Origin of the sequence: Spirillospora sp. NPDC047418, assembly GCF_040643275.1 — a bacterium.
Taxonomy (GTDB): Bacteria; Actinomycetota; Actinomycetes; order Streptosporangiales; family Streptosporangiaceae; genus Spirillospora.
In genome coordinates this window covers 1-56,165 of record NZ_JBEYTW010000035.1, presented here as the reverse complement: position 1 = coordinate 56,165, position 56,165 = coordinate 1, and the positions used below count along the sequence as shown (strand labels likewise).

Genomic DNA, 56,165 nt, shown 5'->3' with positions numbered 1-56,165 from the left:
GCGGCTGCCACTCGGCGTGCCACTCCCCCGCCGGCCGCTCGTGCGGCGCGGCCTGCGCGGCGAGGATCACCTGCGCCTGCGCCGGCACCTGCAGGGCGGCCGAGCGGATCAGGGCGGACAGCGCCGGGTTGCGCTTGTGCGGCATCGACGACGAGCCGCCCCGGCCGGCGCCCGCGGCCTCGGCGACCTCGTCCACCTCGCTCTGCGCCAGCAGCCACACGTCGGTGGCGATCTTGCCGAGGGCGCCGGCGACCTGCGCCAGTGCCGCCGCGAGCCCGGCGACGGGCGTCCGGCGGGTGTGCCAGGGCAGGACCGGGCACGCCAGGCCCGTCTCCTCGGCGTAGGCGGCGACCAGGTCGAGGGCCCGGTCGCCGAAGGCGTCCAGCGTCCCGGCGGGGCCGCCGAGCTGGACGGGCAGCGGCACGGCGGCCAGGCCCGCGCGGGCGTCCAGGCAGCCGATCAGCCAGTTCGCGGCCTTGGCGCCGAACGTCGTCGGCAGCGCCTGCCGGCCGAGCGTGCGGGCCGCCATCGGGGTGTCGCGGTACCGCGCCGCGAGCCCGGCCAGCGCGTCCAGTGCCCGGTCGAGGTGGGCGAGGACGACGCGCCTGGTGCGGGCCGCGACCAGCATCGCGCCGGTGTCGGCGATGTCCTGGCTGGTGGCGCCCTTGTGCACGTGCTCGCCGGCGTCCCCGGCGAGGCCGCGCAGGTCGGCGACCAGCGGCACGACGGGGTTGCCGGAGCCGCGGGCGCGGCGGGCGACCGCCGCGAGGTCGAACCGGCCGGCGTCGGCGGCGGCCGCGATCGCCTCGGCCGCCTCCGCCGGGACGATCCCCAGGCGGGCCTGCGCGCGGGCCAGCGCCGCCTCGGCGTCCAGCATCGCGGTCAGGTAGGCCAGGTCGCTCGTGGCGGCCTCCGCCGCCGTCCCCGCCCGGACCGGGGACAGCAGGCCCGCGTCCGCCGCCGCGGCCGGGCCCCGCCCGCCGGAGGGCCCGTGCTCGCCGGTCCGGTGCTCGTCAGAAGGCAAGGAAGACCGTCTCCCCTTCCCCTTGCAGCCGTATGTCGAAACGGTACTCCCGCTCGCCCTCGCGCTCGGCGATCAGGGTCGCGCGCCGGTCGGCGGGGACGTCCGCGAGCAGCGGGTCGGCGGCGTGCGCCGCCTCGTCCTCGGGGAAGTACAGCCGGGTGAACACGGGCTTGAGCAGGCCGCGGGCGAACACGAGGACGGCGATGTAGGGGGCGCCGCCGCCGGCCGCGCCGGGCTTGACCGTGCTGAACCAGTAGCCGCCGGCCGCGTCGGTGCCGCACCGGCCGAAGCCGGAGAACCCGTGCCCGGCCCGGACCCGGCCGCCGGGGCGCCGCGGGATCTCGCCGTCCGCGCCGGCCTGCCAGATCTCCAGCAGCGCGTCGGGCACCGGCTCGCCGGCCCCGTCCAGGACCCGCCCGCGCACCTGGATCGCGTCCGGCCGCCACGGCGGCACGACCTCCGGGCCGGCCGCGTAGGGCAGCGCGTAGCCGAAGAAGGGGCCGACCGTCTGGGACGGCGTCGCCGCCGAGGGGGCGGGTGAGGGAGTGCTCATCAGGTCTCCATCGGGGTGTCGCCGAGAACGATGTCCCACTGGTAGCCGAGCGCCCACTCCGGCTTGGTGATGTCCATGTCGAACCGGGAGATCAGCTTCTCGCGGTCCTTCTCGTCCGGGATCGACTGGAAGATCGGGTCGAACGCGAACAGCGGGTCGTCGGGGAAGTACATCTGGGTGACGAGCCGCTGGGTGAACGCGGTGCCGAACACCGAGAAGTGGATGTGCGCGGGCCGCCAGGCGTTGTGGTGGTTGCCCCACGGGTAGGCGCCCGGCTTGATCGTGACGAACCGGTAGCGGCCGTCGCCGTCGGTGAGGCAGCGGCCCGCCCCGGTGAAGTTGGGGTCGAGCGGCGCCGGGTGGATGTCGCCGAGGTGGTCGTAGCGGCCGGCCGCGTTGGCCTGCCAGACCTCCACCAGCGCGCCCCGCACCGGCCGGCCGGCCCCGTCGAGGACCCGCCCGGTCACGATGATCCGCTGCCCCTGCGGCTCGCCGGAGTGCTGGACGGTGAGGTCCTCGTCCAGCCGGCCCAACTCCTGGTGCCCGAAGACCGGCGAGGTCAGCTCGACGCTGTCCGGGCCGAGCTTCGGCATGATCAGTTCCTGCGACGGGGCTCTGAGCACGGTGCTCTTGTAGCCCGGGTACAGGTACGGAGGATGCGTCATGCGCCCTTCCCTTTCCGCGTTCCCACATCGTTCCCACATGGACGGCCGCCGCCCACCACCCTGGCAGGCCGCACCGGGCGGGCCGCAGGGGGGTTTCCGCCCAGTGGAAGGCCGGCGGCTTGTCAGAGCCGTTCGGCCAGCCCGAACAGCGGGTACAGGCTGGTGTCGAAGAACGCCGAGACGTGCGCGACGCCGCCGCCGGTGACGCTCAGCACCTGCAGCTGGTACGCGCGGTGCACGCCCTCCTCGTCGCGCATGTAGAGCCCGAACGCCGGCTGCCCGTTGGCCGCGGCGGGGACCATCCGGATGTCGCCCGGCGCGGGCCCGCACTGGGCGAGGATGAGCCGCACGACGGTCTCCGCGCCGACGAACCACTCGGGGAACGGCGGCATCTCCCAGACGACGTCCTTCTTGAACAGCTCGATGAGCCCGGTGATGTCGGCGTCCTCGAACGCCTGCGCGTACCGCTCCAGGAGCTCGCGCTGGACCGGATCGGTCGGCTCGACCAGCTCGTCGCGCATCGGCGCGTCCTGCTCCAGCTGCGCCCGCGCCCGCTGCAGCGCGCTGTTGACCGCCGCCGTCGTGGTGCCGAGCAGCTCGGCGGCCTCGGCCGCCCGCCACTTCAGCACGTCCCGCAGGATCAGCACGACCCGCTGCCTGGCGGGCAGGTGCTGCAGCGCCGCGACGAACGCCAGCCGGGTGCTCTCCCGGGCCGCGACGATCGTGGCGGGATCCGCGGCGTCCGCGCCGAGGACGGTGTCGGGCGCCGGCTCCAGCCACGGCACCTCCGGCGAGGCCACCACGGGCCGCTCCGGCTCGTCGCTCGGCGCCCCGAGCCCCGACGGCATCGGCCGCCTGCCGCGCTGGTCGATCGCGGTGAGGCAGGCGTTGGTGGCGATCCGGTACAGCCAGGTGCGCAGCGACGACCGGCCCTCGAAGTCGCCGTAGGAGCGCCACGCCCGCAGGAAGGTCTCCTGCACCAGGTCCTCGGCGTCGTGGATCGAGCCGAGCATCCGGTAGCAGTGCGCCAGCAGCTCCCGCCGGTACGGATCGGCGAGCTCCTGGAAGTCACGGTCTGTATCTATGGTGCTGTTCGCCATGGTGGTGGTCACCTTCGTTCGGCGGCATAGCCCGGGCGGCGCGGCCGGCGGGCCCCGTCGCCTCCGACCGTAGGAGGCCCCACCGACAGAACGCGCGCACTCCGGATCCTACGCGCCCGCCCGCCCGTCGCCCCTTCCCGCCCGTCGCGACCTGCCCGTACTCACCCCGCCGGCCCGTACTCACCCCACCAGCTCACCCCAGCAGCGACGCGAGCAGCTCGCGGGCGCGGTCCGCCGACTCGCGGTCGCCGGTCTTCGCGCAGACGCGCGCCGCCCGCGCCAGGTACGCGCGCGCCTCGTCCGGCCGGCCGAGTTCGCGCTGGATCTCGCCGGCCAGCAGCAGGCTCCGGCCGCGTCCCCACCGGTCGCCGATGCCGGCCTGGATCTCCAGCGCGCCGAGCGCGTGCCGCAGCGCCTGCCGGTGGTCGCCGGCGTCGACGTGGACGCGGGCGATGTTGTCGAGCGTGTCGGCCGTCCCGCGGCGATCGTCGATCTCGTGCCGGATGACCAGCGCCCGGCGGCCGTGGTCGAGCGCCTCGGCGGTCTCGCCGCGCCGCCGCATGAGCCGCGACAGCGTGTTCAGGCTGTCGCCCTCGCCGCGCCGGTCGCCGATCTCGCGGCGCAGCGCGAGGGCCTGGGTGACGAGGCCGAGCGCCTCGGCGCAGCGCCCCGCGTTGCGGTGGACGCGGGCGAGCAGGTCGAGGACCTCGCCCTCCCCGTACCGGTCGGCGGTCTCCCGGTGGATCCGCAGCGCCTCGAGCCCCGCCGCGAGCGCGGCCCGCTCGTCGCCGAGCCGCCACCGCGCGTGCGCGAGGGTGCCGAGGCTGTCGGCCTCGCCGCGCCGGTCGCCGATCTCCCGGTGCAGGGCCAGCGCCCGCTCGGCGAGGCCGACCGCGACCTCGTTGCGGCCGAGCCTGCGGTGGTTGCGCGAGAGGGTGTCCAGGCTCTCGGCCTGGCCCTGCCGGTCGTCGGTCTCGGTGCGGATGCGCAGCGCCGCCCCGGCGTGCCGCAGGGCCTTGCGGTAGCGCGCCATGTAGTAGCAGATCCGCGCGAGGCCGTCGCGGGCCGCGCTCTCGCCGTCGAGGTCGCCGATCTCCCGCAGGATCGCGATGGCCCTGCGGGAGTGCCGGACGGCGGCGCGGAACGCGGCCTGGTGGCGGCACACCTCGGCGAGCAGCGTCCGGGTCCGGCCCTCGGCGGCCAGGTCGCCGATCTCCCGCTCGATGCGCAGCGCGTCCTTCAGGGCGCGCCGGGCCGCCGGGTACTGCGCGAGCCGGCGGCGGACGCGGCCGATCGCCTCCAGCGTCTCGGCCTCCCCGTACCGGTCGCCGGTCGCCCGCTGCAGCCCGATCGCCTCGGCCAGGTGCGCGAGCGCCGCGCCGTGCCGGCCGAGCTCGCCCTGCAGCCGCCCGATCAGTGTGAGCGCCTCGGCCTCGCCCGTCCGGTCGTCCATCTCCCGCTTGGCCTCCAGGACGCCGAGGGCCGTCCGCAGCGCCCGGCCGTACCGGGCCTGCCTGCGGTCCAGGTGCGCGAGCGTGAGCAGGTCGTCGGTCTCGCCGTGCCGGTCCCCGGTGCGCCGGCAGATCTCCAGGGACTCCAGCGCGCACTCCCGGGCCCGCGCGTAGCGGGCGGTCCGGGCGTGGATGCGCGCGAGGACGTACAGGGCGCCGCTCGCCCCGGCCAGGTCGCCGATCTCCCGCTGGATGGCGAGCGCCTCCCGCGCGCGCGACAGCGCCTCGTCGTAGCGGCTCTGGTGCCAGCGGACGAGCGCGATCTTGACGGTGCTCTCCGCGACCCCGCGGCGGTCGCCGATCTCCCGGCGGATCCGCAGCGACTCCTCGGCGTGCCCGGCCGCCTCCCAGTAGCGGCCGGTGCGGATGCCGACCCGCGCGAGGACGTCCAGGGTCACGCCCTGCCCGGGGCGGTCGCCGGTCTCCCGCTGGACGCGCAGCGCCTCGCCGGCGTGCCGCAGCGCCGCCCCGTGGTCGCCCATCCGGCACTGGATCCGGGCGACGGTCGCCAGGCTCGCGCCCTGGGCGATCCGCTCGACGCCGCCGGCACCGCCCCGGGCGTGGCTGGCCAGGGCGGCGAGGGCGTGGCCGAGGGCCTCCCCGTACCGGCCGGCGCTGCGCTCGATCTCGGCCAGGTTGGTCAGCGTCCGGCCGAGGCCGTACCCGGCCTTCATCCTGCGCTGCAGGGCCAGGGCGCGCTCGACGTCGCGGCGGGCGCCGGCGTGCCGGCCGAGCCGCCGCTCCACCAGGGCGATGAGGTTCAGCGCCGACGCCGTGCCGTGCTCGTCCCCGATCCGCTCCCGGATGCCGAGCGCGAGCCGCGCGTGCCGGATCGCGAGCTCGTACTGCCCGGAGTCGTGGTGGAACTGGGCGATGGTGCACAGCGCCTCCGCCTCCCGGTACGGGTCGCCGAACTCGCGGCAGATCCGCAGCGCGCGGGAGGCGTCGGCGAAGGCCGCCGGGCAGTCGCCCAGGTTCTCCAGCACCCGCGCCCGGCTGATCAGGCTGGTGGCGACGCCGGCGAGGTCGCCGATGTCCTCGCGGATGCGCAGCGCGGCGCCCGCGCAGCCGAGCGCCTCCGCGAGCCGGCCGCCGCGGCGCAGCGTGCGCGACATGCCGTCCAGGACCTCGCCCTGGCCGCGCCGGTCGCCGAGCCGGTCCCGGACGGCGAGCGCCCGCCCGGCGTAGTGCAGGGCCCGGTCGACGTGGCCGAGGCGGCGCAGGATCCGGGCGATCATCTCCAGCGCGTCCGCCTCCCCGGCGCCGCCCCGCAGCTCCCGGTGCACGCGCAGCGCCTCGCGCGCGTGCCCCAGCGCGGTGCGGTAGTGCGCGAGCCGCCAGCGCACCTGCGCGATCTGCTCCAGCGCCCGCCCGGCGCCGTGCCGGTCGCCCTCCCGGGTGAGGATCCGCAGCGCGTGCTCCCCGTAGTCGAGGGCCTCCCGGTAGCGGCAGCACAGCCGCTCCACCCGCGAGCGCGTGTTGAGCGCCCAGCCCGCCCGGCGGTGGTCGCCGAGCTCGGTGAAGATCTCGTACGCCGCCCGCGCGTCCTGCGCGGCCTCGGCGTGGTTGCCGCGGTCGCAGTGCACGACGGCGAGCTGGTCGAGCATCAGCGCCTCGCTGTGCCGGTCGCCCGCGGCGCGCGCGGCGGCGAGCCCGAGCCGGTGGACCTCCAGGTTGTCGGCGCCGTGCTTGTCCCGCCTGAGCAGGTGGAACAGGGCGTCGGCGAACCGCCAGGCGAGCGCCGGCCCGCCGCGCTCGGCGGCCTGCCGCGCCATCGCGACCACCGCGGCCCGCTCCGCCTCGAACCAGGCGAGGGCCTGCCCTGCGGCGTCCGGGGAGAGCGGGTCCGTCCCGCACCCGGGCCCGGCCGCCGCCGGCGCGATCGCCGCCGCGGCCTCGCGCACGCGGCCGAGGTACCAGCCGAGCAGCCGCCGGGCCGCGGCGTCGGCCGCCGCGCCGTCCTCGCGGGCGAGCCGCTCGGCGGCGTACTCGCTGAGCAGCTCGTGCAGGCGGAACCGGCCCACGGTCCCGGGTTCGACGAGGTGCCGGCGGACGAGGCCGCGCAGCAGCCGGCGGGCCTCCGGGACGGGCACGGCGAGCAGCGCGGCGAGGCTCCCGGCACCGAAGTCGTAGCCGTGCAGCAGCCCGAGCATCCGGAAGACGCCCTGCTCGCGCGGGGTCAGCGCGTCGTAGGACAGGTCGAAGGCGGGCCGGATCGCGAGGCCCGCGTCGCCGTCGAGGGCCAGCGCGTCGAGCCGGCCGCCGCAGGTCAGCTCGTCCACCACGGCGGCCACCGAGTCGAACGGCCCGGCGGCGAGCCCGACCGTCGCGATGCGGATCGCGAGCGGCAACCGGGCGCAGGAGTCGGCGAGGTCGGCGACGGCCTGCGGTTCCCGCTCGCCGCGGTCGCCGCCGAGCAGCCGCGCGACGAGCTCGCACGACTCGTCGGTGCTGAGCGGGTCGACCGGGACCGAGACCGCGCCGAACCGCGCGACCAGGCCCTCCAGCCGGGTGCGCCCGGTGACCACCACCAGGCAGCCCGGCCCGCCCGGGACCAGCGGGACGATCTGGTCCGCGTCCGCCGCGTTGTCGAGCACCACCAGGACGCGGCGCTCGGCCACCAGGGAGCGGAACAGCGCGGCCCGGCGGGCCTCGGCCGCCGGGATGTCGCGGGCCGCCAGCCCGAGGTCGCCGAGCAGCCGGAACAGCGCCCGCGCGGGCGTCGCCGCGGTCCGCCTCGACAGGCCGTGCAGGTCGAGGAAGATGTGCGCGTCGAAGCGGCCCGCGTTCCGGTGCGCCCAGTGCAGGACCAGCGACGTCTTGCCGACGCCGGCCATGCCGTGGATCTGCACCACGGTCGCCGAGCCGCGGCCGCCCGCCGCGGCGAGCGCCTCGTCCATCGCCGCGAGCTCCCGCTCCCGGCCGACGAAGTCGCGGGGCGCCGCGGGCAGCTGCCGGACGGGCGGCGCGGGCCGGGCCGCCGCCTGGTGGACGATCTTGTCCCCGGCGACGAGGTCGCCGCCGGCGTGCACGGGGTCGTGGAAGTGGGCCGCCGCCCGCTCCACCGGGACGCGCCGGCGCGGGGCGATCCCCGCGGGCCCGCCGCGCCCGCCGCCGAACCCGTCGGGGTCGAATGCTCCCGGGTCGAATGCGTCGTCTCTCGTCATGGCCGGGTGCCGCCTTCACCACTGACATGATCGGGGTCCTTTCCAGCAGACCTCCCGGCCTGGGCCGGGACAACGCCGCGGCCAATGCCCGTACAAGGCCGTACACGGCCGTACTCGACCAGCCGTGCACGGCCCGACGCGCGCCCGGTCCCGCTGCGGCGCGGGCCCTTGACGGACGGTGAGCAGCCCCGGGAAAACCCGGCAATTGACGCAAACGACGATATTTATGCCATCTGACCTTTTCCGGGCCGCCGCGCCATGCCTGACTCGGACTGTCGGACCATGCCGGTCCCGCCGTGGAGGTTCAGATGGCGCCGAACGCCCCGTCCGGTGACGGCGCGCAGACCCCCGACCCGCGCCGGATCGTCACCCGGCAGGACTTCGCGCGGGAGCTGACGCTGCTGCGGGACACCGCGGGCCTGACCGTCCGGCAGGTCGCGCGGCGGGCGGGGATGCCCGACGCGAGCGCCGGCGGGTACTTCTCCGGCCGGCACCTGCCGCCGCTCCGGCCGCCGCGGCTCCCGGAACTGCTGCGCGCGTGCGGGGTCACCGACGCGGCGGCCGTCGCCCTGTGGCTGGAGGCGCTGCGCCGGGTCCGCCGGAGCCCCGGGCGCCGGCCGGCGGTCGTCCCGTACCGGGGCCTCGCCCGCTTCGAGCAGGAGGACGCCGCCTGGTACTTCGGCCGGGAGGAGCTGACCGCGGCGCTGGCCGGCCGCGTGCGGGACCTGCGGGGCCGGGGCGCGCTGGTGGTGGCCGGGCCGTCCGGGGCGGGCAAGTCGTCACTGCTGCGCGCCGGCCTCGTCCCAGCGCTGCGCGGGGAGGCCGAGGTCGTGCTCCGCACCGCCGGCGGGATCGCGGCCGCCGAGGTCCCCGGGCTCTGCGGGACTGGCCCCGCGGTCGTGATCGTCGACCAGTTCGAGGAGGTCTTCACGGGCCGGTCCGAGGAGGACGCCGCGGACCTCATCGCCGCGCTGCTCGGCCTGCCGGCCGCCGTGGTGCTCGCCCTGCGCGCCGACTTCTACGGGCGGGCGCTGCGGCATCCGGGACTGGCCGGGGTGCTGCAGACGGGCCAGGTCGTGGTCGCCCCCATGAACCAGGACGAGCTGCGCCGCGCGATCGTCGCGCCCGCGCAGCGCGCCGGGCTAGAGCTGGAGCCCGGCCTGGCCGACCTGCTGCTGCGCGAGATGAGCCCGGCGGCCGGCGCGCGGACCGGCGCCGCCCACGAGACCGGCACGCTGCCGCTGCTGTCGCACGCGCTGCTGTCGACGTGGGAGCGGCGGCGGCAGGGGGTGCTCACCATCGCCGGCTACCGCGACGGCGGCGGGATCGAGGGCGCGGTGGCCGCGACGGCCGAGGAGGTCTACCTCGGGCTCGCGGAGGAGGACCGCCTCGTCGCGCGGCGGCTGTTCGGGCGGCTCGTGCACATCGCCGACGACACGGGGGTGACCCGGCGCCGGGTGGCCGAGCGCGAACTCGGGGACGAGGCGCGGGACGTCCTCGGCCTCTTCGTCGCGCAGCGCCTCGTCACCGCCCGCGCCGACGGCGTCGAGATCGCGCACGAGGCGCTGCTGTCCGCCTGGCCGCGGCTGCGCGCCTGGCTGGAGGCCGACCGGGCGGGGCTGCGCACCCACCGCCGGCTCACCGCGGGCGCCGAGGCGTGGGAGGAGTCGGGCCGCGACCCGGGCACCCTGCTGCGCGGGGCGTGGCTCGCCGAGGCCGCGGACCTGGCCGCCGACCCGCGCCGCGGCGCCGCGCTGAACGAGCGGGAGCGGCGGTTCCTGGAGGCGTCGGTGCGGCAGCGGGACGCCGAGGCGAGGGCGGCGCGGCGGCTGGTCCGGCGCGGCCGGCGGCTGATCGCCGTGCTGTCGGCGGTGTCCCTGCTGGCGCTCGGGCTGGCGGCGGTCACGCTGCGCCAGCGGCACACCGCCGACGTGCAGCGCGACATCGCGGTGTCGCGGCAGGTCGCGATCGAGTCGGGGAAGCTGCGCGGCAAGGACGCCGCGCTGGCGGGGCAGACCGCACTGGCCGCCTACCGGGTGGCGCGCACCCCCGAGGCGCGCGCCAGCCTGCTGGGGGCCTACGCCGGCCCCGCCGCGACCCGGATCGTCAGCGCCCGCGGCGTGCTGCAGGCGGTCGCGGTGAGCGGGGACGGCCGCACGCTCGCGACCGGCGGCGCCGACCGGACCGTGCGGCTCTGGAACGTCGCCGACCGCGGCCGCCCGGTCCCGGCCGGCGACCCGGTGCGCGGGTTCCCCGACACCGTGTACAGCGTGGCGTTCGGCCCGGACGGCGGGACGCTGGCCGCCGGGGGCGGCGGGGGCACGCTGCTGATGTGGTCGCCGGGCGGTGCTCCACGCGCGCTGACCGGGCCGCGCGGCACCGTCTACGCGGTGGCGTTCAGCCCGGACGGCCGGACGCTCGCCGCGGCGAGCGCGGACGGCACCGTCCGGGCCTGGGACACCGCCGCCCCGCGGCCGGGCGGCCGGGTGCTGGCCGCGGGCCCGGTTCCCGCGCACAGCGCGGCGTTCAGCCCGGACGGCTCGACGCTCGCCGCCGGGTTCTCCGACGGAACGATCCAGCTCGTGGACCTGGCCCGCCGCGAGCGCGCGGGCCGTCCCCTCGCGGCCGGGAAGCGGACCGTCTACGCGCTGGCGTTCAGCCCGGACGGCCGGACGCTCGCGGCGGGCGGCGCCGACGGGCGGGTCCGGCTCTGGCGGACGGCCGACCGGTCCCCCGCCGGCGAGCCCTTCACCGGGCCGAAGAGCTGGGTCAACGGGCTGGCGTTCGCGCCCGGCGGCCGGTCGCTCGCCGCGGCTAGCTCCGACGGCAAGGTCTGGATCTGGGACACCGCGACGCGGGCGCTCACCGCGAGCCTGCCGCATCCGGGCCCGGTGACGGCCGTGGCGTTCCCGCGCCCGGGCACGCTCGCGACCGCCGCAGCCGACGGCGCGGCCCGGATCTGGGACGTCCCCGGCCCGGTCATCGAGGGCCCCGGCGGCGGGGTCTTCGCCGCCGGGCTGAGCCGGGACGGCCGGGTCCTCGCGCTGGCGGGCGCCGGCGGCACCGCGCGGCTGTGGTCGGTGGCCGACCCGCGCCGCCCGTCCCCGCTCGGCCCGGTGATCGAGCGGGCGGCGGGCCCCGGCACGGCGTCGGGGGCCGCCGCGCTGAGCCCGGACGCCGCGACGCTCGCGATCGGCACCACCGGCGGCGCGACGCGGCTGTGGGACGTCCGCTCCCCCGGCCGCCCCGTCGCGATCCCCGCCGGGCTCACCGGCCCCGGCGGTCTCGTGGAGGGGCTCTCGTTCAGCCCGGACGGCCGCGTCCTCGCCGTGGCGGGCGACGACGAGAAGGTCTGGCTGTGGGACGTGGCGGACCCGTACCGGCCGGCGCGGGCCGCCGTGCTCACCGGCGCGACCAACTACACCTACCAGGCCGCGTTCAGCCCGGACGGCCGGACGCTCGCCTACGGCACCGCGGACCGGACCGTCCTCCTCTGGGACGTCGCCGACCCCCGGCGCCCCGTCCGGCTCGGCCCGGCGCTCACCGGTCACGGCGGCTACGTGTTCGCCGCGGCGTTCAGCGCGGACGGCGGCACCCTCGCCACCGCCGGCGCGGACAACACGGTGGTCCTGTGGGACGTCCGCGACCGGGCGCGCCCGCGTCCGCTCCCGCACCGCCTGACCGGGCCGGCGAACTACATCTACTCCCTCGCCTACGGCCCGGACGGCGTCCTCGCGGCGACCGGCGGCGACGGGACCGTCTGGCTGTGGGACACCTCGGACCCGTCCGGCCCGCGCGCCCTCGCGACCCTGGCGGCCTCGGCCGAGGCCGTCTACATCGACGTCGCCGTCCCGGCCCGCCCCCTCCTGGTCACCGCCGGCGTGGGACGCGAGGTCAGGCTGTGGAACCTGGACCCGGAGGAGGTGGCCGCGCACGTCTGCGCCACCGCGGGCACCCCGATCACCGAGCCGGAATGGCGCCGCTACCTCCCGTCCGCCCCCTTCGACCCGCCCTGCCGGTGAGGTTCGAGCATCGTGATGCCGGGGCCGGTCATCGCCGTGAGGGCCGCGGGGCCGTCGTCGAGGGGCAGGACGCGGCCCACCAGGAGTTCGGGGCGCAGCGCGCCGGCGCGGACCAGCTCCATCATCGGGGCGTAGGCGTGCGCGGCCATCCCGTGGCTGCCGGCGATCTCCAGTTCCCAGGCGATGACCCGGTCCATCGGGAGGTCGGCGCGGCCCGCGCCGGGCGGCAGCAGGCCGACCTGGACGTGCCGGCCGCGGCGGCGCAGCGACTCGACCGAGGCGCGGGCGGTCGCCGGGCTGCCGAGCGCGTCCAGGGAGACGTGCGCGCCGCCGCCGGCGGCGTCGCGGACGGCCGCGGCGACGTCGTCGTGACCGGACGCGTCGACGACCGCAGCGGCCCCGCAGCGGCGCGCCAGCTCCAGCGCCTGCGGCGCGACGTCGACCGCGACGACGTGGGCGCCGGCCGCGGCGGCGATCATGACGGCGGACAGGCCCACGCCGCCGCAGCCGTGCACGGCGACCCACTGGCCGGCGGTGACGCCGCCCTGCGCCGTGACCGCCCGGAACGCGGTCGCGAACCGGCAGCCGAGCCCGGCGGCGGTCGTGTACGACATCTCGTCGGGGAGGCCGACGAGGTTCACGTCGGCGTTCTCGATCGCGACGTAGTGCGCGAACGAGCCCCAGTGGGTGAAGCCGGGCTGGGTCTGGGACTCGCACACCTGCTGGTCGCCCGACGCGCAGGACGGGCAGCGGCCGCAGGCGCAGACGAACGGGACGGTGACCCGGTCCCCGGGACGGTGCCGGGCGACGCCCGCGCCGGTCTCGGCGACCGTGCCGGCCAGTTCGTGGCCGGGGACGTGCGGGAAGGCGCGGATGTCGGGGTCGTGGCCCCGCCAGCCGTGCCAGTCGCTGCGGCAGACGCCGGTGGCCTCGACGCGGATCACCGCGCCGCCCGCCGGGACCGGCGGGTCGGGCAGCTCGCGGACGGACGGCGGCGCGCCGAAGGCGTCGTAGGCGACCGCGCGCACTAGAACTCGAAGCCGCCCGGGCGGCCGTTGCGATCGGCGATCAGCCCGGCGAGGGTGGCGATGGCGATCTCCGCCGGGGACTTGGACCCGATGTTCAGGCCGATGGGGCGGTGCACCCGGGCGATGTCGCCCGCCGGGACGCCGAGCTCGGTGAGCGCCGGGATGTGCGGCGCGGGGTGCCGCGGATTGCCCATGACGCCGACCCACCGGACGGGCTGCGTCAGCACGTCGCGCAGGACGGGCCCGAGCTCGGCGCGGTGGTGGTCGGTGACGATGACGTCGGCGGTGCCGTCGAGGGCGGGCAGGTCCGTCAGCCCGTCGCGGTCCTTGTCGGGGTCGACGAGGAACGTCCGGTAGCCGAGGTCGGCGCCGTAGCGCAGCAGGTGGTCGGCGACCGCGCCGGCGAACACCGCGACCAGCGTGCGCTCCGCCGCGGCGGGCGGGGCGTCGCCGTGCGCGACGGCGCAGGACGGGTCGGTCTCGTGCGGGGTGCCCATACCGGCAGTGTGCCGCGCCGGGCGGCGGCCGGTCCAGGGGCCACGCCCTTATCGGAAACCGGGGTTTCCCAAACGTGGCACTCCCGTCGTGGAACGGGTATGCCTAAACTACCTGGCACCCGGCGGCACAGGAGGGATCGTGATCGCGAGACCGGAGGGCGGCCCCCGCGTGGTGGTGGGGGTGGACGACTCCGCGGGCGCCCGCTGCGCGCTCTCCTGGGCGATCGGCGCGGCGCGGCTGCGCCGGCTGCCGCTGCTGGTCGCGCACGCGGCGCCGCTGCCGCCGCACGTGTCGGCGGCCGGGCAGCTCGGCTGCGGCATCACCGAGGCGCTGCGCGCCTCCGGCGCCGAGCTCATCGCGCGGCTGCTCACCGAGGTGTCCGGCGGCCCGCCCGGCGGAGTGGAGCTGACCGCGCTGGCGCTGGTCGGCGAGCCGGGCGCGGCACTGGTGCGACTCGCGGGCGACGACGACATCCTGGTCGTCGGGCAGGGCACCCGCGGCCCGTTCTCCCGGCTGCTGCGGCCGTCGGTGCGGCTGCACTGCGCCCGCCGGGCCCGCGCGACGCTGGTGTGCGTCCGGCAGCCCTCGTTCGAGACGCTGCTGGAGGGCCTCGCCGTGGCGGACGAATCGCCCGGCCACGTCCCGGGCTCGCGGTTCCGCAGGCTGGGCCGGCGGCTGCGGCTCCCGCTCTGACCGCGCCGCCGCGCATAGGCTTGCCCCATGCGCAAGTACGTGATCATCGGCGCCATCGGCAGCGGCAAGGGGACGCAGTCGGGCCTGCTCGCGCGGGACCTGGACCTCGTGCACATCAGCGTCGGGGACATCTTCCGCTGGCACGTCAAGAGCCACACCAAGCTCGGCGCGCAGGTCCGGCGGATCATGGCGGCCGGTGAGCTGGTCGGCGACGACCTCGCGGAGAACGTCGTCCGGGAGCGCCTGGACCAGCACGACTGGAACTACGGGTTCGTCATCGACGGGTTCCCGCGCAGCCGGCGGCAGACCGAGTTCTTCCTGGAGGGCTACGACATCGACGGCGTGATCCATCTCGACCTGCCGGACGCGGAGGTCCGCCGCCGGGTGCTGGGCCGGCGGCTGTGCGCCCGGTGCGGGATGGACTACAACCTGATCGCCGACCGTCCCACGCAGGAGGGGCGGTGCGACGTGTGCGGGGGCGAGCTGGTGACCCGCGAGGACGACACCGAGGAGGCGCTCGCCGAGCGGCTGCGCCAGTACCACCAGAAGACCGACCCCGTCTTGGAGCTGTTCGGCCGCAAGGAGTACGTGGTCACCGTCGACGCCCGGCCGGGCATCGACGAGGTGCAGCGGACGCTCCGCGAGCGGCTCCGGCTGCCGCCGCCCCGATGACCCCGCCCGCGATGACCCCGGGCCCGCTGACCCCGCCCGCACCGTCCTCGCCCGTGGTGGAGCTGGCCGACGACCGCGCGGCGCGGCGCGGCCTCCGGCTGTTCCTGAAGCGGGACGACCTGATCCACCCGGAGCTGCCGGGCAACAAGTGGCGCAAGCTCCGGCACAACCTCGGACCGGCCCGCGCCCACGGGACGGTCCTGACGTTCGGCGGCGCCTACTCCAACCACATCCGCGCGACGGCCGCGGCGGGGCGGCTCTTCGGGTTCGCGACGATCGGCGTGATCAGGGGCGAGGAGCATCTGCCGCTGAACGATTCGCTGGCCTGCGCCGCGCGGATGGGCATGCGCCTCGCCTACCTGGACCGCGCCGCCTACCGGCGCAAGCACGAGCAGGACGTCATCGCGGCCCTGCGCGAGCGATGGGGCGGCTTCCACCTGCTGCCCGAGGGCGGCAGCAACGCGCTCGCCGTCCGGGGCTGCGCGGAACTCGGCGCGGAGGTGCCCGGCTTCGACGTGGTCTGCTGCCCCTGCGGGACGGGCGGGACGCTCGCCGGCCTGGCGGCGGGCCTGGCCCCGCGTCAGCGCGCCGTCGGGTTCGCGGTGCTGAAGGGCGGCTTCATGGACGGCGAGGTGGAGCGGCTCCAGCGCGAGACCTACGGCGGACGGCGGGGAGACTGGCACGTCGAGAACGGCTTCCATTTCGGCGGCTACGCCAGGCGGACCCCGGAGCTGGACGCCTTCATCGACGATTTCGCCGGCCGGCACGGCATCGTCCTCGACCGGATCTACACGGCCAAGATGATGTTCGGCGTCCTCGCCCTGGCCGGGCGCGGCGCGTTCCCGGAGGGCACCCGGATCCTGGCCGTCATCACCGGCTGACCGGACGGCCCCGCCAGACCCGGGGCCGTCCGCGCGGGCGTCAGGCCGGGGGCAGGCCGACCAGGTCCGCGAGTGCCGCGCGGTGGCGGTCCGGCGTGCCGAGGGCGATGGAGTCGGCCTTGGCGCGCTTCAGGTAGAGGTGCGCGGGGTGCTCCCAGGTGAACCCGATGCCGCCGTGCATCTGCACGCATTCCTCGGCCGCCTTGAGCGCGACGGCCGAGCAGTGCGCCTGCGCGACCGCCGTCGCGATCGGCGTGTCCTCGTCGCCGGCGGCGACGCAGGACGCCGCGTGCCGGGCCACCGCGCGGGCCTGGGTGATGGACGTCCACAGGTCGGCGAGGCGGTGCTTGAGCCCCTGGTAGGAGCCGACCGGCCGGCCGAACTGGAAGCGCGTCTTCACATAGGCGACGGTGTCGTCCAGGCAGCGCTCGGCGAGCCCGAGCTGCTCGGACGCCAGCATCGCCGCGCCGGTCAGCAGGCCGGCCCGCACGGCCTCCGCGTCCGCGACCCGCCGGGCCGGCGCGCCGGAGAAGGCGACGTCGGCGAGCCGCCGGGTCATGTCGAGCGAGGTCACGGCGGTGCGGCGGGCGTCGGCGGCCTCCACCGCGTACAGCGCACCGGAGGCCGGGACGAGGAGCACGTCGGCGGCCATGCCGTCGGCGACGCTGGTGACCTCGCCGGTCAGCGTCCCGTCCGCGGCCCGCACGGTCGCGGGCGCGTCGCCGGGACCGGCGCTGAACGGCACGGCCGGCACGGCGATCTTCTCCCCGGCGGCCAGCTCCGGCAGCAGGTCGCGCTCCCCGGCGGCCAGCAGCGCGGCCGTCGCGATGACCGAGCTGGTCAGGAACGGGACGGGCGCGGCGGACCGGCCCAGCTCCTCCATGACCACGGCGGTCTCCCGCCAGCCGGCGCCGGCGCCGCCGAGGTCCTCGGGGACGGGCAGCCCGGCGCAGCCGAGCTGCCCGGCGACGGCCCGCCACAGCGCCGCGTCGTACGGCTCGTCCTTCTCGGTCCCGGCGAGCACGGACGTCCACGGCGCCTTGTCGTCGAGCAGTTCCCGGACGCCCGCCCGCAGGTCGTTCTCGATCTCGGAGTACAGCAGGTCGCTCATTTGGGCAGGTCCTTCCACGCCACGTCCTTGTCGACGCGGATCTCGCCGGGCAGGCCGAGGACGCGCTCGGCGATGATGTTGCGCAGGATCTCCGAGGTGCCGCCCTCGATGGAGTTGCCCTTGGCGCGCAGGTAGCGGTAGCCGGGCGAGCGGCGGGTGAAGTCGACCTCGGCGGGGCGGCGCATCGTCCAGTCGTCGTAGCGCAGGCCGTCCTCGCCGAGCATCTCCAGTTCCAGGCCGGAGACCTTCTGGTTGAGCTCGGCGAAGGCGAGCTTGGCGCCCGATCCCTCGGGGCCGGGCTGCCCGGCGGTGAGCTGCTGGCGCAGCCGCGCCCCGGTGAGCCGGGCCGCCTCGGTCTCCACCCACGCGCGCAGCAGGGCGTCGTGCAGGCCGGGGGTGCGCAGCTCGGGGCGGTCCCGCCAGAGGGCGGCGACCACGCCGATCATGCCGCTCTCGCGCGGGGCGGCGTTGCCGCCGATCGCGACCCGCTCGTTCATCAGCGTGGTGGTGGAGACCCGCCAGCCCTGCCCGACCTCGCCGAGCCGGTGCTCGTCGGGGATCCGCACGTCGGTGAGGAACACCTCGTTGAACTCGGCCTCGCCGGTGATCTGCCGCAGCGGGCGGACCTCGACGCCGGGCGCGGTCATGTCGCACACGAAGTAGGTCATGCCGCGGTGCTTGGGGACGTCGGGGTCGGTGCGGGTGACGAGGATCGCCCAGCGGGCCTCGTGGGCCATGGACGTCCAGACCTTCTGGCCGTTGACCGTCCAGGCGTCGCCGTCGCGGACGGCGCGGGTGGCGAGCGCGGCGAGGTCCGACCCGGCGCCGGGCTCGCTGAACAGCTGGCACCACACCTCCTCGCCGGTCCACAGCGGGCGCAGGAAGCGGCGCTTCTGCTCCTCGGTGCCGAACGCGAGGACGGTCGGCGCGGCCATGCCGAGCCCGATGCCGTTGCGCTCGGGGTGGTTGGTCGGCGCGCCGGCCGCGGCGAACGCCCGGTCGACGGCGGGCTGCAGGTGGCGGGGGGCGCCGAGCCCGCCGAGCCCCTCGGGGTAGTGGACCCAGGCGAGCCCGGCGTCGAACCGGGCGCGCAGGAACTCCAGGGGCTCCGGTGCCGAGGGGTCGTGTACGGCGAGGAACTCGCCGACCCGCCTGCTCAGCTCGTCGGCGTCGGGCGGTGCTGTGCTCACAGGGCGAACCTCCGCGCGGGGCGGCGGGCGGCGGCCGGGCCGCCCGCAACGAACATACCAACCGGTCGGTATGGCCCGTCCAGCCTAGGAACCCCCGGGACGCCCAGTCAACCGCCGCCCGGTCGACCGCCGCCCAGCGCCCGGGCCAGCCCGCGGTGGTCGTGGTAGTCGCGGGACTCCACGATGTGGCCGTCGCGGACGCGCAGGACGAAGATGTTCGGGACGACGAACGCGCGGCCCGTCTCGGTGTTGCGCCCCTCGTAGTCGAACTCGGCGACGATGACCTCCGGGTCGGCGGTCTCGTGGACCCGGACGTTGCGCACCGTCATCTCCATCGGGAGGGTCTCCAGCCGGGCGAAGTGCTCGCGCAGCGCCGCGCGGCCCTCCAGGCGCAGGGCGGGATCGGCGAACGGGTGCACCACCACCGCGTCCTCCGCGTACAGCCGCGGCAGCGACTCGGGCCGCCGCGCGGTCACCCCGTCGAGGAGCCGCTGGAAGACGGCCCGGGGGCTGGCGAACTCGGACATGACACACTCCCCTACAATCGGAGTCCGTGCTCCGTATGAGAAAATACGGAGCCCAGACTCCACTTGTCAACGGAAGGCCGCGATGACCTCACCCGCGTCCGGCAGGCCGCCGCGCGCCGACGCCCTGCGCAACCGCGCCAAGGTCCTCGCCGCGGCGGAGGAGGTCTTCGCCGTCCAGGGGACCTCCGCCTCCACCGAGGAGGTCGCGCGGAAGGCGGGGGTCGGGATCGGCACGGTGTTCCGGCACTTCCCGACCAAGGAGTCGCTGCTGGAGGCCGTGCTGGTCGCGCTGCTGGAGCGGCTGGCCGCGGAGGCGCGGGAGCTGCGGTCGGCCGCCGATCCGGGCGCGGCGTTCTTCGGGTTCTTCTCCCGGGTGGTCTCCCGGGCGGCGGCGAAGCAGGCCGTCACCGAGGCGCTGGCCGAGGCCGGCGTCGACGCGCGGCGGGCCACCGGGGCCGCCGGGCCCGGCCTGCGGGCGGCGCTCGGTGCCCTGCTCGAACGGGCTCAGGAGGCCGGGGCCGTGCGCCGCGACATCGGGGCGGGCCAGGTCATGGCGCTGCTGGCCGGCCTGTCCTACGCCGCCGGGCGCGCCGGGGCCCGCGAGGACGTCCTGCGGATCGCCTTCGACGGCCTGCGCCCGCACGCCTGCCGGGATCAGGCGGCGGCGCGCAGGTAGTGGGCCCAGTAGCCCTGCCACGGCCCGTACCGCGCGGCGAGCTCGCGCAGCCGGGCCTCGGTGAGGGCGCGGCCGTAGGCGCGGGACGCCGCGCCGAGCAGCGCCTTCTCGACCGGCGTCTCGTCCATCCGGCCGAGGCCGCGGATCAGGATGAAGTTCGCCGACCACGGGCCGACGCCGGGCAGGCCGAGCAGGAAGTCCTTGACCTCGCCGTAGGGGCCGGTGCGCAGGAAGCCCTCGTCGGTCTCGGCCCAGCCCTGGAACGCGCCGTGCAGGTAGCGGCCCTTCCGCCGGTCCCCGGCGAGTTCGGCGACGCGGGCCTCCGCCAGGGACGCGAGCTGGTCGATGTCGGGGAACGCGGTGTACTCGGTGCCGTCCACGGTCAGCCGGTCGGCGAACTCGGCGGCCAGGGCCCGCTTGCCCTTCGCCGCGGCGGCCCTCGGGGCGCGCTGCGACAGGATCGCCCACACCAGGTTCTCCAGCGGCGTGGGGAACTTGACCTGGTGGTACCCGTGGAGCCGGTCGATGACGGGCGCGAAGCCCGGGTCGTCGCGCCCGATGGCGTAGAAGGCGGTGAGGTCGTCGTCCAGGCTCAGGTAGAACCGGATCCGGTCGGCGGCGGCGTCGCGGACGTCCGGCGCGATCGGTTCGGCCGCGTGCAGGGTGGCGCGGACACCGCCGCCCGCCTGGACGACCCGGGCCACGACGGTCCGGCCGCGGGCGCGCAGGGCCTTGGTCAGCGCGCCACCGCCGATCGCCTGCTCCCCGGACGTCGGCGGGAACCCGCCCACGAACCGCAGGGACGGGCCGAGGTCGAACGGCGGGGCGGCGGGCAGGTCGGCGGTCTCGGTGAACACGGGCGCACCCTACCCACCGGGTGCGACAGGCCCACCGGCTGCGGCAGGCCCGCCTGCTACGGCATCGCCAGTTCGGCGGGGAGGTCGTCCCGGTGGAGGACGGTCAGGGACGTGACGGCGCGGGTCAGCACGACGTAGAGGCGCGCGAGGCCGCGCGCCTCGGCGGCGGCGATGGCGGCGGGCTCGGCGACGATCACGTGGTCGTACTCCAGGCCCTTGGCGAGCGTCGCGGGGACGACCAGCAGCCGGGCGGTGCCGTCGGACTCCGGCCCGAGGACCTCGTGCTCCAGCCCGGCCGCCGCCAGGGCCGCCGCGTGCGCGTCCGCGCCCGCGTCCGGCACGATCAGGCCGACCGACCCCGGGCGGGCCAGCGCCGCGCGGACGGCGCCGGCGGCGGCGGCGCGCACGTCGGGCACGCGGCGCACCTGCAGTGCGCCGGCGCCGGGCCGCAGCGAGCGGGGCCGCTCCAGGCCGGGCGCGATGTGCGGGAGCAGGCGGGCCGCGTAGTCGAGGACGGTGCCCGGGACGCGGAAGCCGAGGGTCAGCTCGGTGACGTCCCCGTCCTGCCCGAGGTGGGTGAGCACCTCCTTCCAGGACCGGGCCGACCAGGCGGTGGTGCCCTGGGCGAGGTCGCCGAGGACGGTCGCCGAGCCCGTCCCGCAGCGGCGGCCCAGCGCGCGGAGCTGCATCGCGGACAGGTCCTGCGCCTCGTCGACCACGAGGTGGCCGAGCGAGGCGGTCCGCTCGATGAGGTCGTTCAGCTCGTCGAGGAGGGCGCGGTCGGCGGCCGTCCATGTGGCGGAGCGGTGGGAACGCGGGGGCTTGGCCCACCGGACCGCGTCCTGCTCGCCGTCGTCCAGGACGCCCCTGGCCGCGCTCCGCAGGAACGCGGCGTCCGACAGCAGCCGGTGCAGGACCTGCTCGGCGGTCACCTTCGGCCACACCGCGTCGAGGACCTCCTTGACGGGCCGGCTCCGCGCGACCTGGTCCTGGACGCGGTCGTCGGGCGCCTCGCCGCGCCGCTCCATCAGCACGAGGATCCGGTGGGCGAGCCGCTGCGCGAACGCGGCGCGGCCGGCGCCGTAGCGGGTGGTGCCGCGCAGGCCCGCGGCGATCTCGCGGACCTCGTGGTCGGCGAGCCGGTAGCGGGCCGCGCCGCGGGTGACGACCAGGCCCTCCTCCGGCTTGCGGACGTGCAGCCACAGCGCCCTGCGCAGGACGTCCGCCATCCGCGCGTCGCCCTTGGCCGCGGCGACCGCGGCCGGCTCCTCCCCCGGCGCCGCCCCGAGCAGGTCGTCGATGGTGGCCTGCTCTACCCTGACCTCGCCGAGCGCGGGCAGCACCGCCGAGATGTAGGCGAGGAACGCCCGGTTCGGGCCGACGATGAGGACGCCGGACCGCGACAGCCGCTCCCGGTGGGTGAACAGCAGGTAGGCGGCGCGGTGCAGGCCGACGGCGGTCTTGCCGGTGCCGGGCGCGCCCTGCACGCACACCGTGCGGGGCAGGCCGGCGCGGACGATCGCGTCCTGGTCGGGCTGGATGGTGGCGACGATGTCGCGCATCGGCCCGGTGCGGGGCCGCTCGATCTCGTCGGTGAGGATCCTGGACGGCCCGAGGTCCGCGCCGTCGAGCGGCTCGTCCTCGAACGCGGTCAGCTCGCCGGCCTGGAAACCGAAGCGGCGGCGCAGCCGCCAGCCCATCGGGTCGGCGGGCCCGGCCTGGTAGAACGCGCGGGAGACGGGGGCGCGCCAGTCCAGCACGAGCGGGCGGCCCTCGTCGCCGTCGTGGACGTGCCGCCGCCCCACGTACATGATCGCGGGCAGGTCGGGGCCGGCGTCGCCGTCGCGGTCCATGCGGCCGAAGAACAGCGGGGTGCCGGGCTGGTCGGCGAGGGCGGCGATCCGCTGGTCGAGCAGCGACTCCAGGAACTGCTTGGAGACCCAGTCGGCGGCGACGTCGGCGGACAGGCCCTCGGCGTGCTCGCGCATCCGGCGCAGCGCGGCGCGGGACTCGGCGAGGTGGGCGCGTTCGGCGGCCAGTATCTCCGGTTCACCGGTACCGGCGTCGGCGTCGGCGGTTTCGGCGGGCATGCGGGCAGACCTCCGGCGGTGAGAGGGCGGGCGAGGGCGAAACCCACTACCTTACCGGCCGATGCGCGGGACCGGCGGCGCTTCGCCTTGCCCGGCCGGGCCGCGGTGTGTGACGTTGGGCGGCATGGTGTCTCTGACTGGACGGTCGGCAGTGGTCACGGGGGCCTCGTCCGGCATCGGCGCGGTCGTCGCCGAGGCGCTCGCCGCCGCCGGCGCCCGCGTGGGGCTGGTGGCGCGGCGCGAGGACAGGCTGGAGCAGGTCCTCGCCCGGTGCCGCGAGCACTCCCCCGATTCGGCGATGTGGACGGCCGACCTCGGCGACCTCGGCGGGATCGGGGAGCTGGCGGAGGCGGTGGAGCGCGCGTTCGGCGGCGTGGACGTGCTGGTGAACAACGCGGGGATGCCGAAGCGGCGCCGCGTCCAGGACCTGTCCCCCGCCGAGGCCGAGGACGTGATGCGGCTGAACTACTCCTCCCCGGTGCGGCTCACGCTGGCGCTGCTGCCCGGCATGATCGAACGCGGGCGCGGGCACCTGGTGGCGATCGGGTCGGTCGCGGCGCGGCTCGGCCCGCCGCACGAGGGCGCCTACGGGGCGTCCAAGGCGGCGCTCACCGCGTTCTGGGAGAGCATGGCGGTCGACCTGGACGGCACGGGCGTGCAGGCCCACGTGATCCAGCCGGCGCTCATCGCGGGCACCGAGCTGTTCACGCTGCCCGGCAACGAGCCGCCGCTGAGCGACGTGTCGGACGCGCTGCCGCCGCGGCAGGTCGCCGACGCCGTCCTGGCGGCCCTGGAGAGCGGCAGGTTCGAGCAGTACGTGCCGGGCTGGTTCGACGAGATGGCGTCCGGCAAGGCCGCCGACGTCGACGCGTTCCTCGCCGGCGTCAAGGAGTGGGCCCGCGACCGGCTGGAGCCCCCGGCGCCCTGAGCGGGGCCGTTGCCGCCGTCCCCGCGCGTCAGTAGGGTGTGCATCCGCGAGTGATACACATCACAGTGAGCCGCGAGGTGCGGATGGCTGCTCCAGCAGGGCTTCAGGTCAGCGGCGTGACGGTCCGGTTCGGCGGGCTGACGGCCGTGGACGGCGCCGGGCTCACCGCGCCGCCCGGCGCGGTGACGGGGCTGGTCGGCCCGGACGGCGCGGGCAAGACGACGCTGTGCGACGTGATCACCGGGCTGCGCCGCCCGGCGGCCGGCACCGTCCGGCTCGGCGACGCCGACCTGACCGGCAGCGCGGCGCGCGTGCGGGCCCGGCGCGGCATCGCCCGCACGTCCCCGCGTCCGGCGGGGTCGCGCACCGTCGGGGAGAGCGTGCGGACCGCCGCCGCGCGGCACGCGATGGCGCGCGAGTACCCGGGCCGGACGGCGCGGGACCGGTGGCGGCGCCGGCTGGACGCCCGGCGGGACGCGGGACCGCGCGCCGACGAGATCCTCGCCCGCGTCGGCATCGCCGAGTACGCGGAGCGGTGCGCGCGGTCGGCGCCGCCGGGCGTGGCGCTGCTGACCGGGCTGGCGCGGGCGCTCACCGCCGAGCCGGCGGTGCTGCTGCTGGACGAGCCGTGGGCGGGGATGCCGGCGCGGCACGCGCGGGCCCTGGAGGTGCTGCTGCGCGACCTGGCGGCCGAGGGCCTGGCGGTGCTGGTGGCCGAGCGGGACCTGGAGCCGGTGCTCGGGGTCTGCGACGTCCTGCACGTGCTGGCCGGCGGCCGGGTGATCGCGGCCGGCGCGCCGGCGGAGGTCCGCGCCGACCCCCGGGTGCGGGACGCCTACCGGGAGGTCACCACGTGTCGATCCACGGCCGGGGACGATCCCCGGCGGGCGGGGCTCCAGCGAACACCGTCGTGATCCAGCGGCGCGTGTCGGCAGGGTCGATGACGTCGTCCAGCTCGAACACCGTGGCCGCGTGCAGCGCCTTGCCGTACTCGTAGGCGGCGGCGACCATCTGCTCGAACAGCGCCCCCGGGTCCTCGGCGGCCGCCAGCTCCTTGCGGAACCCGAGCCGGACGGCGCCCTCCAGCCCCATGCCGCCGATCTCGCCGGTGGGCCAGGCGAGGGTCGCGAGCGGCGCCTTGAACCCGCCGCCCGCCATCGCCTGCGCGCCGAGCCCGTAGCCCTTGCGCAGCACGATCGTGACGACCGGGACGCGCAGGTTCGCGCCGATGACGAACAGGCGGCTGAAGTGCCGGACGGTCGCGGTCCGCTCGGCGTCCGGGCCGACCATGAAGCCGGGTGTGTCGCACAGGGACACGACGGGCAGGCCGTGCGCGTCGCACAACTGCAGGAACCGGGCGGCCTTGTCGGCGGCGTCGCGGTCGATGGCGCCGCCGAGGTGCGCGGGGTTGCTGGCGATGAGGCCCATCGGGCGGCCCTCGATCCGCACCAGCGCGGTGATGATCCCGATCCCGAACGCGCGGCGCAGTTCCAGCACCGAGCCGGTGTCGGCGAGGTGGGCGACGGCGCGGCGGACGTCGTAGGCGCGCATCCGGTTCTCCGGGACGACGTGCCGCAGGGCGCGCTGGTCGTCGCACGCCCACTCCTCCTGTGCGCCCTGGAAGTAGGACAGGTACCGGCGGGCGGCGTCGACGGCCTCCGCCTCGTCGGCCACGGCGATGTCGACGACGCCGTTGGGCTCCTGGTCGCCGATCGGGCCGATCTCCTCGGGCGCGAACACGCCGAGGCCGCCGCCCTCGATCATCGCGGGACCGCCCATGCCGATGTTGGCGTCGCGGGTGGCGATGATGGCGTCGCAGCAGCCGAGCAGGGCCGCGTTCCCGGCGAAGCAGCGCCCGGAGGCGATCCCGACGGACGGGACGACGCCGCTGAGCCTCCCCATGGCGTGGAAGGTCGTCACGTCCAGCCCGGACACCGAGGACGTGTCGGTGTCGCCGGGCCGTCCCCCGCCGCCCTCGGCGAACAGCACGAGGGGCAGGCGGCGGCGGTGGGCGATGTCGAGCATCCGGTCGGTCTTGCGGTGGTTCTGGTGGCCCTGCGTCCCGGCCAGGACCATGTAGTCGTAGGACATGACGACGGCCTTCTCGCCGTTCACGTCCCCGATGCCGCACACCATGCCGTCGGCCGGGGTGCGCTCGATGAGGTCGTCCAGGGGCCGCCGCTGCCGCTGCGCGGCGATCGCGAGGGCGCCGTACTCGGCGAACGTGCCGGGGTCGCACAGGTCGGCGATGTTCTCGCGGGCGGTGCGGTGGCCGCGCGCGTGCCGCTTGGCGACCGCCTCGGGACGGGACGCGTCCAGGCCGGTCCGGTGCCGCCGCAGCGTCTCGGCGAGGTCGGCGCGGATCGCGTCGAGGTCGGCCTCGTCCTCCTCGGCCGCGTGGTCGCCGCCGACCTCGGCGGGCTCGACGAACAGCAGCGGCGCGCCCTCGGCGACGGTGTCCCCGGACGCGGCGGCCAGCGCCCGGACGATGCCCGCCCGCCCCGCGCGGACGACGTGCTCCATCTTCATCGCCTCGAGGATCAGCACCGGCGCCCCGGCCCGCACCGCGTCGCCCTCGGCCACCTCGACGGTCACGACCGTCCCCTGCATCGGCGCGGGGACGGCGATCGTGCCGGGCGGCGCGTCCACCGCGGCGACGGCCTCCGGCTCCGCCTCGCGCGCGGTCTCCGGGTAGTAGCGGCGATGCTCGCTCTCCAGCAGTCCGGGCAGGCGGTCGGCGATGAAGGAGGTGTCCACGCCGCCGGCCGTGAACTCGGGGTGCCGCAGGATCCCCTGGAGCAGCGGGATGCTCGTCGCCACGCCCGCGATCTCGAACTCGCCGAGCGCGCCGTGCGCCCGCGCGGCGGCGGACGGCAGGTCCTCCGCGCGGGCGACCACCTTGGCGAGCAGCGGGTCGTAGCGCAGGCTGGTGCGGTAGCCGGCGTACCCGTAGGTGTCGACGCGGACGCCGGGGCCGGACGGCGGCGCGAACGCGGTGAGCGTCCCGGCGCGGGGCCGGGGCGTGCCGTCGGCGTCGATGGTCTCGGTGTTGACGCGCACCTGGACGGCGCAGCCGGACGCGGCCGGCGGCGCGGCGAGGCCCACGCCCGCGAGGTCCTCCCCCAGCGCGAGCCTGATCTGCGCCTTCACCAGGTCGACGCCGGTGATCTCCTCGGTGACGGTGTGCTCGACCTGGAGGCGGGGGTTGGCCTCCAGGAACCAGAACTCCTCGCCCGCGACGAGGAACTCGAACGTGCCCAGGCTGTCGTAGCGGACGCGGGCGGCCATGCGGAGCGCCGCGTCCAGCAGCGCGTCGCGTACCCCGCCCGGCAGCGCGGGCGCGGGCGCGATCTCGATGAGCTTCTGGTGGCGCCGCTGGACGCTGCAGTCGCGCTCCCACAGGTGGGTGACCGCACCGGTCCCGTCCCCGGCGACCTGCACCTCGATGTGGCGGGCGCGCGGCACGTACTTCTCGGCGTACAGGTCGCCGCTGCCGAACGAGTTGAGGGCCTCCGACCGGCACCGCTCGTACGCGGCGGCCATCTCCGCCGGATCGGCGACGACGCGCATGCCGCGCCCGCCGCCGCCCGCGAGCGCCTTGAGCATCACGGGCCCGTGCTCGCGCGCGAACGCCTCGGCGCCGGCGAGGCTCACCGCGCCGCCGGTGCCGGGCGACACCGGCACGCCCGCCTCGCGCGCGAGGTCCCGCGACCGCGCCTTGTCGCCGAACAGCTCCAGCAGGTCGGGGCGCGGGCCGGCGAACACCAGCCCGGCGGCGGCGCAGCGCGCGGCGAACGCGGCGTTCTCGCTCAGGAAGCCGTAGCCGGGGTGGACGGCGGTGGCGCCGGCGTCCTTCGCGGCGGCGAGCAGCGCGTCGGCGTCGAGGTAGCCGGCGACGCCCTCGCCGGGCAGCGCGCGGACCTCGTCGGCGCGGCGGGTGTGCGCCGAGGCGGCGTCGTCGCGGGTGCGGACGGCGATCGTCCGCAGGCCCAGCTCGGCCGCGGCCCGCACGATCCGCAGCGCGATCTCGCCGCGGTTGGCCACCAGGATCCCGCCCACCCGGCCTCCTCACCTCGCCCTGGCCGACACTCTAGAGAGCCGGGCGGACGGGCGGGCGCCCCGGCCTACCCGCCGGCCGCGACCGCGCCCGTCGCGAGGTCGCGGTGCGCGCGGATGATCTCGGCGTAGCGGTGCCCGCTGTCCTTGACGACGCGCTTCTGGGTGGCGAAGTCGACGTGGACGAGCCCGAACCGCTGCGCGTACCCGTACGCCCACTCGAAGTTGTCCAGCAGCGACCAGGCGAAGTAGCCGTCCAGCGGGACGCCGGCGCGGATCGCCGACGCGCACGCCGCCAGGTGCGCCTCCAGGTACGCGGTGCGCTCGGCGTCGTGGACGGCGCCGTCCGGCGTCACCGTGTCGGCGTAGGCGGAGCCGTTCTCGGTGACCATGACGCTGCGCGGCCCGTACTCCCGCGCGACGCGGACGAGGATCTTCGCCAGCCGGTCCGGGTGGATCTCCCAGTCCATGCCGGTGCGCGGCGTCCCCGCCGGGGTGATCTGCCGGGTGCGCGGCGGCGGGCCGGCGGGGTCGGCGACGGTCACAGACCGGCGGTAGTAGTTGACGCCGAGCCAGTCGAGCGGCGCGGCGATGGCCTCCAGGTCCCCGGGCCGCACCGGCGGCTCCACCCCGTACTCCTCGATCATGTCGGCGGGCAGGCCGCGGCCGAAGACCGGGTCGAGCCACCAGCGGTTGTGGTGGCCGTCCTCACGGCGCGCCGCTGCGGCGTCCTCGTCCCGGTCGCCGCCCGGCTCGCAGTCGGTGAGCAGGTGGACGATGCCGACACGGGCGCCCGGCGCGGCGGCGCGGACGGCCTGCGCGCCGAGCCCGTGGGCGAGCATGAGGTGGTACGAGGCGGGGACGGCCGCCCGGATGTCGGCGACGCCCGGCGCCATGTCGCCCTGCAGGTGGCCGATCCACGCGGCGCAGATCGGCTCGTTCAGCGTCGCCCACGACGTGACGCGGTCGCCGAGCGCCCCGGCGACGACCGACGCGTACTCGGCGAACCTCGCGGCGGTGTCGCGGGACGGCCAGCCGCCCCGGTCCTGGAGTGCCTGCGGCAGGTCCCAGTGGTAGAGGGTCGCGTGCGGCTCGATGCCGGCCTCCAGCAGCGCGTCCACGAGCCGGTCGTAGAACGCGAGCCCGGCCGGGTTGACCGGGCCGTCCCCGGCGGGCAGCACCCGCGGCCACGCGATCGAGAACCGGTACGCGCGCAGGCCGAGCGCCTTCATCAGCGCCACGTCCTCGGGCCAGCGGTGGTAGTGGTCGCAGGCGACGTCGCCGGTGTCGCCCCCGGCGACCGCGCCCGGGACGCGGCAGAACGCGTCCCAGATGGAGGGCGCGCGGCCGTCCTCGGCGGCCGCGCCCTCGACCTGGTAGGCGGACGTCGCCGCCCCCCAGGCGAAGCCGGGTCCGAACGCGGTCAGGTCGTCGTCGATGGGCACGGGTCTCCCTCTGGGTCGTCGAGACGGGTCATTTGACGGAGCCGGCGGTCAGGCCGGCCACCAGGAAGCGCTGGAGCAGCAGGAACCCGGCGACGACGGGGACGCTCACCACGAGGGAGGCGGCCATCACCTGGTTCCAGTAGACCTCGTGCTGGGTGGAGTAGCCCTGCAGCCCGATCGCCAGGGTCCGGGTCTGGTCGTTGGTCATGACGGAGGCGAACAGCACCTCGCCCCACGCGGTCATGAACGCGTAGACGGTCACCGCGACGATGCCGGGCAGCGACGCCGGGACGATCACCCGCAGCAGCGCGCCGACCGGGCCGCAGCCGTCCACCCGGGCCGCCTCGTCCAGCTCGCGCGGGATCGACTCGAAGTAGCCGGCGAGCATCCAGATCGAGAACGGCAGCGAGAAGGTCAGGTACGTCAGGATCAGCGCGCCGCGGCTGCCGTACAGGGCGAGGCCGGTCGCGTTCCCGACGTTCACGAAGATCAGGAACAGCGGGAGCAGGAACAGGATCCCCGGGAACATCTGCGTGGACAGCACGGTCACCGTGAACACCCGGCGCCCGGCGAACCGGTAGCGGCTCACCGCGTACGCCGCGCCGATGGCGATCACGACGGACGCGAGCGTCGCGCCGCCGGCGACGATCACGCTGTTCACGAAGTAGCGGGCCAGCGGGACGGTCGACCACATGTCGATGTAGGGGCGGATCGTCGGCTCCGACGGGATCCACCGGAACGCGCCCTGGACGTCCTGCAGCGGTTTCAGCGACGAGCTGACCATCGCGTAGACGGGCAGGAGGGTGAACACGGTGAGCAGCGCCAGCACGATCCGCCGCGTCCACACGAACGACATCGGCGGATCGGTCGGCCTCCGGCGGGAGGCCCTTCCGCGTGTGCGGGTGTCAGCCATGCGCGGGCCTCCGCCTCGACGTGACGAGCAGGTACGCGGCCGTGACCAGCAGCAGGAACAGCAAGAGCAGCACCGACATCGCCGAGCCCGTCCCGAAGTTCCAGGTGACGAAGGACGCGTGGTAGATGTGCACCGAGATCAGGTCGCCGCCGTCGGGCGCCGCCTTGCCGAACAGGACGAACGGCGTGTTGAAGTCGTTGAACGTCCACAGGAACAGCACCAGCACGAGCACCTGGTTGATGGGCCGCAGCGCCGGCAGGGTGATGTGCCGGATCTGCCGCCACGTCCCGGCCCCGTCCAGCGCGGACGCCTCGTACAGGTCGCGGGAGATGTTCTGCAGGCCCGCCATCAGGACCAGGAACGCGAACGGCCACGAGCGCCACACGATGACGGTGACCAGCGCCCAGAAGCTGTTGTCGCCGATCAGCCAGAACGGCCGGTCGCCGCCGGTGACGTGCAGCTGGTCGGCGAGGATGTGGTTGACCATGCCGGTGTCGCGCTGGAACATGAACGCCCACGTCATCACCGCCGTGTAGACCGGCAGCGCGTAGGGGACGAGGAAGATCGCGCGCAGCGGCCCGCGTCCCCGGAACCGCTCCTGCATCAGGACCGCCGCGGTGGTGCCGAGCAGCCACGACAGCCCGACCGCCAGCACCGTCACGGCGACCGTGACGAGGAACGAGCGCAGCAGGCCCGCCCCGATCGCGCCGTCGAAGTCGACCGCGACCCGGTAGTTCTCGAACCCGTTGCCGGGCGCCTTCGACCATTCGCGGACGTAGAAGAGCGTCAGCTCCCTGAAGCTCATCCAGATCCCGACGGCGATCGGGACCAGGTGCACGATCAGCTCCGCGATGACCGCCGGCGCCAGCAGCAGGTAGGGCAGCGCCTTCGGCGGCAGCCGCGGCCGCCGCCTCCCCGGCCGGGACCCGGCGGGCCCCGGCCGGGGCTTCCCGGTGCCGCCCGTGCGGGCGGCCGAGACGTCCGCAGTCGTCATCCCCTACTTGCCCATCTGTTCCTGGGCGGCGGCGAGCCTCTCCTTGACCCTCGCCTCCGTGATGGGCTTGCCCGCGGCGGCGTCGGCGAACAGGTCCTTCATCGCCGTGCCGACCGCCGTCTCGAACTGGCTCTCCTCCGGCACCTGCGGCAGCGGCGCCGCGCTGGTGGCCAGGATGTCCTTGAAGACCCGCAGGTCCGGGGTGTCGAACGCCGGGTCGTTCTGCGCGGCGGTGACGGCGGGCAGCGACCCGTACGCCTTGTTGAGGATCTTCTGCTCGTCATCGCTGGTCATGAACTTCACGAAGTCCAGGGCGCCGTCGCGGTTGTCGGTGTTCTTGAAGACCGCGATGTTGATGCCGGCGACCATCGAGGTGATGTCGCGCCCGCCGGGCGGGGCCGGGGACGGCTTGGGCAGCGGGACGACGCCCCAGTCGCCCGGCTTCATGCCGAGGTTGGTCAGCCCGCTGGTGGTGGCCTGCCACATGAGCATGGCGGCCTTGCCGGTGGCGAAGTCGTTCAGCGACTGGTTGGCCGAGTACTCGGCGTTGCCCGGCGCGGCGATCTTCTCCTGGGCGATCAGGTCGACGTAGGACTTGACCGCCGCGACCGCCTGCGGGGTGGCGAACTGCGGCTTGCCGTCGGCGGTGAAGAAGTCGGCCCCGTACATCTGGCCGATGTTGAAGGCCGCGTGGACGTTCTCGGGGATGCTCGCGCCCTCGACGGCGATGCCGTACTTGCCGTCCTTGGTGAGCTTGCGGCCGGCGTCGACCATCTCCTGCCAGGTCTTGGGCGGCTCCAGGTTCGCGTCCGCGAACATCGTCTTGTTGTAGTAGAGCCCATAGGCGAGCGAGTACAGCGGCACGGCGGCCGGCGGCTTCCCCTTCGCCCCGGCGGAGGCGAGCGCGGCGGGCACGAACCGGCCGGCGCCGCCGACCTCGGCCATGGCGCCGCCGTCGAAGGGCAGCAGCCCGCCGGTGGCCTGCAGCGACGCCGACCACGTGTTGCCGATGTTGAGGACGTCCGGCCCCTGGCCGGAGGTGGTGGCGGCGAGGATGCGGTTGAGCAGGTCGGTCCAGGGGACGACCTCCAGCTCGACCTTGATGCCGGTCTGCTTCTCGAACTTGGCCAGCTCGGGGTTCAGCACCTTCTGGTCGGCGGCGATGTCGGTGCCCTGGTTGCTGGCCCAGTAGGTCAGCGTCTTCGGGTCGCCGTTCCCGCCGCCGGAGGCGGTGCCGCCGCCGCACGCCGCCGTGGCGGCGGCCAGCAGTCCTGCCGTGAGGACGGCTGCGGCCCGTCCTGCGAACGTGGTATGACGCATCGGCTCGGCCTTCCGATCCTGAGGGGGTGGGACTCGCGCGGGGAGAGTTAGATCACACCTTATTTCACGACGTGATCTAAGCAGTGACATAATGGTCGGGTCAAGACCTGGGAAACCGCGGGGGACGCGGCCGCGCAGCGGCCGCGGGAGAAGGGGGCCCGATGCCGGAACGGCGCCGGAGGACCGTGCGCGACCTGCGCCGCACCAACCGGTCGGTGCTGCTGCGGCGGCTGTACTTCGACGGGCCGCTCAGCCGCCAGGACCTGGCCAGGGAGACCGGCCTCAGCCCCGCCTCGGTCAGCAACGTCGTCACCGAGCTGATCGAGGCCGGCCTCGTCGCCGAGGCGGGCAGCGTCGAGTCCGACGGGGGCCGCCCGCGGGTGCTGCTGAAGACGGCGGCCGGTTACGGCCACCTCGTCGGCATCGACGTCGGCGAGACGCGGGTGATGGTCGAGCTGTTCGACCTGGAGCTGACCCAGCTCGCCAAGGCCGACTTCCCGCTCGGGGACGGCGGCCACGACGAGCGCGCCGTCGTCCGGCACATCCTGGAGGGCCTGCCCGCCGTCATCGAGGGCGCGTCGGTCGACCCGGCGTCCATCATCGGCGTCGGCGTGGGCGTCCCCGGCGTCGTCGAGTACAGCGTGCTCGAGCACGGCCCGGAGGCGGTCGTGCACTGCCAGACCATCGGCTGGGAGGCCGTCCCGCTGGAGCGGATGCTGCGCGCGGGCACCGGTCTCCCGCTGTTCATCGACAACGGCGCCACCTCGCTCGGGCAGGCCGAGATGTGGTTCGGCGCGGGCCGCGGGCACCGCAACGCCGTCGTCGCCCTCATCGGCTCCGGCGTCGGCGCCGCCGTCATGATCGACGGCTCCCCGTACCGGGGCGCGGCCGGCAGCGCGGGCGAGTGGGGGCACACGACGGTGCGGGTCGGCGGCGCGCGGTGCCGGTGCGGGTCGCGCGGCTGCCTGGAGTCCTACGTCGGCGCGACCGCGCTGCTGGAGCGCTACCGGGCGGCGGGCGGCCCGGCCGGGGCCGACGAGGAGGGCGCCCTCGCCGCGCTGCTGGCCGACCCGTCCGGGACCGCCGCGCGGCTGCGCGACGACATCGCCGAGTACCTGGGCGCGGGCATCGCCGACCTGGTCAACCTGTTCAGCCCCGAGAAGATCATCATCGGCGGCTGGGCGGGGCTGCTGATCGGCGGCCGGATGCTGGACCGGGTCATCGAGGCCACCGCCGCCTACGCGCTGCGGCAGCCGTTCGCGCAGACCACGATCGAGCCGTGCCACCTCGGCCCGGAGGCGGTCGCCGTCGGCGCCGCCACCCTCCCGCTTGCCCACCTGCTCGACAGCGGCGGCGACCCGGCCCGGTGATGGCCCGCCACCGGGCGGCGGGCGATAATGGAGGCCCGACGAGCACCCGGAGGAACGACGACACATGGGCACCGGCGGACGTCCCGTGCGCGAGTCCCTGCTGGACGCCGCGGCGGACCTGCTCGTCGAGCGCGGCTACCGGGCCGTCCGCATGCGGGACGTCGCGGAGGCCGCCGGGGTGAGCCGGCAGACCGTCTACAACGAGTTCGGCGACAAGTGGGGGCTGGCGCAGGCGGTCGTGGTCCGCGACAACGACCGCTACCTCGACGGCATCGACACGGTCCTGTCCGAGCACGACGACGTGTACGCGGCGGTCGTCGCCGCGGTGACGTACACGCTGGAGACGTCGGCGGACGACCAGCTGAAGAAGGCGGTGCTGACCGGCGCGGGCGGCGACGAGATGCTGCCGCTGCTCACCACGCAGGCCGAGCCGGTGCTGTTCGCCGCCAGCGCCCGCATCGCCGAGCACGCGCTGCGGCAGTGGCCGCACCTGGACCGCGACGCGCTCACCGAGGTCGCCGACGCGGCGGTGCGGCTGACGATGAGCCACCTCATGCTCCCCTCGGGCCCACCGGAGACGTTCGCGCACTTCGTCGCGCGCCTGGTGACCCGCTACCTGTCCGTCCCCGCGAAAACCACTGGCCCGGACGCCTGACCCGGCACTAGTCTCCGGACTGCCTCGCGGCTGCTGAACCCGAGGAACGAGCGGGCCTCCTGCCCGCTCCCCCGCCGTCGCGCCCTCCGCGCGGACGGCTCTTCCCGCGCGCTCCGATGCGCGCGCTCCGGCAGCCCCGAAGGATTCACACCGTGTCCGCACGCCAAGACCACCGGCTCGCCCGCACGGGCGAGCACTGGCTCGCCCTGCCCAACCCGCACGGCGTCCCCGTCGAGATCTGCGCCGGCGGCGACGTCCCGCTGGAGCCCGCCGCCGTCACCGAGGCGCTGGCCCTCCTGGAGACCGCCGCGACGCTCGACCGGCTCGCCGAGGCCACGCCCGGCTACGACGGGCCCGCCCCGCGCATCACCCGCGCCGCGCTCACCCCCGACCTCCACAAGGGCGCCGGGATACCGATCGGCACCGTCCTGGAGACCGAGCACGCGCTGCTGCCGCAGGCGGTCGGCAGCGACGTCAACTGCGGCATGCGGCTGGAGGTCACCGCGCTGCGCGCCGGCCGCGTCCGGGACCGGCTCGACGCGCTGGAGCGGCGGCTGCGGCACCTGTTCTTCGAGGGCGGCCGCCGCATCGCGCTGACCCCCGTCCAGCGCGAGGCGCTGCTGCGGGACGGGCTGCCCGGACTGCTGCTCGCGGGCCCGGCGCCATGGCAGGGCGCCGCGGCCGAGGACGCCGACGACGCCGTGGACCGCGTGCACGCCTCCGGCCACCCGGCGGCGACGGCGGACGCGTTCGCCGACTGGATCGGCAGCGCCGGCGCCGATCGCGGCGCCGCCAGCCACGACAGCGTCATCGGCGGGATCGGCGGCGGCAACCACTTCGCCGAACTCCAGTACGTGGCGGACGTGCACGACCCGGCCGCCGCGCACGCCTGGGGCCTGACGCCGGGCACCGTCGTGACGATGGTGCACAGCGGCTCCCTGTCGCTCGGCCACCAGGCGAACGCGACCGCCCTGGACCGGCTCCGCGCGACCTGGCCGGCCGGGCTCCCCCGCCCGCGCAACGGCGTCCTGCCGTTCCTGCTGGACGAGCGCTCGGAACCCGCCCGCCGCCGCTACCTGGACGCGTTCGGCAACGCCGCCAACTTCGCGGCCGGCAACCGGTACTTCCTGTCGCTGGCGATGCGGGCGGGCCTCGCGGCCGAGTGCGGGGACGCGGCGGCGCGGCTGCTGTACGACGCGCCGCACAACCTGTTCTGGCGGGACGGCGACCGGGTCGTCCACCGCAAGGGCGCCACCCCGGCCGGCGGCCACGCCGAGATGGCGGGCGGCCCCTATGCGATGTGGGGCGAACCGGTCATCGTGCCCGGCTCGATGGGGGCGTCCAGCTTCGTGCTGCGCGGGCACGGGAACCCGCGCACGCTGGCCAGCGCGTGCCACGGCGCGGGGCGCCGGATCCCGCGCGGCGCGTCCGCACGCGGCGGGGACGCCGGGCTCGACGCGTTCCTGCGCGAGTTCCGGGTGGTGACGCCGCTGGACCACCGCGACCCGGTGGTGGCGCGGCGGTCCGACGTCATGGCGGCGTGGCGGCGCGACCTGAAGCAGGAGGCGCCGTGGGCCTACAAGGACATCGGGCCGGTGGTGTCGAGCCTGCTGGGTGGGGGCGTGGCGACGCCGGTCGCGGAGCTGCGGCCCCTGCTGACGGTCAAGGGCTGACGCTCACGGGACGGCGGTCAAGGGACGGCGGTCACGGGACGGCGGCGTGGATGTGGACGGCCTTCACGGCCGTCATCTCGTCCAGGAGCTCGGGGCCGTAGCCGAAGCCGTGGCCGCTGGCGCGGCGCGGGACGGCGGCGCCGCCGGGGGCGCCGCCGAACACCGCGTTGACCTTCACGGTGCCGGCGTCCAGGGTGCGCCAGGCGGCCTGCGCGTGCGCCATGTCGCGGGTGAGGACGGTCGCGGCGAGGCCGTAGCGGGACCGGCGGGCGGCGTCCAGTGCCTGGTCGAAGGAGGCCACGGTGCGGACGGGCGCGACCGGCCCGAAGACCTCCTCGGCCATGATCGGCATGTGGTCGGTGCAGCCGGCGAGGACGGTCGCCGGGTAGAACGCGCCGGGGCCGGCCGGGATCTCCGCCCCGGCGAGGGGGCGCGCGCCGTCCGCGATCGCCTTCTCGACGTGCTGGTGGACGTGCGTGCGGTGGCGTTCGTCGACGAGCGGCCCGAGTTCGGTGGCCATGTCGGCGCCCGGCCCCATCCGCATGCCGCGGGCGCGGGCCGCGAGCGCGTCGAGGAACGCCTCGGCCACGTCCTGGTGGACGTAGACCCGCTCGACGGAGGTGCAGATTTGCCCGGCGTTGGCGAAGCACCCGGTCGCGGCCTGCCCGGCGGCCCAGGACGGGTCGACGCCGGCGTCGACGATCAGCGGATCGGAGCCGCCGTTCTCCAGCAGGGTCTTCGCGCCCGTGCGCAGCGCCAGTTCGGAGATGCGGTACCCGGCGGCGGTCGAGCCGACATGGGCGACGACGTCCGCGTCCGGGTGGCCGGCGAGGGCCTCGCCCACCTCGCCGTCGCCGACGACCATGTTCAGGACGCCGCCGGGCAGCCGCCCGGCGATCAGTTCGGCGAGCATCGCGCCGGTGTGCGGGGTCCGCTCGGACGGCTTGTGCACGACGGTGTTGCCGGTGACCACCGCGGCGCCGATCAGGCCGCAGGCGATGGCGACCGGGTCGTTCCACGGCGTGATCACGGCGACGACGCCGCGCGGCTCGCGGACCGTGAAGTCGGTGGCGTCCCAGCCGCCCAGCAGGCTGCGGCCGCCGTGCAGGGGCCCCAGCTCGGCGTACTGGCGCAGCGTCCCGATCCCGGCCTCCACACCGCCGAGCGCGTCACCGGACGGCTTGCCCATCTCGGCGGTCACCAGCGCGGCAAGCTCGTCCACGCGCTCCTCGACCGCCCGCGCGGCGGCCTGCAGCGCCGCGCCCCGGTCGGCGGCGGGGGTGGCCGCCCAGCCCGGCGCGGCGTCGCACGCCGCGCCCACGGCGGTGTCCACGTCCGCCGGGGTGGACACCGCCACCACCCCCAGCGGCTCGCCGGTCGCCGGGTCGTCCACCGAGAACACGTCCTCCCCGGTGCCCTGGCTCCACCGTCCGCCGGCCAGCATCCACCTGTCGCGGGGCCGCATGGCCTCCCCCTCCCGTGTCGAGCGTCCGTCCGATCGCCTACCCGGTAGGGCGGCCTTCAATGACCGCACCCCGAGTCAGTGGCCACTTACTCAAGTCGGCTACCATGGTGCCACGCGAATTGAGGGAGGCGCGGTGGACTTCGACCTGCCGGAGAGCGCGGCGGCGGTGCGCGAGGGCGTGCTGGCGATCGCCGGGAAGTACGACCAGGACTACTGGGGCCGCTGCGACGCGGACAAGCGCTGGCCGGAGGAGGTCTGGCGGGAGCTCGTCCAGGGCGGCTGGCACGCCCTCGCGATCCCCGAGGAGCACGGCGGCGGCGGCCAGGGGCTGCTGGAGCTGGCGGTCGCGCTGGAGGCCCTCGCCGAGGGCGGCGCGGGCGGCGCCGCGGCCTTCATGTACCTGCTGACGCCCGCGTTCGGCGGCCTCACCATCAACCGGCACGGGACCGAGGAGCAAAAGCGCGCGTTCCTGCCGGGGATCGCGTCCGGCGAGATCGAGACCTGCTTCGCGATCACCGAGCCGGACGCCGGCAGCAACGCCGTCAACATCTCGACCCAGGCCCGCCGCGACGGCGACCACTTCCTGGTCAGCGGCCAGAAGATCTGGATCTCCGGCGTCGAGCGCGCCGACCACATGGTCCTGGTCACCCGGACGATCCCGGCGGCCGAGGCGCGCCCCCGCACGTCCGGCTTCACCGTGCTGCTGGTGGACGTCAAGGAGGCCGTCGCCGCGGGCACGCTGACGTTCCAGCCGATCCCCAAGCTCGGCACCAACACCGTCGCGTCGAGCACGGTGTTCCTGGACGAGGTGCGCGTCCCGGCGGACCGCGTCCTCGGCGAGGTCGACCAGGGGTTCCTCGTCCTGTGGGACATCCTGAACCCCGAGCGGATCCTCGCCGCGGCGGGCGGGGTCGGCTCCGGCGGGCTCGTGCTGAAGCTCGCCTGCGAGTACGCCAACGACCGGGCCCCGTTCGGCAGGCCGATCGGGTCGAACCAGGCCATCGCGTTCCCGCTCGCCAAGGCCAAGGCGCAGCTGGAGCTGGCCCGGCTGATGACCTACAAGGCCGCCTGGCTGTGGGACCGGGGCCGCCCCTGCGGCTCGGAGGCCAACATCGCCAAGCTCACCGCTGCGGACGCGGCGTGGCAGGCGGCCGACCGCACCTTCCAGACCTACGGCGGCATGGCGTACTCGCTGGAGTACCCGATCGCCCGGATGTTCCGCGACGCCCGCATCGCCAAGAACATCCCGGTCGCGGAGGAGCTCGTCCTCGCCCACATCGCCCAGCACGAACTGGGCCTGCCCAAGTCGTACTAGGCCCAGGTCGTACTAGGCCCAGGTCGTACCGGGCCCGGAGCCGTACTGGGCCCAGGTCGTACCGGGCCCGGAGCCGTGCTAGGCCCGGCTGCCGGTCTCGGGGAGCCGGACGGCCGTGGCCGGGTCGTGCGCGGCGCGCAGCTCGCGCTTGGGCACCTTGCCCGAGTGGTTGCGCGGGATCGCCTCGGCCAGCTCGTACCAGCGGGGGCGCTTGAACGCGCCGAGCCGGGCGCGGCAGTGCGCGTCCAGTTCCGCGGGCAGCCCGCCGGGCGGGGCGTCGCCGCGGGGCACGACGAGGGCCTTGACCGCCTCGCCCCAGCGCCGGTCCGGGACGCCGAACACCGCGGCGTCCCGGACCGCCGGGTGCTCGGCGAGGACGCGCTCGACCTCGGCGCAGTAGACGTTCTCGCCGCCGCTCTTCACCATGTCCTTGGCGCGGTCGACGAAGAAGAGGCGCCCGTCGGCGTCGAGCCGCATGAGGTCGCCGGTGCGAAGCCGGCCGTCGCCCGGCGGGTCCGGGTGACCGGCGTACCCGGCCATCAGGCTCGCGCCGCGCAGCAGCAGCTCCCCCACCTCACCGGGGGCGCCGGCGCCGTCCAGGGCCAGGTCGAACGCGGGCAGCGGCCGGCCGACCGTGCCGGGGTGGGCCAGCTCGTCCGCCAGCGTGGAGACGGTCACGAAGTTGCCCGCCTCGGTCGACCCGTAGACGCCCCGGTAGCCGATGCCGAGGTCGCGCAGCCGCTCCAGGGTCGCGGGCCGCTCGGTGGCGGCCATGCCGAAGACCAGCCGGAGCGTCCCCGGGGCGGCGGCGGGATGGCGCAGCGCGCGGGCGGTGCCCGCCGGGAAGACCGCGACGGTGACGCCGTGCTCGGCGATCAGCGGCCACAGCTCCCCGGGGGACGCGCCGGACGGCAGCACCACCGTGCCGCCGGCGGCCAGCTGCCCCAGCACGGCGCCGTACCCGGCGACGTGGAACAGCGGCAGCGCGCCCAGCAGCCGGTCGCCGGCGGTGAGGCCGAACGCGTGCACGGCGTTGGCCGCGGCGGCGACCCAGCCGCGGTTCGTCAGCAGGCAGCCCTTCGGGTGCCCGGTGGTGCCCGAGGTGTAGAGCTGCATGACCGGCGCGCCCGGGTCGGGCCGGGGGAGATCGTGCGGCGGCGCCCCGTCCAGGGCGGCGTCCAGGTCCGGGCCGATCGTCCAGTGTGCGCGGTCGAGCAGGCCGGCCTCGCGCGCGAGGGCCGCCAGGGCAGGGTGGACGACCGCGTGCCGCGCCGCCGCGTCCCGGGCCTGGTGGCGGAGCTCGGCGGGGCTCAGCCGCACGTTCAGCGGGACGATCACGGCACCGATCAGCGAGGCGCCGAACGCGGCCTCGACCGCCTCGGGCACCCCGGCGGTCAGCAGCGCGACACGGCCGCCGGGCCGCACTCCCCCGGCGGCCAGCAGCCCGGCCCAGCGCCGCGCGCGTTCGTGCAGCTCCCGGTGGCTGCGGCGCCGCCCGTCCCAGGCGAACGCGGTGCGGTCCGGCCAGAGCGCGGCGCCCCGGTGGGCGAGATCACCGAGCAGCATGCCCCGATCATCCCGAAGGGGATTCGGGACGGTCAACCTGTTGCCCGGATCACACGGCGCGGGCAGCATGAGGGGTTCCCGCGCCACCCGGAGGAGCGTCCATGCCCCGTTCGTACGCCAGCACCGTGCTCAACGCCGCCCCCGACGACGTGTGGTCCTACGTGCGGGACTTCGGGAACCTCGCCGAGTGGATGCCGGGCGTGCAGACGGGCGTGATCGAGGACGGCGGCCCCGCCGACCGCGTCGGCTGCGTCCGCCGGCTGATCGGCCCCGGCGACTCGGTGTTCCGCGAGCGCCTCGCCGGCCTGGACGACGCCGGCCGCGGCTACTGGTACGAGATCCTGGAGTGCCCGCTGCCGGTGCGCGGCGCCCGGGGGCACCTGCGCGTCCTGCCGGTCACCGCGACCGGGCAGGCGTTCGTCGAGTGGTGGGGCGACTTCTCCGCGGACGCCGGCGACGAGGAGGCGATGACCAAGACCCTCGCGCAGGGCATCTACGCGACCGGCCTCGGCGCCCTGGCCAAGCGCTTCGGCTGACCGCCGAAGGCCGCGCGCAGCCGCCGCACGGCGAACTCCATCGCCTCGGCCCCGGCGTCGAAGATCTCGGGCAGCAGGAAGAAGGAGTGCACGACGCCGTCGTAGCGGCGCAGCTCGACCGGCACCCCGGCGGCCGCGAGCCGCTGCGCGTAGGCCTCGGCCTCGTCGCGCAGGATGTCGCACTCGGCGGTGATGACGGTCGCGGGCGCGGCGCCCGCGAGGTCGGGGGCGCGCAGCGGGGCCAGCCGGGAGTCGGCCGGGTCCGCGCCGCCCCGGTAGAGGTCCATGAAGCGGGCGAGCGTCCGCGCGTCCAGCCCGTACCCGGTCCCGTACTCGCGCCAGCTCGGGGTGTCCATCGCCGTGTCGGTCACCGGGTAGACCAGCAGCTGGTGGGCGAGCGGCAGCCCCCGGTCCCGGGCCAGCAGCGCGACGGCGGCGGCGAGGTTCCCGCCGGCGCTGTCACCGGCGACCGCCACGGCGCCGGGGACGATGCCGTAGCGGCCCGGCTCCCGCACCGCGGACGCCAGGACCGCCCACGCGTCGTCCACCGCGGCCGGGAACGGATGCTCGGGCGCCAGCCGGTACCCGACGTTCAGGACGGCGCATCCGGCGCGTGCCGCGAGGTCGCGGCACGCGGCGTCCACGTTGTCGAGGCCGCCGAGCACCCAGCCGCCGCCGTGCAGGTAGACGACCGCGGGCAGCGGCCCCCGGCCCGGCGGCGCGGGGCGGTACAGGCGCACCGGCACCGGGTGCCGCGCGCCGCGCACCACCAGGTCGCGCACGTGCGGCAGCTCCCGCCGCACGGCCGGGAACGCCGCGCCGATCCGCTCCCGCATCTCCGCGATCGTGGGCTCGGCCGCCCCGCCGGCGTCCGGCGGCGGGGCCGTCCAGGAGGCGAGCAGCTCCAGGAAGCGCACGGTCTGGGGGTGGACGGGCATGCGGCGGCCTCCGGGGCGGACGACGGTCACTCCCCGGTCGCTTCCCCGGGAACGGCCGGTCAATCCCCGGTCAGCGGCCGGCGGCCGCGGCGGCCAGGGCCTGGAACAGGCGCGGGTCGCCGCCCTCCTCGGGATGCCACTGGACGGCGAGGCCGAACCGGTGGCCCTGCAGCTCGACGGCCTCGACCACCTGGTCCTCGGCCCAGGCGACCGCCGACAGGCCCTTGCCGAGCCGCCCGACCGCCTGGTGGTGGTAGGTCGGGACGTCGGCCCGCTCGCCGAGGATCCGGCCGACCAGGCTGGCCGCGCCGATCCGCACCGGGTGCGAGCCGACGATCCCGGTCTCCGGCGCGTGCCCCTTGTGGCCGACGGCCTCCGGCAGGTGCTGGATGAGCGCGCCCCCGCGCGCGACGTTCAGCGCCTGCATGCCCCGGCAGATCGCCAGGAACGGCAGGTCCGCCGCGACGACCGCGCGGACCAGCGCCAGCTCGAACCGGTCGCGCTGCGGCTGCGGCGGACCGGTCTCGTGGTGCCGGGCCGCGCCGTACAGGTCCGGGTCGAGGTCGCCGCCGCCGGCGAGGACGATGCCGTCCAGCCGCTCGACCAGCGCGTCCACCCCGCGCAGGGTCGCGGTGGGGGGCAGCAGCACCGGGACTCCCCCGGCGCGCTCGACCGAGCGCGCGTACGGCGTCGGCAGCAGCGCGGCCTCGCGCACCCAGACCCCCCAGCGGGCCGGCTCCTGGTAGGTGGTGATGCCGATGAGCGGCGGCGCGCCGGCCCCGGCGGCGGGGCCCGGAGCCCCGCGGACGGACTCTGACATGTGCGTGTCTCCCCCTCGTGCTGGGCCTTCGCCGCGGGACGGCCCGCGACATGGGTGATCCGCCGGTTCCGGCCGCACCTCATCGTGCACCACCCGCCCCCGTGCGCCGTCCCGCCCCCCGGCCCTCGTCCCGGCCAGCTTGCCGTACGTGACAGATCCTCGCAGTCCGAGCGGCGAGATCGGCCTCCGCGCGGGCGGGCGCGCACGCGCCCGGCGGCACGTCCCTGCCGGGAACCCGGCGAAGAATCCCGGAATCTTCCACTCGGGAGTGGTTTCCTCCTCCACGCTCCGGTCCGGTCGTCCGCGCCCGCCCCGCGCCCGAGTTCGAGTACCGATCAGTATCCGTGCCCTTTTCAGCCCTCCACCGGTGACTCTAGAGTAACGTTCGATCACGCAGCGCAGCGGCGGACGACCGCCGGGGCCGCTTCGCTTGAGTCGGCGCCGATCCGGCGCGAGAATCTCACGAAGCCGGGCACCCGACCTGCCGCGACCGCCGGTGCCAGGCCCACCAGGCCCAGGGAGTGAGCCGGCACATGGCACCGGAACCCCGCACGATCAAAGAGTGCTTCGCCCGGCTGGAGGCCGACCCGGCCGGGGCGATGCGCTACTTCTACGGGCGCCTCTTCGCGGCCGAGCCGCAGGTGCGCGCCCTGTTCCCGCCCGCGATGGGGCACCAGCACGACCGGTTCTTCCACGCGCTCCTGCGGATCGCGTGCAGCCAGGACAACCCCGGCGAGCTCGCGGGGCACCTCGGCCGGCTCGGCCGCGGCCACCGCAAGTACGGGGTGCTGCCCGAGCACTACGCCGCCGTCGGCGCCGCGCTGACCGCCACGCTGCGCGTCCACGCCGCCGACGTGTGGGAGCCCGCCGCCGAGGACGCCTGGACGGCCGCCTACCGGCACGCCGCCGACACCATGATCGCCGCCGCCGAGCGGGACGCCGAGCAGGCCCCGCCGTGGTGGGCCGCCGAGGTCACCGGGCACGACCGCCGCGCCGCCGACCTCGCCGTCCTCACGCTGCGGCCCGAGCGGCCGCTGCGCTACGCCGCCGGGCAGCACGTGACCGTGCAGAGCGCCCGCTGGCCGCGGATGTGGCGGCCCTACTCGATCGCGAACGCGCCCCGCCCCGACGGGACGCTGCGCCTGCACGTCCGGGCCCGGCCCGGCGGCTGGGTGAGCGGCGCGCTCGTCCGGGGCACCGCCCCCGGCGACACCGTGCTGCTCGGCCCGGCGGAGGGCGCGATGACCCTCGCCCCCGACTCCCCCCGCGACCTGCTGCTGATCGGCGGCGGCACCGGCCTGGCCCCCATGAAGGCCCTGGCCGAGGCGGCCGCCGGCTCCGGCCGCGGCATCCGCCTGCTGGTCGCGGCCCGCACCGCCGGCGACCTCTACGACCTGCCCGGCCTGCGGCTACTGGAGTCGGCCTGCCCTCGCCTCCGCGTCACCCCCGTGCTGTCGCGGTCACCGGGGAGCGGCGCGCTGACCGGCCACGTGCCGGACGTCCTGCCCGGCCTCGTGGACGACGCCGGCGGCTTCGCCGCCTACGTCGCCGGGCCCGCGCCGCTCGTCCGGGGCGCCGTCACCGCGCTGCAGCGGCTCGGCACTCCGCTGCAGCACATCCACCACGACCTGCTCACGGCGGACGGCCCGGTCACCAGCCCGCGCGCTCCCGCAGGAACCGCGTCGTCGCCTCGTCCGCCGGGTAGAACGACTCGATCGCCAGTTCCGCGACCGTGATGTCGACCGGCGTGCCGAACGTCGCGATCGTGCTGAAGAACGACAGCTCCCGGCCGTCCACCCGCATCCGCAGCGGGACGAAGACGTCATGGTCCGCCGGGGGCGCGATCGCCTCCCCCACGTCCCCCGGGAAGCCGCGCAGCTCCTGGTAGAGCTGGGTGAGCGCGGCGTCCGCGGTCAGCGCCACATGCCGCCGCACCCGGTCGATCATATGGGCGCGCCATTCGGCCAGGTTCAGGATGTTCTTCGCCATGCCGTCCGGGTGCATGCTCAGCCGCAGCACGTTCAGCGGCGGCTCCAGCAGCTCGGGCGGCGCGCCCTCCATGAAGAACGCGGCGGCCGCGTTGGCGTCGATGAGGTTCCAGAACCGGTCCACGACCACGGCCGGATACGGCTCGTGGCCGGCCAGCACCTGCTTCAGCGCCGCGCGGACCGCGTCCATCTTCGGCTCCTCGATCGGCGTCTCGTCGAACACCGGCGCGTACCCGGCCGCCACCAGCAGCAGGTTCCGGTCGCGCAGCGGCACGTCCAGGTGCTCGGCGAGCCGCAGCACCATCTCCCGGCTCGGCGCGGACCGGCCCGTCTCCACGAAGCTGAGGTGCCGGGTCGACACGTCCGCCTCCGACGCCAGCTCCAGCTGGCTCAGCCTGCGCCGCTGCCGCCACGCCCGCAGCTGCTCCCCGATGGGCCGCACATCGCTCAACGCCGTCGTCACCCTGCGGACGCTACCGGCCGGCCGGTCACGCCCGCGATTACGTCCCGGGTAATGGACGCCGCGAGGCCCGGCCGCCAGGGTGGGCCGGGACGCTCACCGAGGAGGCTCCATGACCACCGGGCTCACCCCCGACCAGCTGACCGACGCCATGCCGTTCGCCCGCGCGCTGGGCGTGCGCATCGACACCGCCGGACCGGACGAGGTCACCGGCCGGCTGGACTGGGCCCCGGACCGCTGCACCGCCGGCGGGGTCATGCACGGCGGCGCGCTCATGGCGCTCGCCGACACCCTCGGCGCCGCCTGCGCGTTCCTCAACCTCCCGCCGGACACCTCCACGACGACGCTGGAGTCCAAGACGAACTTCTTCCGCGGGGTCAGGGAGGGGTGCGTCGAGGGAGTCGCCCGCCCGCTCCACACGGGCCGGACGTCGATCGTCGTCCAGACGGACCTCTACGACGGCACCGGCCGCCGCGTGGCCCAGGTGACCCAGACCCAGGCGGTCCTGCGCTCCTGACGCCCGGCCCGGCGCCTTTACGTTGTAGATTTTTTAGCGAGGTGCTCGCCGAAGAAGGCGAAGATCCGGTCCCAGCCGTCGGCGGCGTTCTCCCGCCCCCGACCCAGCCCGAAGACGATCTTCGCGACCGGCCCCAGCGGCGCCGGCGGCGTGAAGCCCGTCAGGAAGCCGTGCCCGGTCCCCGGATACTCCTTCACGTCATGGGTGACATCGGCGATCGCCAGGGCGCGCTCCAGCTTCCCCGCCGCACCCCGCAGCGTCGGGTCGGCGGCGCCGTAGCTGCCGACGACCGGGCACGCGCCCCGCAGCGACTCCTCCGGCCTGCGGGGCAGGATCCCGTAGTTCGCGGCGGCGGCCTTGAAGTCGTACTTCGCCGCCGCTACCAGCGCGAACCCGCCGCCCATGCAGAACCCGCACACGCCCACGTCGCCGGTGCAGTCGTCCCGCCCCGCGAGCCACGCGCGCGTGGCCTCGATGTGCTCGTACGTGGGCCCCCGCTGCGCGCGCATGTCGCGCATCGCCTTGGTGACGCACCGGACCCACGGCACCCCGTTGTAGAGGTCGGGCAGGACGGCGTTGTACCCCTGGGCCGCGAACCGGTCGGCCTGGGCGCGCATGTCGGCGTTGGAACCGAACGCCTCGAAGACGATGACGACGCCCGGCCAGGGCCCCTCCCCCTCGGGAACGGCGAGGTACCCCGGCAGCTCCCGCGCACCCGCGGGAATCGTTATGTCAGACATAACGTCCAATAATTGCCCAGCCCCGTGCGTACGCCTAGCCCCCCGCCGGTCTACGTTGGCCGCATGCGCATCGACCGCCTCGACCACCTGGTCCTCACCGTCGCCGACATCGACGCCGCGATCTCGTTCTACACGCGCGTGCTCGGCATGGAGGCGGTGACCTTCGGCGCGGGCCGCCGCGCCCTGGCCTTCGGCACCAGCAAGATCAACCTGCACGAGGCGGGCCGGGAGTTCGAGCCGAAGGCGGCGCATCCGGCCCCGGGCAGCGCCGACCTCTGCCTGATCGCCGCCGTCCCGCTCGGCGAGGTGCTCGCCGGCCTGGCCCGGCACGGCGTCCCGGTCGAGGAGGGCCCGGTGACCCGCACCGGCGCCACGGGCCCCATCACGAGCGTCTACATCCGCGACCCCGACCGCAACCTGCTCGAACTCGCCGTCTACTCCTGAGCCGGGGTCAGACCTTCCGCCACTCGGGGACCCAGGTCCCGTCCTCGACGACGTAGTCGCCGAACAGGTCCGGGGCCTCCGTGCGCATCAGCTCGCCGATCCTGCCGAAGAGCAGCCGGATCTCCTCCTCGGCGCCCGGCGCGGTGCGGTTCTCCAGGGTGTGCCGCAGGGTGCGGACGTTCGCCGTCCAGACCAGGCCGGTACCGACGCCCTCGGGGGCGAAGCGGCGCATGAACGAGGTCTTGTGCTTCTTCTCCTTGAACGGCACGCCCTCGTCGTCCAGCCCGAAGTGCGCGGCCATCCAGCCCTGGAACTCCTCCATCTGCTCCAGCATCGCGGTGGCGCGCTTCATCAGCTCGGCGTCCTCGCGGGCCCACTCGGGGAACCAGAACGGGATGTCCTGAAGCCGGACGAACCGGAGCGACTCCTGCGAAATGGCCGTACCGGGACGATGCCGGACAAGTTCGTGCGTCAGCACGCGGCTCACGTTGTGCAGCACGAAGCTGAAGCTGACGTGCTCCAGCACCGAGCCGTGCAGGCTGCGCAGGATGTTCTGCAGGTACTGGCCCGAGTCGGTGCGGATCTTGGTCACGTTGGGATTGAGGCCCGGCTCCCAGGAGCGGTAGCAGAGCCGGCCGGCGAACTCGGCGAGGTTCTGCGGGTCGTTCAGCTCGTCGTCGAGGTCGCCCCGGTCGAGCCGCTCCAGCCAGCTCTCCCCGCCCACGTCCCGCAGGTACCGGGCGACCTCGTCGTAGTCCAGTTCGGGCCGTGCGACGAGGAACACCTCGGGCTCGACGCTCTTCACTCTCGTATCCCCCTACGGGTCGGTTCCGTCGCCCCTTAGGAAACCACCCCGCCGCGACCCCCGCGACCTGGGCACGGTCCCGTCGCGATCGTCCGGACCGGTACGGTTTGCGGCGGAGGGGCTGATGACGGTTCAGGGGGATGCCGGCGCTCTGCTGGAGCGTGCGCGCAGGTACGAGCGGCAGGGGCGGGCCGGGGGCCCGGCGGCGACGACCAGCGGCAGGTCGCCAGGCTGCTGGCCGACGCGGAGCGGCGGCCCGACCGCGACCACGACCTCCTCGTCACCGACCCGGACAGCCCGTCGTGGGGAAGGCTCGCGGCGGCGCTCGCGGTCGGCGCCCCGCTGGCCGTCGGGAACGGCGCCGCCTGGAACGCCCTCGGCGGCGGCTCCGGCGGCGGGGAGCTGCTGGAGCGGGACTGGGGCGTCGCCGACGCGGCGGGCTGGCGGGAGCAGATGGACGCGCTGCTCGACGCCCGCAACAGCGACCCGGCGATCCAGATGGTGCTCGACCGGCGCGAGCGGGGCACCGGGGAGCGGGAGTGGCGCGCCGCGATCGGCGCCTGGTGCCGCGAGCGCGACATCGCGGCGGAGACCGTCCGGGAGGCGGTCGAGCTGTCGGCGGCGATCCTGCGGTACGAGGCGCGGTTCCGCGCGGACGGCCTGCTCCCGCCCGACGGGCGGGTCGAGAGCGTCTACGGCTACGACTTCGGGCGCGCGGTGAACATGGCCCGGTGGGGCCTCGGCGCCGGGTACTGCGACGCCGAGGAGGCCGAGAAGTGCGTCCTCACGGCCGGGTACCGCGCCAACCAGGTCTACACGTCGTGGGGGGCGTTCTCCGCGGGGTACGTCCTCGGCCGGATGCTGCGGTTCGACGAGGGCGCGTTCGGCGAGTGGTACGAGCGCTCCCTCGCCGCCCACCGCGTCCTCGCCGAGGACCCGGACAGCCCGTGGCGGCGGATGGCCTGGGGCTAGGGCCGGGTGGTCACAGCAGGGCGTCGATGTCGCCGATGATCGCCTTGCGGCCCCGCTCGTCCAGGGACGAGGCGGTCACGGCGTTGCGGGCCAGTGCCGCGAGGTCCGCGCGGCCCAGCCCGAACACCTCGGCGGCGACGCGGTACTCGCCGGTCAGCGTCGTGTTGAACATCGGCGGGTCGTCGCTGTTCAGCGTGACGAACAGGCCCTCCTCCAGCATCCGCGGCATGGGGTGGGAGGCCAGGTCGGCGACCTGCCCGGTGCAGACGTTGGACGTCGGGCACACTTCGAGCGGCAGCTGCGTCTCGCGCAGGTGGGACACCAGGCGCGGGTCGTCCAGGCAGCTCGTGCCGTGCCCGATGCGCTCGGCGCCGAGCCCGTCGATGGCCTCCCAGATCGTCTCCGGCCCGGTCATCTCGCCGGCGTGCGGGAGGCTGCGCAGCCCGGCGGCGCGGGCCGCGGCGAACGCGTCGCGGAACGCGTCCCGGAACGGCGGGCGCACCTGCTCGATCCCGCCGATCCCGAACCCGACGAGCGCCTCGGGCGGGTGCGCGAGCGCGTGGTCGATGGTGCCGCGCGCGCCCTCGGCCCCGAACTCGCCGGGGATGTCGAAGATGTAGGCGACCCGGATGCCGAGCCGGTCGCGGGCCTCGCGCACCGCGTGGTCGAGGGCCTCGGTGACCGCGGGCATCGGCATCCCGGCCCGCTGGTGGGTGTAGGGGGTGACGGTCAGCTCGACGTACCGGACGTTCTGCGCGGCGAGGTCGCGGGCGACGCCGAACACGAGCGTGCCGACGTCCTCCGGCGTCCGGACGAGGCTGGACACCGACTCGTACACCTCGGCGAAGTGCGGGAAGTCGCGGAACTCGTAGAAGGCGCGCAGCTCGCGCTCGTCCGCGGGGACGGGCCCGTCCGGGTGGCGGCAGGCGAGTTCGAGGACGGTGGGGACCGAGGCGGAGCCGACGAGGTGGACGTGCAGCTCGACCTTCGGAAGGGCGTCGATGAACGCCGCGATCGATGTGGTTTCGGTAGGCACGTCCGGAAGCTAACAGCCCCCGCGCCCGTCACGACAGGCAAAGACGGCGAATCTCACGTGAAGACGTCAGGTTCCGGGCGGCAGGATGGTGTCCATGCGCGCGGCCCGGCTGATCTCCATGGTCCTGCTCCTGCAGTCGCGGGAGGCGATGACGGCGGGCGAGCTGGCGCGGGAGCTGGAGGTCTCCGAGCGCACCGTGTACCGGGACATGGAGGCGCTGTCGGCGGCCGGCGTCCCGGTCTACGCCGACCAGGGGCGCGCCGGCGGGTACCGGCTCGTCGGCGGGTACCGGACGCGGCTGACCGGACTCACCCGCGAGGAGGCCGAGGCGCTGTTCCTGTCCGGGCTGCCCGGCCCGGCCGGGGACATGGGCCGCGCCGGCGCGCTCGCCGCCGCCGAGCTGAAGGTCCTCGCGGCGCTGCCTGCGGCGCTGCGGGACGCGCCCGCGCGGGCGGGCCGGCGGTTCCTGCTGGACGCGCCGGGCTGGTTCGGCGAGTCCGGGCCGCCGCCGCTGCTGCGCGAGCTGGCCCGCGCGGTGTGGCGGGACGAGACCGTCGAGCTGCGCTACCGCCGCGGGGACACCGAGGTCGCGCGCACGGCGCAGCCGTACGCGCTCGTGCTGAAGAACGGCACCTGGTACCTGGTCGCGCGGGTCGGCGAGACCTTCCGCACCTACCGGGTGGACCGCGTCACCGCCGTCCGGCCGGACGGCGGTGTCTTCGAGCGGGACGAGGGGTTCGACCTCGCCGCGCACTGGCGGGCGGAGGCGGCGGCGTTCGTGCGCTCGATGCTGCGCGAGGAGGTGACGGTGCGGCTGTCCCCCGCCGGGATGCGGCTGCTGCGGTACGCCGTCGAGCCGCACGCCGCCCGGCGGGCGGCCGCGGACGCCGGGGAGCCCGACGAGCGGGGCTGGGTGGCGACCACGCTGCCGGTCGAGTCGATGGACGTCGCGGCCGCCGAGCTGCTCCGGCTCGGCGCGGAGGCCGAGGTCCTCGCCCCGCCGGAGCTGCGGGCGCGGATGGCCGAGCAGGCCGCCCGGCTGGCCCGGCTGTACGGCTGACCGGGCGGCCCGCTAGTCCTGCTTGCGCGCGATCGCGGCGGCCAGCTCCTCCTTGCTCATCTTCGAGCGGCCCCGGACGTCGAGGTCGGCGGCGCGGTCGTAGAGCTCCTTCTTGCTGTTGCCTTTGACGTCCACGCCGCCGAAGCTCCTGCCCTTGCCGCGGCGCGCGTCGGGGTTCTCGGCGCGGGGGTCGGACGGCCCCTTGCGCCCCTTCGGCTCCCAGTGGTCGCCGCGCTTCTCGAACTTGTGCTTGAGCGCGGAGTATGCGGTGCGGTGGGCGCGCCGGCCCTCGCCGTAGGTCCCGACCGCGGAGTCGTGGGCCTTGGCGAAGGTCTCCTGCGCCTCCTTCGGCGAGCGCTGGATCGTGCCGGGAAGCTCGTCCTTGATCGGCTTGCCGCTCTTGGTGGTCATCGGCATGGCCGTTCCTCCTTTCGCCTCTGGAGTCGCGATAACCGGCCGGCGCGCCCGCAAACCCGGGCGCGCCGCCCGCTACTAGAGGGTCAGGTGAAGATGCTCACGCCGCCGGGGCCGACGAGCAGCCCGACGACGATCAGGACGATGCCCCAGAGGAGATCGCGCCGGGCGAGGATCACGTAGATCCCGGCGATCACCAGGATCACGGCGATGAGCCACAGAATTGTCATCATGGACCCCGGGGTCCCCCAGCAGGGGACAAAGAAACCGCAATGCGGTTCCGGGTGACCGAAATCTCCGTTATGGACGGAGAAGGAGACGATGCTCCTTCTCCGCCTGGACAACGGCGGTCACGAGCGGCTCAGCCGGAGCGCGTTGGCGACGATCCGGTGCCCGGCGCCGCCCGCCGCCGTGAGGATCGACTCCGGGTGGAACTGGACGGCCCACCGCCGCCGCTCCGGGTCCTCGATCGCCATCACGACGTCCCCGGTCAGCGCCGTCACCTGGAACCCCTTCACCCGGTCGGGCGTGGCGTGCAGCGAGTGGTAGCGGGCCGCGGTGAACTCGTCCGGGAGCCCGTCGAACAGCCCGCCCCCGGCCGCCTTCACCCGGCCGGGCTTGCCGTGCGACGGCTCGGGCAGCAGCGCCAGCTCGCCGCCCGCGTGCTCCACCATCGCCTGCAGCCCGAGGCAGACGCCGAAGACGGGCAGGTCCCGCTCGGCGAGGGCGTCCAGCAGCGCGCGCGTGCCGAAGTCGGCCGGGCGGCCGGGGCCGGGCGACAGCACCACCAGGTCGGGGGCGTGCTCGTCCAGCATCCGCGCCGGGAACCCGTGCCGCAGCGTGACCACGCTCGCGCCCTGCTGGCGGAAGTAGTCGGCGAGCGTGTTGACGAACGAGTCCTCGTGGTCGACGAGCAGCACCTTCATGCCGTCCCCCGGCAGCGCGGGCGGCGGCGCCTCCTCCTCCGCCGCGCCCGCGGGGCCCGGCTGGGACGCGGCGAGCGCGCCGAGCAGCGCGCTGGCCTTGAGGTGGGTCTCGCGCTCCTCCTCGTCGGGGTCGGAGTCGTACAGCAGCGTCGCCCCCGCCCGGACGGTCGCGACGCCGTCGCGGATCTGCGCGGTCCGCAGCGTGAGGCCGGTGTTCATCGACCCGTCGAAGCCGACGCAGCCGACCGCGCCGCCGTACCAGCGGCGCGGCGAGTCCTCGTGGTCCTCGATGAACTGCATCGCCCACGTCTTCGGTGCGCCGGTGACGGTGACCGCCCACATGTGGGTGAGGAACGCGTCGAGCGCGTCGAAGCCCGGGCGCAGCCGGCCCTCGATGTGGTCGACGGTGTGGATCAGCCGGGAGTAGATCTCGATCTGGCGGCGGCCGAGGACCCGCACGCTGCCGGGCACGCAGATCCGCGACTTGTCGTTGCGGTCGACGTCGGTGCACATCGTCAGCTCGGACTCGTCCTTGGCCGACGACAGGATCGCGCGGATCTGCTCGGCGTCCTCCAGCGCGTCGGCGCCGCGCTTGATCGTCCCGGCGATCGGGCAGGTCTCGACGCGGTCGCCGGTGACGCGGACGAACATCTCCGGCGACGCGCCGACCAGGTACTCGCCGTCGCCGAGGTTGAACAGGAACTCGTACGGGGCCGGGTTGGTCTCGCGCAGGCGCTCGAAGAACGCGGCGGGCGAGTCGCAGCGCCCGTACATCGCGTGGCCGGGCGTGACCTCGAACAGGTCCCCGCGGACGAACTTGTCCTTGGCGTCCCGCACCATCTGCGCGTACACGCCGGGGACGGGCTGCGCCGGCAGCTCGGCCGCGCGCGCCGGAACGGGCGTCGGCTCGGTCTCGCGCGCCAGCCCGGCCGTGCTCGCCCCGCCGATCTCGAAGTCGTAGGAGATGCGGTGCGAGGTCTCGCGCTTGCGGTCCACGACGACCATCTCATCGGCCAGGTGCAGGACGAGGTCGCGCTGGCCGGCCGGCCGCTCCAGCCGGGTCCGCAGCGGCTCGAACTGCAGCGACAGGTCGTACCCGAACGCCCCGTACAGGCCGAGGTGCGGGTCGTCGCAGCCGAACAGGCCGGTGACGGCGCGCAGGGCGGTGAAGACGGTCGGCTGCCGGCTGCGCTCCTCCTCGGGGAAGAACTCCTCGCCCGGCGGGACGAAGACCTCGAACCGGCCGGGCTCGTCCGCGCGGACCTCGCCGGTCGCGCGCAGCGCGCCGGCGACGGCGGGCAGGACGACCCGGCCGCGGCCGTTGAGGGCGCGCACGGCGACCGTCCGCCCGCGCGCGACGAACTCCAGGCACGGGTCGACGTAGGCCATGTGCCAGCGGCTGTAGCGGCCCGGATACTCCATGCCGGAGCTGAGCACGCCGCCGCGCCGCTCCCCCACGGCGGCGACGAGCGCGTTCAGCGCGTCGGACTTGCGCTCGGAGTCGACCGGGACGGCGGTACGGGTCACCCGTACGCCCCCGGCCGTGACGAACTCGCTGGTCAGCGGCTGCTGTGAGACGGTCTCCACCGCGATGGCCCCTCATGTCGGGCCCCCACCGGACGCCGCCCATGAGAAAACGACCGCCGGTGAGGGCGGTCGCCTGGTCTTCGAGCACGCACGAACCGGCACCGCCTCAGCGGCGCCACCACCACCGGGAGGCTGCGGTTCGCATGCGGCGAGGTTACCATGGGCCTCGGCGCAAGGGTTCGCTTACACGACCGGGGCGGCGGCGATGATCAGGCCGATGAGCAGGAAGAACACCGAGTTCGAGCTGCGCGGGGTCAACCACCTCGCGCTCGTCTGCAGCGACATGCGGCGGACGGTGGACTTCTACGAGGGCGTGCTCGGCATGCCGCTGATCAAGACCATCGAGCTTCCGATGGGCTGGGGCCAGCACTTCTTCTTCGACTGCGGCGCCGGCGACGCCCTCGCGTTCTTCTGGTTCCCGGACGCGCCCGAGCCGGTCCCCGGCGTGTCCGCGCCGAAGAACCTGCCCGACCGGGGCGAACTGCTGTCGGCCGTCGGGTCGATGAACCACATCGCCTTCGACGTCCCGCCCGAGCGCATCGAGGAGTACCGCGACCGGCTCATCGCCAAGGGCGTCGACGTGGGCGTGCTGCTCAACCACGACGACAGCGAGTTCGGCGTCGCACCGGAGAACCACGACGGCGTGTTCGTCCGGTCCATCTACTTCAAGGACCCCGACGGGATCCTGGTGGAGTTCGCCGCGTGGACGCGGGAGCTGAACCTGCCGTCGGACGTCCGGCACGAGCCGAGGACCGCGGCCGACCGGACCGTCTGACCGGTCCCCTGACCTCTCGTCGGATGGGCTCTGACCTGCTACCCGGCGACCTGGAACGATCCACCCGAGTCGTGCCGTGACCGAGATCACGTTGTGATCAACGGACGTGTACTCTCGCCCGGCTGCACCACCGGGCACGGCCCCGCCTCGCGATCCGGACGCGGGCCGTGCGCGCGTGTCCCCTGGGGGTCGGCCCCCAGGCCCCCGGCACCAGCCGGGGGGCGCACGACGAGGAGGACTCCCCTTGACTCCCGACACTCCGCAGGAACCGGCCTCGACGGAACCGCCGCCCGCCGCCCGCTCCGACCGCAGCGCGTGGAACTGGCTGCTGGTCGTCCCTATCGTGGTCCCGCTGCTGACGTTCCTGTTCAACAGCGACGGCCCCCGCCTCGGCGGCTGGCCCGCCTTCTACTGGATCCAGCTCGCGTTCATCCCGCTCGGCGTCCTGTGCACGGTCGTCGTCTACCAGATGACGAAGAAGAGGGGCTGAGCCGTGGCGAGCGACCACATCACCGAGATCGTCGTCTTCACCCTGCTCTTCCTGCTGGTCAGCGGGATGGGCTTCGTCGCCGCCCGGTGGCGGCGCCCCGACACCATGCACAACCTGGACGAGTGGGGGCTCGGCGGCCGCAGCTTCGGCAGCTGGGTCACCTGGTTCCTGATCGGCGGCGACCTCTACACCGCCTACACCTTCGTGGCCGTCCCGGCCCTGGTGTTCGGCGCGGGCGCGGCGGGCTTCTTCGCCGTCCCGTACACGATCATCGTGTACCCGCTGGTGTTCCTGTTCCTCATCCGGCTCTGGTCGGTGTCGCACGTGCACGGGTTCGTCACCCCGGCCGACTTCGTCCGGGCCCGGTTCGGCTCGCCGACGCTGGCGCTGCTGGTGGCGATCACCGGCATCGTCGCCACGATGCCCTACATCGCGCTGCAGCTCGTCGGCATCGAGGCCGTGCTGAAGGCGATGGGCGTGAACGGCCACTGGCCGCTCATCATCGCGTTCGTGGTGCTGGCGGCCTACACCTACCAGTCCGGGCTGCGGGCGCCGGCGCTGATCGCGTTCGTCAAGGACCTGCTGATCTACCTGGTCATCATCGTCGCGGTGCTGTACATCCCGGCCAAGCTCGGCGGCTGGGGCGAGATCTTCGACTCGGCGAAGGCCAAGTTCGACGCGACGCCGGCGCCGGGCGACGGCATCACGATCGCCGGCAGCGGCCAGCTGAACTACGCGATGCTCGCGCTCGGCTCGGCGATGGCGCTGTTCCTGTACCCGCACAGCATCACCGGCGTGCTCGCGAGCAAGGACCGCAACGTGATCAAGCGGAACATGGCGGCGCTGCCGGCCTACAGCTTCGTGCTCGGCCTGATCGCGCTGCTCGGCTACATGGCGATCGCGGCGGGCGTGAAGCCGATCACCACCGACGGCAAGCCGGACGGCAACACCGCCGTCCCGGTGCTGTTCGACCACATGTTCCCGGACTGGTTCGCGGGCGTCGCGTTCGCCGCCGTCGGCATCGGCGCGCTCGTCCCGGCGGCGATCATGTCGATCGCGGCGGCGAACCTGTTCACCCGCAACATCTACAAGGAGTACATCAAGCGGGACGCCACGGCGAAGCAGGAGGCCACGGTCAGCAAGGTGGTCTCACTGGTCGTCAAGGCGGGCGCGGTGGCGTGCATCCTGGCGCTGGACCCGCAGTTCTCCATCGACCTGCAGCTCATCGGCGGCGTCATCATCCTGCAGACGCTCCCGTCGGTCGGGCTCGGCCTGATGACGCGCTGGTTCCACCGGGGCGCGCTCATCGCCGGCTGGGCCGGCGGCATGATCGCGGGCCTGTGGATGCTGTACCAGATCCCGAACCCGGCCAAGGGCAAGGAGCACTTCGGCGGCTCGGCGTACCCGCTGAGCGACCTCGGTCTCGACACCAAGATGACGATCTACACCGGCATCCTGGCGCTGGCCGTCAACGTCGCGGTCGCGGTCATCGGCACGGCGGTCTGCCGGGCGGCCAAGCTGGCCGACGGCGGCGACGCGACCCGCTCCGTCGACTACTTCGCGGACGCCGGCGACCCGAAGGTCAAGGAGCTGGACCTCACCGGCACGACCTGACCCCGTCCCGTCCCCGGTCCCGGCGGCCCGCGGCGGGGCGCCCCCAGCGGGCCCCCCCGGCCGCCCCCCGCGGCGGGC

Annotated in this window: 49 protein-coding genes (1 of these 49 running past the window's edge); 20 read left to right on the top strand and 29 right to left on the bottom strand. The window is 75.3% G+C overall.

The genetic code is table 11. The features are described 5' to 3' along the window. The 5 genes from pcaB to ABZ806_RS22360 all read right to left on the bottom strand — a co-directional run. Positions 1-1,024 carry the 5' portion of a 3-carboxy-cis,cis-muconate cycloisomerase gene (gene pcaB / locus ABZ806_RS22380; RefSeq protein WP_500219290.1) on the bottom strand. The gene continues 197 nt to the left of window position 1, outside the view, so 1,024 of the gene's 1,221 nt are visible here — the first part of the coding sequence; it begins with the start codon at positions 1,022-1,024; the stop codon falls past the left edge of the window. After that, positions 1,014-1,577 (bottom strand): protocatechuate 3,4-dioxygenase subunit alpha, encoded by a 564-nt coding sequence (gene pcaG, locus ABZ806_RS22375; RefSeq protein WP_500219289.1) that lies wholly within the window; start codon positions 1,575-1,577, stop codon positions 1,014-1,016. Before pcaG ends, pcaB begins: the two co-directional genes overlap by 11 nt. Beyond that, positions 1,577-2,242, bottom strand: coding sequence for a protocatechuate 3,4-dioxygenase subunit beta (gene pcaH, locus ABZ806_RS22370; protein WP_500219288.1), 666 nt, complete (start codon positions 2,240-2,242; stop codon positions 1,577-1,579). Before pcaH ends, pcaG begins: the two co-directional genes overlap by 1 nt. A 122-nt stretch (positions 2,243-2,364) precedes the next feature. Beyond that, on the bottom strand, positions 2,365-3,354 hold the full coding sequence (locus tag ABZ806_RS22365; RefSeq protein WP_500219287.1) for a sigma-70 family RNA polymerase sigma factor: 990 nt from the start codon (positions 3,352-3,354) through the stop codon (positions 2,365-2,367). A gap of 181 nt (positions 3,355-3,535) precedes the next feature. Beyond that, positions 3,536-8,020, bottom strand: coding sequence for a tetratricopeptide repeat protein (locus ABZ806_RS22360; RefSeq protein ID WP_500219286.1), 4,485 nt, complete (start codon positions 8,018-8,020; stop codon positions 3,536-3,538). Positions 8,021-8,328: 308 nt separating this feature from the next. On the opposite strand from ABZ806_RS22360, the gene ABZ806_RS22355 reads away from it, so the two are divergent. Next, positions 8,329-12,042 carry an nSTAND1 domain-containing NTPase gene (locus ABZ806_RS22355; protein ID WP_500219285.1) on the top strand — a complete coding sequence of 1,238 codons (3,714 nt, stop codon included), beginning with the start codon at positions 8,329-8,331 and terminating at the stop codon, positions 12,040-12,042. Here the strand turns inward: ABZ806_RS22355 and ABZ806_RS22350 are convergent. Further along, a complete protein-coding gene (locus ABZ806_RS22350) occupies positions 12,003-13,070 on the bottom strand; it encodes a zinc-dependent alcohol dehydrogenase family protein (RefSeq protein ID WP_500219284.1) in 1,068 nt (355 codons plus the stop codon). The two genes, ABZ806_RS22355 and ABZ806_RS22350, sit on opposite strands and share 40 nt — an antisense overlap. After that, positions 13,070-13,567 carry an XdhC family protein gene (locus tag ABZ806_RS22345; protein ID WP_500219283.1) on the bottom strand — a complete coding sequence of 166 codons (498 nt, stop codon included), beginning with the start codon at positions 13,565-13,567 and terminating at the stop codon, positions 13,070-13,072. The genes ABZ806_RS22350 and ABZ806_RS22345 overlap by 1 nt, the downstream gene beginning before the upstream one ends. A 139-nt stretch (positions 13,568-13,706) precedes the next feature. Here ABZ806_RS22345 and ABZ806_RS22340 point away from each other — a divergent pair, with 139 nt between their 5' ends. The 3 genes from ABZ806_RS22340 to ABZ806_RS22330 are packed head-to-tail and all read left to right on the top strand — an operon-like array spanning position 13,707 to position 15,814. Then, positions 13,707-14,261, top strand: coding sequence for a universal stress protein (locus tag ABZ806_RS22340; RefSeq protein WP_500219282.1), 555 nt, complete (start codon positions 13,707-13,709; stop codon positions 14,259-14,261). Positions 14,262-14,288: 27 nt separating this feature from the next. Further along, on the top strand, positions 14,289-14,933 hold the full coding sequence (locus ABZ806_RS22335) for an adenylate kinase family protein (protein ID WP_500219281.1): 645 nt from the start codon (positions 14,289-14,291) through the stop codon (positions 14,931-14,933). Continuing rightward, a complete protein-coding gene (locus ABZ806_RS22330) occupies positions 14,930-15,814 on the top strand; it encodes a 1-aminocyclopropane-1-carboxylate deaminase/D-cysteine desulfhydrase (protein WP_500219280.1) in 885 nt (294 codons plus the stop codon). Before ABZ806_RS22335 ends, ABZ806_RS22330 begins: the two co-directional genes overlap by 4 nt. 40 nt (positions 15,815-15,854) lie before the next feature. Here ABZ806_RS22330 and ABZ806_RS22325 read toward each other — a convergent pair whose 3' ends face one another. The 3 genes from ABZ806_RS22325 to ABZ806_RS22315 all read right to left on the bottom strand — a co-directional run bounded on the left by ABZ806_RS22325 (position 15,855) and on the right by ABZ806_RS22315 (position 18,642). Next, complete coding sequence (locus ABZ806_RS22325; protein WP_500219279.1) at positions 15,855-16,925, bottom strand: acyl-CoA dehydrogenase family protein; 1,071 nt, start codon at positions 16,923-16,925, stop codon at positions 15,855-15,857. Further along, the gene (locus tag ABZ806_RS22320) at positions 16,922-18,115 is read right to left on the bottom strand and encodes an acyl-CoA dehydrogenase family protein (protein WP_500219278.1); all 1,194 of its coding nucleotides are present in this window, start codon (positions 18,113-18,115) and stop codon (positions 16,922-16,924) included. Before ABZ806_RS22320 ends, ABZ806_RS22325 begins: the two co-directional genes overlap by 4 nt. Positions 18,116-18,222: 107 nt before the next feature. Then, positions 18,223-18,642: a nuclear transport factor 2 family protein gene (locus ABZ806_RS22315; RefSeq protein ID WP_500219277.1), complete on the bottom strand. Its 420-nt coding sequence runs from the start codon at positions 18,640-18,642 to the stop codon at positions 18,223-18,225. 82 nt (positions 18,643-18,724) lie between these two features. Here ABZ806_RS22315 and ABZ806_RS22310 point away from each other — a divergent pair, with 82 nt between their 5' ends. Next, complete coding sequence (locus tag ABZ806_RS22310) at positions 18,725-19,318, top strand: TetR/AcrR family transcriptional regulator (RefSeq protein WP_500219276.1); 594 nt, start codon at positions 18,725-18,727, stop codon at positions 19,316-19,318. On the opposite strand, the gene ABZ806_RS22305 is transcribed toward ABZ806_RS22310, so the two are convergent. Together ABZ806_RS22305 and ABZ806_RS22300 are read right to left on the bottom strand one after the other, a co-directional pair. Next, the gene (locus ABZ806_RS22305; protein WP_500219275.1) at positions 19,297-20,175 is read right to left on the bottom strand and encodes a DNA-3-methyladenine glycosylase family protein; all 879 of its coding nucleotides are present in this window, start codon (positions 20,173-20,175) and stop codon (positions 19,297-19,299) included. The genes ABZ806_RS22310 and ABZ806_RS22305 overlap by 22 nt on opposite strands. Before the next feature lie 56 nt (positions 20,176-20,231). Beyond that, positions 20,232-22,265, bottom strand: a complete 2,034-nt coding sequence (locus ABZ806_RS22300; protein ID WP_500219274.1) for a HelD family protein — start codon at positions 22,263-22,265, stop codon at positions 20,232-20,234. Positions 22,266-22,389: 124 nt separating this feature from the next. Between ABZ806_RS22300 and ABZ806_RS22295 the strand changes: the two genes are divergently transcribed. Together ABZ806_RS22295 and ABZ806_RS22290 are read left to right on the top strand one after the other, a co-directional pair. Further along, on the top strand, positions 22,390-23,193 hold the full coding sequence (locus tag ABZ806_RS22295) for an SDR family NAD(P)-dependent oxidoreductase (RefSeq protein WP_500219273.1): 804 nt from the start codon (positions 22,390-22,392) through the stop codon (positions 23,191-23,193). Between the two features lie 83 nt (positions 23,194-23,276). Beyond that, positions 23,277-24,107: an ABC transporter ATP-binding protein gene (locus ABZ806_RS22290; RefSeq protein WP_500219272.1), complete on the top strand. Its 831-nt coding sequence runs from the start codon at positions 23,277-23,279 to the stop codon at positions 24,105-24,107. On the opposite strand, the gene ABZ806_RS22285 is transcribed toward ABZ806_RS22290, so the two are convergent. The 5 genes from ABZ806_RS22285 to ABZ806_RS22265 form a co-directional block, all read right to left on the bottom strand. Further along, entirely contained in the window at positions 24,040-27,252 is a 3,213-nt protein-coding gene (locus ABZ806_RS22285; protein WP_500219271.1) for an acetyl-CoA carboxylase family protein, read from the bottom strand. The genes ABZ806_RS22290 and ABZ806_RS22285 overlap by 68 nt on opposite strands. A 65-nt stretch (positions 27,253-27,317) precedes the next feature. Continuing rightward, a complete protein-coding gene (locus ABZ806_RS22280; RefSeq protein WP_500219270.1) occupies positions 27,318-28,694 on the bottom strand; it encodes a GH1 family beta-glucosidase in 1,377 nt (458 codons plus the stop codon). A 28-nt stretch (positions 28,695-28,722) separates the two neighbouring features. Next, complete coding sequence (locus tag ABZ806_RS22275; RefSeq protein ID WP_500219269.1) at positions 28,723-29,550, bottom strand: carbohydrate ABC transporter permease; 828 nt, start codon at positions 29,548-29,550, stop codon at positions 28,723-28,725. Positions 29,551-29,599: 49 nt separating this feature from the next. Then, positions 29,600-30,601, bottom strand: a complete 1,002-nt coding sequence (locus ABZ806_RS22270; protein WP_500219268.1) for a carbohydrate ABC transporter permease — start codon at positions 30,599-30,601, stop codon at positions 29,600-29,602. A 3-nt stretch (positions 30,602-30,604) separates the two neighbouring features. Beyond that, positions 30,605-31,921, bottom strand: coding sequence for an ABC transporter substrate-binding protein (locus ABZ806_RS22265; RefSeq protein WP_500219267.1), 1,317 nt, complete (start codon positions 31,919-31,921; stop codon positions 30,605-30,607). A 161-nt stretch (positions 31,922-32,082) separates the two neighbouring features. On the opposite strand from ABZ806_RS22265, the gene ABZ806_RS22260 reads away from it, so the two are divergent. The 3 genes from ABZ806_RS22260 (at position 32,083) to ABZ806_RS22250 (ending at position 35,619) form a co-directional block, all read left to right on the top strand. Next, positions 32,083-33,291, top strand: coding sequence for an ROK family transcriptional regulator (locus ABZ806_RS22260; RefSeq protein WP_500219266.1), 1,209 nt, complete (start codon positions 32,083-32,085; stop codon positions 33,289-33,291). Positions 33,292-33,355: 64 nt separating this feature from the next. Continuing rightward, complete coding sequence (locus ABZ806_RS22255; protein ID WP_500219265.1) at positions 33,356-33,946, top strand: TetR/AcrR family transcriptional regulator; 591 nt, start codon at positions 33,356-33,358, stop codon at positions 33,944-33,946. Between the two features lie 152 nt (positions 33,947-34,098). After that, entirely contained in the window at positions 34,099-35,619 is a 1,521-nt protein-coding gene (locus ABZ806_RS22250; protein WP_500219264.1) for an RtcB family protein, read from the top strand. Positions 35,620-35,650: 31 nt separating this feature from the next. Here the strand turns inward: ABZ806_RS22250 and ABZ806_RS22245 are convergent, their stop codons facing one another. After that, positions 35,651-37,084, bottom strand: coding sequence for an aldehyde dehydrogenase family protein (locus ABZ806_RS22245; protein ID WP_500219263.1), 1,434 nt, complete (start codon positions 37,082-37,084; stop codon positions 35,651-35,653). Positions 37,085-37,217: 133 nt separating this feature from the next. Between ABZ806_RS22245 and ABZ806_RS22240 the strand changes: the two genes are divergently transcribed. Then, the gene (locus ABZ806_RS22240) at positions 37,218-38,399 is read left to right on the top strand and encodes an acyl-CoA dehydrogenase family protein (RefSeq protein ID WP_500219262.1); all 1,182 of its coding nucleotides are present in this window, start codon (positions 37,218-37,220) and stop codon (positions 38,397-38,399) included. Positions 38,400-38,477: 78 nt separating this feature from the next. Here the strand turns inward: ABZ806_RS22240 and ABZ806_RS22235 are convergent, their stop codons facing one another. Further along, positions 38,478-39,965 (bottom strand): class I adenylate-forming enzyme family protein, encoded by a 1,488-nt coding sequence (locus tag ABZ806_RS22235; RefSeq protein WP_500219261.1) that lies wholly within the window; start codon positions 39,963-39,965, stop codon positions 38,478-38,480. A gap of 101 nt (positions 39,966-40,066) precedes the next feature. On the opposite strand from ABZ806_RS22235, the gene ABZ806_RS22230 reads away from it, so the two are divergent. Further along, a complete protein-coding gene (locus tag ABZ806_RS22230; RefSeq protein WP_500219260.1) occupies positions 40,067-40,501 on the top strand; it encodes an SRPBCC family protein in 435 nt (144 codons plus the stop codon). On the opposite strand, the gene ABZ806_RS22225 is transcribed toward ABZ806_RS22230, so the two are convergent. Both ABZ806_RS22225 and ABZ806_RS22220 read right to left on the bottom strand, forming a co-directional pair. After that, the gene (locus ABZ806_RS22225) at positions 40,459-41,439 is read right to left on the bottom strand and encodes an alpha/beta hydrolase (protein ID WP_500219259.1); all 981 of its coding nucleotides are present in this window, start codon (positions 41,437-41,439) and stop codon (positions 40,459-40,461) included. The two genes, ABZ806_RS22230 and ABZ806_RS22225, sit on opposite strands and share 43 nt — an antisense overlap. A 70-nt stretch (positions 41,440-41,509) precedes the next feature. Continuing rightward, on the bottom strand, positions 41,510-42,259 hold the full coding sequence (locus tag ABZ806_RS22220; protein WP_500219258.1) for a gamma-glutamyl-gamma-aminobutyrate hydrolase family protein: 750 nt from the start codon (positions 42,257-42,259) through the stop codon (positions 41,510-41,512). Between the two features lie 533 nt (positions 42,260-42,792). Here ABZ806_RS22220 and ABZ806_RS22215 point away from each other — a divergent pair. Beyond that, positions 42,793-43,995 (top strand): globin domain-containing protein, encoded by a 1,203-nt coding sequence (locus ABZ806_RS22215; RefSeq protein ID WP_500219257.1) that lies wholly within the window; start codon positions 42,793-42,795, stop codon positions 43,993-43,995. On the opposite strand, the gene ABZ806_RS22210 is transcribed toward ABZ806_RS22215, so the two are convergent. Then, a complete protein-coding gene (locus ABZ806_RS22210) occupies positions 43,910-44,710 on the bottom strand; it encodes a helix-turn-helix domain-containing protein (protein ID WP_500219256.1) in 801 nt (266 codons plus the stop codon). The genes ABZ806_RS22215 and ABZ806_RS22210 overlap by 86 nt on opposite strands. A 109-nt stretch (positions 44,711-44,819) precedes the next feature. Here ABZ806_RS22210 and ABZ806_RS22205 point away from each other — a divergent pair, with 109 nt between their 5' ends. Further along, positions 44,820-45,224: a PaaI family thioesterase gene (locus ABZ806_RS22205; RefSeq protein ID WP_500219255.1), complete on the top strand. Its 405-nt coding sequence runs from the start codon at positions 44,820-44,822 to the stop codon at positions 45,222-45,224. Positions 45,225-45,241: 17 nt separating this feature from the next. Here the strand turns inward: ABZ806_RS22205 and ABZ806_RS22200 are convergent, their stop codons facing one another. After that, positions 45,242-45,964 carry a dienelactone hydrolase family protein gene (locus tag ABZ806_RS22200; RefSeq protein WP_500219254.1) on the bottom strand — a complete coding sequence of 241 codons (723 nt, stop codon included), beginning with the start codon at positions 45,962-45,964 and terminating at the stop codon, positions 45,242-45,244. Positions 45,965-46,027: 63 nt separating this feature from the next. Between ABZ806_RS22200 and ABZ806_RS22195 the strand changes: the two genes are divergently transcribed. Then, the gene (locus ABZ806_RS22195; protein WP_500219253.1) at positions 46,028-46,408 is read left to right on the top strand and encodes a VOC family protein; all 381 of its coding nucleotides are present in this window, start codon (positions 46,028-46,030) and stop codon (positions 46,406-46,408) included. Positions 46,409-46,415: 7 nt separating this feature from the next. On the opposite strand, the gene thyX is transcribed toward ABZ806_RS22195, so the two are convergent. Next, positions 46,416-47,213 carry an FAD-dependent thymidylate synthase gene (gene thyX / locus ABZ806_RS22190; RefSeq protein WP_500219252.1) on the bottom strand — a complete coding sequence of 266 codons (798 nt, stop codon included), beginning with the start codon at positions 47,211-47,213 and terminating at the stop codon, positions 46,416-46,418. A gap of 132 nt (positions 47,214-47,345) precedes the next feature. Further along, positions 47,346-47,483: a hypothetical protein gene (locus ABZ806_RS22185; RefSeq protein WP_500219251.1), complete on the bottom strand. Its 138-nt coding sequence runs from the start codon at positions 47,481-47,483 to the stop codon at positions 47,346-47,348. Between ABZ806_RS22185 and ABZ806_RS22180 the strand changes: the two genes are divergently transcribed. After that, positions 47,445-48,185 (top strand): DUF1266 domain-containing protein, encoded by a 741-nt coding sequence (locus ABZ806_RS22180; protein ID WP_500219312.1) that lies wholly within the window; start codon positions 47,445-47,447, stop codon positions 48,183-48,185. The genes ABZ806_RS22185 and ABZ806_RS22180 overlap by 39 nt on opposite strands. Before the next feature lie 10 nt (positions 48,186-48,195). Here ABZ806_RS22180 and add read toward each other — a convergent pair whose 3' ends face one another. Continuing rightward, positions 48,196-49,221, bottom strand: a complete 1,026-nt coding sequence (gene add / locus ABZ806_RS22175; protein WP_500219250.1) for an adenosine deaminase — start codon at positions 49,219-49,221, stop codon at positions 48,196-48,198. 94 nt (positions 49,222-49,315) lie between these two features. Between add and ABZ806_RS22170 the strand changes: the two genes are divergently transcribed. Further along, on the top strand, positions 49,316-50,281 hold the full coding sequence (locus ABZ806_RS22170) for a helix-turn-helix transcriptional regulator (RefSeq protein WP_500219249.1): 966 nt from the start codon (positions 49,316-49,318) through the stop codon (positions 50,279-50,281). 12 nt (positions 50,282-50,293) lie between these two features. Here the strand turns inward: ABZ806_RS22170 and ABZ806_RS22165 are convergent, their stop codons facing one another. From ABZ806_RS22165 to ABZ806_RS22155, 3 genes are all read right to left on the bottom strand, one after another. Then, positions 50,294-50,698 carry a ChaB family protein gene (locus ABZ806_RS22165; RefSeq protein WP_500219248.1) on the bottom strand — a complete coding sequence of 135 codons (405 nt, stop codon included), beginning with the start codon at positions 50,696-50,698 and terminating at the stop codon, positions 50,294-50,296. Between the two features lie 83 nt (positions 50,699-50,781). Continuing rightward, positions 50,782-50,928: a GPGG-motif small membrane protein gene (locus ABZ806_RS22160; RefSeq protein WP_165959128.1), complete on the bottom strand. Its 147-nt coding sequence runs from the start codon at positions 50,926-50,928 to the stop codon at positions 50,782-50,784. Between the two features lie 117 nt (positions 50,929-51,045). After that, positions 51,046-53,208, bottom strand: a complete 2,163-nt coding sequence (locus ABZ806_RS22155; RefSeq protein WP_500219247.1) for an anthranilate synthase component I — start codon at positions 53,206-53,208, stop codon at positions 51,046-51,048. A gap of 217 nt (positions 53,209-53,425) precedes the next feature. On the opposite strand from ABZ806_RS22155, the gene ABZ806_RS22150 reads away from it, so the two are divergent. From ABZ806_RS22150 to mctP, 3 genes are all read left to right on the top strand, one after another. Further along, on the top strand, positions 53,426-53,983 hold the full coding sequence (locus ABZ806_RS22150) for a VOC family protein (RefSeq protein WP_500219246.1): 558 nt from the start codon (positions 53,426-53,428) through the stop codon (positions 53,981-53,983). A 244-nt stretch (positions 53,984-54,227) separates the two neighbouring features. Continuing rightward, the gene (locus ABZ806_RS22145) at positions 54,228-54,473 is read left to right on the top strand and encodes a DUF3311 domain-containing protein (RefSeq protein ID WP_500219245.1); all 246 of its coding nucleotides are present in this window, start codon (positions 54,228-54,230) and stop codon (positions 54,471-54,473) included. 3 nt (positions 54,474-54,476) lie between these two features. Beyond that, positions 54,477-56,087, top strand: coding sequence for a monocarboxylate uptake permease MctP (gene mctP / locus ABZ806_RS22140; RefSeq protein ID WP_500219244.1), 1,611 nt, complete (start codon positions 54,477-54,479; stop codon positions 56,085-56,087). The last annotated feature ends 78 nt before the right edge of the window (positions 56,088-56,165 follow it).

Bases quoted from the DNA above. Each gene is read 5' to 3' on its own strand.
- ABZ806_RS22260 (WP_500219266.1), top strand. From the start codon at position 32,083: ATGCCGGAACGGCGCCGGAGGACCGTGCGCGACCTGCGCCGCACCAAC.
- ABZ806_RS22355 (WP_500219285.1), top strand. From the start codon at position 8,329: ATGGCGCCGAACGCCCCGTCCGGTGACGGCGCGCAGACCCCCGACCCG.
- ABZ806_RS22220 (WP_500219258.1), bottom strand. From the start codon at position 42,259: ATGTCAGAGTCCGTCCGCGGGGCTCCGGGCCCCGCCGCCGGGGCCGGC.
- ABZ806_RS22165 (WP_500219248.1), bottom strand. From the start codon at position 50,698: ATGCCGATGACCACCAAGAGCGGCAAGCCGATCAAGGACGAGCTTCCC.
- ABZ806_RS22255 (WP_500219265.1), top strand. From the start codon at position 33,356: ATGGGCACCGGCGGACGTCCCGTGCGCGAGTCCCTGCTGGACGCCGCG.
- ABZ806_RS22275 (WP_500219269.1), bottom strand. From the start codon at position 29,550: ATGTCGTTCGTGTGGACGCGGCGGATCGTGCTGGCGCTGCTCACCGTG.
- ABZ806_RS22325 (WP_500219279.1), bottom strand. From the start codon at position 16,925: ATGAGCGACCTGCTGTACTCCGAGATCGAGAACGACCTGCGGGCGGGC.
- ABZ806_RS22235 (WP_500219261.1), bottom strand. From the start codon at position 39,965: ATGCTGCTCGGTGATCTCGCCCACCGGGGCGCCGCGCTCTGGCCGGAC.
- ABZ806_RS22295 (WP_500219273.1), top strand. From the start codon at position 22,390: ATGGTGTCTCTGACTGGACGGTCGGCAGTGGTCACGGGGGCCTCGTCC.
- ABZ806_RS22330 (WP_500219280.1), top strand. From the start codon at position 14,930: ATGACCCCGCCCGCGATGACCCCGGGCCCGCTGACCCCGCCCGCACCG.
- ABZ806_RS22225 (WP_500219259.1), bottom strand. From the start codon at position 41,439: ATGCCCGTCCACCCCCAGACCGTGCGCTTCCTGGAGCTGCTCGCCTCC.
- ABZ806_RS22345 (WP_500219283.1), bottom strand. From the start codon at position 13,567: ATGGGCACCCCGCACGAGACCGACCCGTCCTGCGCCGTCGCGCACGGC.
- ABZ806_RS22310 (WP_500219276.1), top strand. From the start codon at position 18,725: ATGACCTCACCCGCGTCCGGCAGGCCGCCGCGCGCCGACGCCCTGCGC.
- ABZ806_RS22200 (WP_500219254.1), bottom strand. From the start codon at position 45,964: ATGTCTGACATAACGATTCCCGCGGGTGCGCGGGAGCTGCCGGGGTAC.
- pcaG (WP_500219289.1), bottom strand. From the start codon at position 1,577: ATGAGCACTCCCTCACCCGCCCCCTCGGCGGCGACGCCGTCCCAGACG.
- ABZ806_RS22335 (WP_500219281.1), top strand. From the start codon at position 14,289: ATGCGCAAGTACGTGATCATCGGCGCCATCGGCAGCGGCAAGGGGACG.
- ABZ806_RS22290 (WP_500219272.1), top strand. From the start codon at position 23,277: ATGGCTGCTCCAGCAGGGCTTCAGGTCAGCGGCGTGACGGTCCGGTTC.
- ABZ806_RS22170 (WP_500219249.1), top strand. From the start codon at position 49,316: ATGCGCGCGGCCCGGCTGATCTCCATGGTCCTGCTCCTGCAGTCGCGG.
- ABZ806_RS22300 (WP_500219274.1), bottom strand. From the start codon at position 22,265: ATGCCCGCCGAAACCGCCGACGCCGACGCCGGTACCGGTGAACCGGAG.
- ABZ806_RS22265 (WP_500219267.1), bottom strand. From the start codon at position 31,921: ATGCGTCATACCACGTTCGCAGGACGGGCCGCAGCCGTCCTCACGGCA.
- ABZ806_RS22315 (WP_500219277.1), bottom strand. From the start codon at position 18,642: ATGTCCGAGTTCGCCAGCCCCCGGGCCGTCTTCCAGCGGCTCCTCGAC.
- ABZ806_RS22150 (WP_500219246.1), top strand. From the start codon at position 53,426: ATGAGCAGGAAGAACACCGAGTTCGAGCTGCGCGGGGTCAACCACCTC.
- ABZ806_RS22215 (WP_500219257.1), top strand. From the start codon at position 42,793: ATGGCACCGGAACCCCGCACGATCAAAGAGTGCTTCGCCCGGCTGGAG.
- ABZ806_RS22270 (WP_500219268.1), bottom strand. From the start codon at position 30,601: ATGACGACTGCGGACGTCTCGGCCGCCCGCACGGGCGGCACCGGGAAG.
- ABZ806_RS22160 (WP_165959128.1), bottom strand. From the start codon at position 50,928: ATGATGACAATTCTGTGGCTCATCGCCGTGATCCTGGTGATCGCCGGG.
- ABZ806_RS22230 (WP_500219260.1), top strand. From the start codon at position 40,067: ATGCCCCGTTCGTACGCCAGCACCGTGCTCAACGCCGCCCCCGACGAC.
- ABZ806_RS22195 (WP_500219253.1), top strand. From the start codon at position 46,028: ATGCGCATCGACCGCCTCGACCACCTGGTCCTCACCGTCGCCGACATC.
- ABZ806_RS22245 (WP_500219263.1), bottom strand. From the start codon at position 37,084: ATGCGGCCCCGCGACAGGTGGATGCTGGCCGGCGGACGGTGGAGCCAG.
- ABZ806_RS22205 (WP_500219255.1), top strand. From the start codon at position 44,820: ATGACCACCGGGCTCACCCCCGACCAGCTGACCGACGCCATGCCGTTC.
- pcaH (WP_500219288.1), bottom strand. From the start codon at position 2,242: ATGACGCATCCTCCGTACCTGTACCCGGGCTACAAGAGCACCGTGCTC.
- ABZ806_RS22360 (WP_500219286.1), bottom strand. From the start codon at position 8,020: ATGACGAGAGACGACGCATTCGACCCGGGAGCATTCGACCCCGACGGG.